Genomic DNA, 57143 nt, shown 5'->3' with positions numbered 1-57143 from the left:
GCGCGGATGCGCGGCTGGCGCTGCTGATGGATCCGGGGTTCGAGGTGCTGCCTCTGCCGAAAGTCACCGAAGACCCGTTGCAGTTCAAGGACACCAAGAAATACACTGATCGGCTGAAGGCCGCGCGCGCCGCCAATCCGCATGATGATGCCTTCGTGGTCGGCTCCGGCACCATCGAAACCCGCCCCGCCGTGGTCGGCGTACAGGATTTCAGCTTCATGGGCGGATCAATGGGCATGGCCGTGGGCCAGGCGTTCTGCGAAGGCGCGCAAAAGGCGCTCGATCGCGGCTGCGCTTACATTGTGGTGACGGCGGCGGGCGGGGCGCGGATGCAGGAGGGGATCCTGTCGCTGATGCAAATGCCGCGCGCGACCGTGATGACCCGGCGGCTGAAGGCGGCGGGCGTGCCCTATATCGTGGTTTTGACCGATCCGACCACCGGCGGCGTGACTGCAAGTTACGCGATGCTTGGCGACATTCACATTGCCGAACCGGGCGCGCTGATCGGGTTTGCGGGCCAGCGGGTGATTCAGGACACGATCCGCGAACAATTGCCCGAAGGTTTCCAGCGTGCCGAATATCTGCACAAGCATGGCATGGTCGACATGGTGGTGCCGCGCCGCGATCTGAAAGCGACGCTGGCGCAAGTGCTGGATTATCTGCAACCGGTGAAGGCGGCGTAATGTTCAACGTCACCCCAGCGAAAGCTGGGGTCCGAGGCTTCGTGCGCGGCGCTCGCCGCTTGAGACCCCAGCTTCCGCTGGGGTGACGAGGTGGGGATGAAAGACTTCGGCACCTCGTCTGACCCCGGCGTTCAGGCGCAATTGGATCGGCTCGCGCGGCTCAGCCTGCCGCAGGGGCGGCTTGGCCTCGACACCATCCGTGCGATGATGGAGCAGCTCGGCAATCCCCATCGCAAACTGCCGCCAGTGTTCCACGTCGCAGGCACCAACGGCAAGGGTTCGACCTGCGCGTTTCTGCGGGCGATGCTGGAGGCGCAAGGCTACCGCGTCCACGTCACCACCTCGCCCCATCTGGTGCGCTATAATGAACGCATCAGGCTGGCGGGGGAGCTGATTTCCGACGCAGCACTGGCGGCGGTGCTTGAGGAGGTGCTTGATGCCAGTGAACAAGGGGGCGAAGGCTTCGGCCCCAGCTTTTTCGAAGTTACCATCGCCGCCGCCTTCCTCGCCTTTGCCCGCACGCCTGCGGACGCCTGCGTGGTCGAAGTAGGGATGGGCGGGCGGTTCGATGCGACCAACGTGCTCGAACCAGACGCGCTCGCCGCCTCCGGGATTGCAGCCCTCGGCCTCGATCACGAACGCTTCCTGCTCGCGCCCGAAGATGGCGTGCCGCACGAACCAATGGCGCGGATCGCGTTTGAAAAGGCGGGGATTGCTAAGGCTGGCGTGCCGCTGGCGACGATTGGCCAGCCGGAAGTTGAAATGGCAGCGATCCGCGCAGTGGCGGCGGGCGTGGGTGCGCCAGTGATTATCGCGCGCAGTGCCCCTGACGTGCCGCTCGCGCTTCCCGGCGCGCACCAGCGGGTGAACGCCGGATTGGCCGTAGCAATGCTGCGCGCGCAAACCGCATTGCCAGTATCGGACGCGGCGATGGCTGCGGGATTGGCGGGAGCGCGCTGGCCCGCGCGGATGCAGCACCTTGGCCCCGGCCCGCTCACCGGCGGACGCGAAGTGTGGCTCGATGGCGGGCACAACCCTCAGGCAGGCGCGATGCTCGGCGCGCATTTCGCTGGTCAACGCCTGCATCTGGTAGTCGGGATGATCGAGAGTAAAGACCCCGGCGCGCTCACCACCCCGCTCGGCCCGATGCTCGCCAGTATCACCGCAGTGCCGGTGCCGGGGCACGATTGGCACCCGGCAACAGCGTTTGGCCCACAGGCACGCCCTGCGTCAGACCTGACGACCGCCTTGGCTGCTATCCCCGATGATGGCCTGCCAGTGCTGATCGCCGGATCACTCTACCTCGCGGGCGAGGCGCTGCTGTTGAATGATGAGGTGCCAGACTAGACGCTACTCTGCCGGACTCACGCCCGGTTTCGCGTTGACTGCTTCGGGCGGGTCACTGCTTTCACCGTCACCAGTCTGGCGTACACTTTCCACCACGAAGCCCTTGCGCCACAGCATCCACAACAGCAGCATCCCCGGCGCAGCAATTACCACCGTAAATGTCCAGAACCCCACCCAGCCGAGGTTTTCGGCGAGATAGCCCGACGGCGTCGCCAACCATGTTCGCCCAACCGCTGCAAAACTTGAAAGCAGCGCAAACTGGGTCGCCGTGTAAGCGAGGTTCGACAAGCCCGAAAGATAGGTCACGAACACCGTCAGCCCGATCCCGCTCGTCAGGTTCTCAGTCCCCACTGCAATCGCCAGCATCAGCGGCGAATGGCCGACAATCGCCAGAACCACGAACAGGAAGTTCGACAACATCATCAACAAACCCGATATGAGCAGCGCGCGGCCCATCCCCAGCCAGGCGATAAATGGCCCACCCAGCGCCGATCCGACGATCAGCGCGCCGAAGCCTACGAATTTGTTGATGGTGATGAATTCGGTATCGCTGAAGCCCAGCTCAACGATCATCGGGTTGAGCATTCCCTGCCCCATCGCATCGCCAACCTTGTAGATCAGCACAAACAGCAGTATCAGCGCCGCTCCCTTGCGGCCCAGAAATTCGCGGAACGGGTTGACCACGGTTTCAGTGAGCCAGTTGAAAAAGCTCTGCCCGGCAGCGCGCGCCGCGTTCGGATCGAACCGCCCTGCCCCGGCCCACAACGCGCCCAATATCGCGGGCAGGACAAGAAAGCTGGTAACGCCGTAAGCCATCGCCCAGCCGATATCATAGCCTTCAGTCGAGGCGAGGTAGATGGTACCTGCGCCTGCCAGCAGATTGCCGGTGCGATAACCGAACTGGTTCATCGCCGTGCCGTGGGCCATTTCCTCGTCCGACAGGATCTCGATCCGGTAGGCGTCGATCACGATGTCTTGCGTTGCCGACAGGAACGCGACGACAATCGCCCACACTGCAAACATGCCGATATTGTCGTTGGTGGGGTTGCTGGTGCCAAGCTGCCACAGCGCCAGAACCAGCGCGACCTGAACCACAAACAGCCACGCGCGCCGCTGCCCCAGCCAGTTGGTTAGGATAGGAATGGGGGTCTTGTCGACCAGCGGTGCCCACAGGAATTTGAGCGTGTAGGGCGTTGTCAGCCCGATCGCGAACCCGATGGTCGATTTATCAATCCCGACTTTGGACAGCCAGAACGTCATCGTGCCCAGCAGCAAGGTCAGCGGAAAGCCCGACGAAATGCCAAGCAGAAACGCCACAAACGGCATCTTGCGACGATAGGGCGCGAACGCCGGAACAAGGTAAGCCAGAGCAACGACCGCAGCGATCACCCCGAACAGAATTGCGGTATCCCAGTCGATCATCCACTGTATCCTTTTGCGTCACCCGATTGTCTGGCACACTAGGCTTGGGAATGAGGATGAGAAAAGAGCGATGAACGCAGCAACAACAGATATGCCCAGCTTGCGACCAACGCCGGGGCAATTGGCGCTGGCCGAGGCGATTCGCGAAGGACGCGCCAAGGTGGCGGGCGGCATTCAGCAGGTGCCTGCCAGCAATTACACCTGCCCCGATCACTTCGCGCGCGAAAAATCTGCGCTGTTCGACCGCCTGCCGCAAGTGCTCGCGCCGTCGGCATTGCTGCCCGATCCGGGCATGGCGGTGCCGCATGATGCCACCGGACGCCCGCTGCTGATCACCCGCGATGCGCAGGGCGCAGCGCACGTGTTCCTTAATGTCTGCCGCCACCGGGGCACCCGGCTGGTTGAAGGCAGCGAAACGGTGTGCGCCAAGCGGTTGGTGTGCCCCTATCACGCCTGGACGTACCGGCTTGATGGCGGGCTGCTGGCACTGCCCCGCCCCGATACCTTCCCCGGCATGGACAAGAGCGAATACGGCCTTGTCGAACTGCCCAGCCTTGAGGCCGGTGGGCTGATCTGGTTTGCGCCGCAGAATGGCGCGGATTTCAGCGACGCCGCCGCGCTGGGCGAAGACTTGAAGGCTTTCGGCCTGCCGCAAGCTTACATGTTCCGGCGCAAGCTTCACACGGTGCGCGGCAACTGGAAGCTGATCATGGATGCCTTCCTTGAAAGCTACCACGTTACCCGCCTGCACGCGGCCACCATCGGCCCGTTCTTCAAGGACGGAATCACCGCAGGCGACCAGATCGGCCCGCATCAACGCTCGGCCGTGGGGCGGCTGGAGGAAATGGAAGGCGTCGATCTCAGCGATATGGCGGCGCTGCGCCGGGTGGTGACCTTCGCCTATCAACTCCTGCCCGCCACCGTGATCGTCCCCAGCCCCGACTACGTCAATGTGATGGTGCTGATGCCGCAGGCGCATGACCTGACGCTGGTCGAAGATTTCATGCTGATCCCCGAAGCGCCCGCCACCGACAAGGCGCGCGACCATTGGGAACGCAGCTGGAACCTGCTCGACGGCGGGGTGTTTGCCAGCGAAGATTTCCGCGCTGCCGAACTCGGCCAGCAAGGGCTGCAATCGGGCGCGATTGATCACCTCACGCTTGGCACGCTGGAAGGTGGGATTGCGCGCTTCGATCAGATCGTGAGCGAAGCCTTGCGGGCAGCCAATTGAGCGCGTAGCGCCGCGCCTATGCCAACCGCTCCCCCCCGCTCCGAAAACCGTCCCGAAGGGGAACGTATTGCCAAACTGCTCGCCCGCGCAGGCGTTGCCAGCCGCCGCGAGATTGAGCGGATGATTGCCGAAGGACGCGTGGCACTGGATGGCAGGGTGCTTGATACCCCGGCAACAATCCTCGCCAGCCTGCGCGGCGTGACGGTGGATGGCAACCCGGTTGCCGCAGCCGAAGCCACACGGTTGTTCGCGTTTCACAAACCAACCGGGTTAATCACGGCCGAGCGCGATCTGGCGGGCCGCCCGACGATTTACACCGCGCTGCGCAATGCCCTGCCCACCGGGACGCCGCGACTGATGCCGGTCGGCCGGCTCGATCTCAACACCGAAGGACTGCTGCTGCTGACCAATGATGGCGGGCTGAAACGCACGATGGAGTTGCCCGCCACCAAAGTGCCGCGCACCTACCGCGCCCGCGCGTTCGGCGAAATCCAGCAGAGCCAGCTTGAAGACCTGATCGAAGGCGTGGAGATTGACGGGGTGCGCTATGGTTCGATCGACGCGAACCTTGAACGCGGAACGGGCCGCAATGTGTGGGTCGAAATGACCATCACCGAAGGCAAGAACCGCGAAGTGCGCCGGGTGCTCGAATATCTCGGCCTCAAGGTCAACCGCCTGATCCGCACTGGCTATGGCCCGTTCAACCTCGGCGATCTGCCGCGCGGGCAGGCGGTGGAACTGACCGGCAAGCCAGTGGCGCGGTTCCTATCTGAAATGACGGGCGAGCCGATCCCGCGCGGCGGGGTGAAGAAAGCGGACAAGGTAGAGATTGCCGCACCGTCCAAGCCTCCGCGCGCCCCGCGCCCACCTGCTCGCAAGGCTGCGCCGCCCGCGCGCCCTGCCCCGCATAAGGGCGCAGATGGCCCACATTCGGCGCGCAAACCGGCTGATGCCGCCAATGCCGTGCCGCCGCGCAAGGGCCGTGCTGGCCCGGTCGCCGCCCCGCGCAAAGACAGCGCTGGCGCTGGTACGCCGCGACCGCCCGCGCGCTCGCCATCGCGCAAACGTCCGCCCGCCACGCGCGGCAACACCCCGCGCGGGCCGCGCAAGTGAGGATTATCGCGGGCGCATGGCGCGGTCGCAAGCTGGTCGCACCCAAGGGCGATGCCACCCGCCCGACCGCTGACCGGATGCGCGAAACGCTGTTTTCGATGCTCACCAGCCGCCTCGGTAGTTTTGAAGGGTTGCAGGTGGCCGATCTGTTTGCAGGGTCGGGCGCGCTCGGGCTGGAGGCATTGTCGCGCGGCGCGGCCACCTGCCTGTTTGTCGAACAGGATCGCGCGGCAGTGGAGGCGATCCGCGCCAATATCACCGCGCTTGGGGCGCGCGATCAGGCGCGGGTGGAGACAGGATCGGCAACGCAGCTGCGCGCCGCCACCGCGCCGCTCGACCTGATCCTCGTCGATCCCCCCTACCATTCGGGCGCAGGCGAGGTCGCGCTCGACCGGCTGCTGCGGCTCGGCTGGATCGGTGCGCAAACGTGGATCTCGCTGGAGACAGCCTTCAACGAAGACCCCAAAATCAACGGACTGGCGATCGAGGCCGAACGACGGGTCGGCAAGAGCAAGCTAAGCCTGCTCAGACTGGCAGCTGCGACTGGCTGAGGTGGCCCGACGATAAGCACGATGCCGTGGCTTGCCCCGCAGGCAATTGTTCCCTACTTGTTCACGTTAGTGCGATGACCAACACCCTGCCCTCTCCTGCGCCTGCGCGCGATACTGTTCCGGCCTATGCCGCGCAGTTGAACGCGCCGCAGCGCGCCGCCGTTCTGGCAACCGAAGGCCCGGTGCTGATGTTGGCGGGTGCGGGCACGGGCAAGACGGCAGCGCTGACCGCACGGCTGGCGCATCTGGTGGCGACCCGGCGGGCCTATCCCAGCCAGATCCTGTGTGTCACCTTCACCAACAAGGCTGCGCGCGAAATGCGTGAACGGGTGGCGCATCACCTTGGCCCCGGTGCGGAAGGCATCCCGTGGCTGGGCACCTTCCATTCGATCTGCGCCAAGATGCTGCGCCGCCATGCCGAATTGGCAGGGTTGCACAGCAATTACACCATCATCGACACCGATGATCAGATCCGGCTGCTCAAACAGCTGATCGCGCAGGCTGACCTTGACGAAAAACGCTGGCCTGCGCGCCAACTGGCGGGGTTGATTGATCGCTGGAAGAACAGAGGGCTGAACCCGCAAGACCTCGATGCGGTCGAGAACGAGGCTTACGCCAATGGCCAGGGTGCGGCGCTTTATGCGCGTTATCAGGCGCGGCTGAAGGAATTGAATGCTTGCGATTTCGGCGACCTGATGCTGCATATGCTCAACATCCTGCGTAACCATCACGATATCCTCGCCGATTATCAGCGCCGGTTCCGATACATCATGGTGGACGAATATCAGGACACCAACGCCGTGCAGTATCTGTGGCTGCGGCTGCTGGCACAGGAACACAAGAACATCTGCGTGGTGGGGGATGATGACCAGTCGATCTATTCATGGCGCGGCGCAGAAGTCGCCAATATCCTGCGGTTTGAAAAGGATTTTCCCGGAACCCAGGTGATCCGGCTGGAACAGAATTACCGCTCCACCCCGCATATTCTCGGCGCGGCAGCGGGGCTGATCCGCGCGAACAGCCAGCGCCACGACAAGACGTTGTGGACGGAAGTGAACGGCGGCGACAAGGTCAAGGTGATCGGGGTTTGGGACGCGCCCGAAGAAGCGCGCCGGGTGGGCGAGGAGATCGAGCGGCTGGAACGCGAAGGCGCGGCGCTCAACGGCGTCGCCATTCTGGTGCGCGCGCAATACCAGACCCGCGAGTTTGAAGACCGCTTCATCCAGATCGGGGTGAATTACCGCATCATCGGCGGTTTCCGCTTTTACGAACGCGCCGAAATCCGCGATGCGCTCGCCTATCTGCGGCTGATCGCGCAGCCGCAGGATGACCTCGCGTTTGAACGCATCCATAACCAGCCCAAGCGTGGTTTGGGTGCCAAGGCGCTGGAGAAAATGCACAGCCACGCGCGCGCGATGAACCTGCCGCTGGCTGCTGCCGCATTGCAATTGGCCGACAGCGACGAACTGCCCGCGCGCGCTGCAAACACCATTGGCGCCTTGATGCGGCAATTCCTGCATTGGCGTGAGACGGCGGAGACGGTGACGCCCGCCGATCTGCTGCGGCTGGTGCTGGAGGAGAGCGGCTATAACGCCATGCTCGCCGCGGATCGCACCGCCGAAAGCGCCGGACGGGTGGAAAACCTCTCCGAACTCGCGCGCGCGATGGAGGATTACGAGACGCTCGGCGATTTCCTCGAACACATCAGCCTCGTCATGGATAATGACCGCGCCGATAGCGAGGAAACGGTGACGATCATGACGATCCACGCCGCCAAGGGGCTGGAATTCGACAATATCTTCTGCGTCGGCTGGGAAGAAGGCGTGTTCCCATCGCAGCGCGCGATTGACGAAGGCGGGCTGGCCAGCCTCGAAGAAGAACGCCGCCTCGCCTATGTCGCGATCACCCGCGCGCGGCGGCGCTGCGTGATCCTGCACGCCGCCAATCGCCGCATCTATGGCCAGTGGATCAGTTCTATCCCCAGCCGCTTCATCGAAGAACTGCCCGGCGAACATATTGATCAGGAAACCACGCTGACCGGCGGGGCAAGCCTGTGGCGCGCCAATTGGAGCGAGCAGGACGACCCCTTCGCCCACGTCGCACGTGACCGCCCCGACCGCGCCCAAACGCGCGGCCCCGGCTGGCAGCGGGCGTTGACGTCAGGGTATGATACCAAGCCTGCAAGGGTGCGCGAAAACACGCGTTCAGCAGCCAGCTTCGCCGCGCCCGCGCGGTCAGACATCGCGATTGGCGCAATGGTCAGCCATGCCAAATTCGGCACCGGCTGCGTGATCGATCAGGAGGGCAACAAGCTCACCATCCTGTTCGAGGATGCTGGCGAGAAGCGGGTGCTGGATTCGTTTGTGACGGTGGTGGGGTAAGCCCTCAGACAGGCCCATAGCGCGCGCCGCAAGGATGCTCACCAACTTTCGGATGATCGACGAAGTCCACCGAAAGCGCGATCAAACGTCGCTCAACATCGCTTTTTGCAGCGACGCTTGATTGCGCAAGAAGGTTACGAGCGGCAACAACGTCTTCGTCCGATAACTTGGCCGTGTGGATGCTACAGTGACTTGCCCCGGACCCATCTTGAGCGAAGTCAATCTCGTCCCCTACAAAATTGGCAAAATGGAAGCTCCGCTCGGAAATCGCGCTGCCTGGCAGCTTGGCGTAAAAGCTCACGGAAACCCATCGATCTGCCGCCAACGCCCAAGTCGCTCGGCCTGCCGGAAGCTTACGCTCCCAGCGCCAGTACAAACCGGAGCCTTTCCAGTTATGGGCCACCTTGGCGTCGCTCGGGACACCGTCAGGTTTCGGGATAAGGGGCGTGAGGTAAGGAACTAGATTACCGTAGAACGTAAACGGCCCGACGATCGGTGTGGCGATTGCAGCTAATACAATAAGAGCAACAGTGAGCTTGGTTCGCGTCGCCCATCGTCGCTTGCCAAAGGCCACGACGCTTCTACCCAAACCCCACATCCAGAAACCCCGGACGCGGGCCGTTCCATTCGCCTGCTGGCACCGGCGTGTCGTCTTCGTTGTTACGGCGCACGCGGGGTTGGCGGTCATCGGCGACGCGCTCGGTGGCTTGCGGGCGTTCGGCGCGAGCCCGGCGGGGCTTGGCCGGACGTTCTGCCGGTTCGGCGCTCTCTTCGCGCGGCGCGGGATCTTCACGCGGGGCGCTTTCAGCGCGTGGTGCACGGCGGGATTTGCGCGGCTCGCGTTCCTCACGCTCTTCGCGTTCAGGTGCATCGACCTTGGCATCTTCGGCCTTGGCAATCGCGGCGCTGAGATCAACGCGCACGTCGTCCTTGCCGAACACCTTGATCACGCTGCCGGTCAGCTTTTCGACATTGCTGATCGCTTCGGCGTCTTCTTCCGCAACGAAGGTGAAAGCCCGGCCCTTGGCCCCGGCGCGGCCGGTGCGGCCGATGCGGTGGACGTAATCATCGGGGTGCCACGGCGTGTCGTAATTGAACACGTGGGAGACGCCTTTGATGTCGAGCCCGCGCGCGGCGACGTCGGACGCAACGAGGATGTTGACCTCGCCGGCCTTGAAGCGGTCAAGCTCCTTGATCCTGCTCGACTGATCCATGTCGCCGTGAATTTCGCTCGACCGGAAGCCGAAGCGGGTCAGGCTCTGGTTGAGTTCGCGCACGGTGGTCTTGCGGTTGGCAAAGATGATCGCGGTTTCGACCAGGTCGTTTTCGAGGAACCAGCGCAGGGTATCTTTCTTCGACCGCGATTTCACCGGCACCTTGAAGGCGGTAATATCAGCGTTGGTCGAAGCCGCGCGGCTCACCTCGATCCGCTTGGGATTGGTGAGAAACTTCTTTGACAGCTTTTCAATCGGCGGCGGCATGGTGGCCGAAAACAGCATCGTCTGGCGCGTTTCGGGCAGCTTGGAACAAATGAATTCGATGTCGGGGATGAACCCCATGTCTAGCATCCGGTCGGCCTCGTCGATCACCAGCAGTTCGCAGCCATTGAGCATGATCTTGCCGCGTTCAAACAGATCCATCAGCCGGCCCGGCGTCGCAATCAGCACATCGACCCCTTCCGACAGCGCCTTCAACTGATCGCCCATCTGCACGCCGCCGATCAGCAACGCCATTTTGAGATCGTGGTTCTTGCCGTATTTCTCGAAATTCTCGGCCACCTGCGCGGCGAGTTCACGGGTCGGTTCAAGGATCAGCGAACGCGGCATCAGCGCGCGGCGGCGGCCCGCGGCCATCACATCGATCATCGGCAGCACGAAGCTGGCGGTCTTGCCGGTGCCGGTCTGGGCAATGCCGATCAGGTCGCGCATCATCAATACGGTGGGGATAGCCTGCGCCTGAATGGCAGTTGGCGTGGTATAGCCTGCGTCTTCGACGGCTTTGAGCAATTCAGGCGAGAGGCCGAGATCGGCGAATGTCATGCGGTAGGTGGTGTCCGAAAATAGCGGGCAGGGTTGCTGCCGGGATTGCTGGCCCTGAGGCGCAGTATGGCGCAATCAGGTTGGCGCGCCCTTCTCGCAAATACTCGCAAAAGTCAAGAAATCGTGCGCTTGGGACGCAATTCGGTCAGTTGCGCACTTCCACCAACTGGCGCATCGCCTCGACTTCGCAGCGTGCGCCGGTGCGCGATTGCAACTTGTCGCGATCAACGCACAGCCGCCCATCCTCGTTTTTCTCGACGTAAAAGCCGGAGTAGAAATCGCGCGCGCGGCACGATTTTTCAAGGTTGACCGAGATCATCCGCTGATCGCGCAGGAACAGCACCAGGCGATTGCCGCTGCCAGTCTGCACCCCGGCGATGCCTTCCAGCGCAACGCATTTTTCCTTGCGCCGTTCCTCGAAACGGGGGCCAAGGTCGCGCTGCGGGAGCTGGGCGAGCAGGTTCTGACGGGCGGCAGGCCCCTGCGGAGCGATCCGCACCACCACGCGCTGTTCGATCCGCACCTGCCCCGCGGTGGCGCTGGCGCGAAACGCCGTCAGTGGATTGGCCAGTTCCGGTTCGCCCTGCATGGGCGCGGCGTCGCATTGCGGTGCAGACAGGGCGGGAACTGCGTCCGCCTGATCAGCCAAACCGGCTGCCCCCGCCATCACCGGCAGCATCAGCGCCAACGGCGCCGTAAAGGCAAACAGGCCGTGCATGATGCGGAAATATCTCTCCTTGGAGGACACGGGTCGCGGCGGAAAACAGCATCCGGCGCATGAAAACCACGCTCTGCCTTAGCGGCAAGAATTGAACCGCGGCTTAACTGCCTGCCAGCTTTGCCCGAAACTGGTGGCATATTCGCGTCCAGCTGTGGCATGGAGGCCACAATGACGCACCTCGCCGCACCGCCCGCCCCTTCGCCAACCTCCGAAGCGTTTCTTTCGGAGGCCGCCGCACTGCTCGGCCCGCGCGGGCTGACCACCGATCCTGATCGGATGGATGCGTGGCTGACCGATTGGCGCGGACGCTATACCGGGCGGGCGCTGGCGCTGGCCTCTCCTGCCACTACGGCTGAGGTTGCGGCGCTGGTCAGGCTGTGCGCCGCGCACTGCGTGCCGATTGTTCCGCAGGGCGGCAATAGCGGCATGGCGGGCGGAGCGACCCCGGATGCCAGCGGCACCGCGCTGTTGCTGTCGCTGCGGCGCATGGACGCGATCCGCGCGCTTGATACCGAGGCAGGGCAAGTGCTGTGCGAGGCGGGCGTTATCCTGCAACATCTGCACGAAGCGGCCGAGGCGGCGGGGATGCGTTTTCCCCTGACGCTCGGCGGTAAAGGGTCGGCAACCATCGGCGGGCTGGTGTCGACCAACGCGGGCGGCACGCAGGTGCTGCGCCACGGCACGATCCGCGCGCAGGTGCTGGGGCTGGAAGCGGTGCTGGCGAATGGTGACGTGCTCGATACCCTGACCCCCCTGAAAAAAGACAATCGCGGGTTCGATCTGAAGCAGTTGTTGATCGGTTCGGAGGGCACGCTGGGGATCGTGACGGCGGCGACCTTGCGGCTGCTACCGGCCGCGATCGGGCGGGCAACGGCCTGGGTCGGGCTTGGCGGAATTGTCGAGGCGCGCACGCTGCTGCGCCAGATGGAGCGCGCGCTGGGCGATGCGCTGGAAGGTTTTGAAGTGGTGCCTGTGCATTGCCTCGATAGCGTGCTGGCGCATCTACCCGCCGCGCGCGCGCCCTTGGCAGAACGGCACGATTGGAACGCCTTGATCGAATGCGTTTCGGCCACCCGCGACAGCGGCGCATTGCGCGAGGCGATGGAGGCTGGCCTCTCCACCGCACTGGAAGATGGCCTGATTGCCGACGCCGTGATCGCCGCGAATGACACGCAGGCGGAAGATTTCTGGACTTTGCGCGATTCGATTTCAGCCGCTGAACGCGCAATTGGCCCGGCGATGCAGCACGATATTTCGGTGCCGGTCGAGAAAATGCCCGAGTTTATCCTTGCCGCATCCCCCGCCATCGAAACCGCTTTTCCCAGCACTCGCGCGGTTGCGTTTGGGCATCTGGGCGATGGTAATGTCCACTTCCACGTGCTCGCCCCCCAAGGTGCGGAGCGCGGCGTGTGGGAGGAGGCCGACGGCAAGGCGGTCAGTGCGGCAGTCCATGATCTGGTCAGTCAATGGGGCGGATCAATCAGCGCCGAACACGGGATCGGGCAGATGAAGGTTGATGAACTCGCCCGGCTACACGATCCCGCAGCGTTGGCGCTGATGCAGCGGATCAAGGCCGCGCTTGACCCTGACAATCTGCTCAATCCGGGGAAACTCTTGCGCCTCGAACCACACAGTTGATCCTCGCGGGTTGCGCGTCGGGCAGCAAACGCCTAAGCGCCGCGCTTTCGGCGGGGGGTTGCCTTCCCGCCGAGGGGATTTTTACCACCGCTTTTTTCCGGAGACGACGTCATGGCCAGCGCGCCGCAACCGCAACTTCCGTTGTTCTACAAAGACCTTCTGCCGCTCAACAGCCGTGATCATGCGACCTGGAAGGCCGGGACGCTGGATAGCGCCGCCTATCTCGCGTCGACCCACGCGGTGCCGCTGACTTCGGACGAATTCGTCGATGCCCAGCGGCATTTCCCGATCGTATTTACCTCGGGCGAAAACCCGCTGCCGATCGCGCTGTTCGGCCTCAACGAAGGGGTGAACACCTTCGTCGGCGACGACATGAAGATCAACGAAGCGATCTACCTGCCTGCTTACGTCCGGCGCTATCCCTTTATCCTCGCCAAGTTGCAGCAGGGCGTGGAAGACATGTCGCTATGCTTTGACCCGACCGTTGGTGTGATTAGCGCGCGCGACGATGGCTTGGCGCTGTTTGATGATAAGGGTCAGCCGACCGAGTACATCCAAGGCGTGCTCGACTTTTGTCGCCGCTTCGAAGAAGCGGGGCAGCGCACCAAGCTGTTCATCGATGAACTGGCGAAGCTCGACATCCTGATGGACGGCGAAATCGCGATCACCCGCAATGACATGCCCGATAAGCCGTTCGTGTATCGCGGGTTCCGCATGGTTGATGAAAACAAACTGCGCGAACTGCCTGCCGCCAAGCTTGAAGAACTGTCGAAGAGCGGGCTGCTGATGCTGATTCACGCGCACCTGTTCTCGCTCAACCTGATGCGGACAATCTTTGAACGTCAGTTGGCGCAGGGCAAGGTGCCGATGCCAGAGGAAGGCGCTGCGGCTCCGTCGCTCAACTGATTTCTGGCGGAGCTGAAGCTCCGGCCCCAACATCGGAAAACGGGCAGGTCGGCAATCGCCCCCTGCCCGTTTTTTATGCGTGGCCAAGCGCGCTTATTCCGCCGCTTGCAGCAGCCCGTCACCGCCGCCGAGCAACGCAGCCTCAGCCCCAAGCTCGCGCACCAGATTGGCCAGCAGCGCCGCCATCGCGGGAAGCCCGGCACCGGGATCGGCCAGGTGCCGATCAAGATAGGCTGTGCGGCACACTTCGATCTGGATTGCGTGCACGCCGGAATGCGGCGCGCCATGACGGTCCAGTACATAACCGCCCGAATAGGGCCGGTTATGCGCAGCCAAACACCCCTCGCGCTCAAGCTTTGCAAGCGCACGGGCCATCAGGGTATTGTGGCACGAGGCCCCGAACCGGTCGCCCAGCACGATCACCGGCGCGCAGGCCTCCCCCTCCGCAGCGCGCAGCGGCGGCATCGAATGCAGGTCGACCAGCAAGGCGACGCCCCATTCGGCGCGAATCCGCGCCAGCTCTGCCGCCAGTGCCGCGTGATAGGCTTGATGGATTCCGCTAATCCGCTGAACAAGCTCATCCGCAGCCAGTCGTCCGCGCCATATCTCGCCCGATCCCGGCAGTCGGCGCGGCACCAGCCCCAGCCCGCTGCGCGAACGGCGGTTGCTTGCGTGCGGGGCCACCACATTGGCGCCCTGCGCCGGGCGGCCACCCTCGATCATGTCCCAATCAACATCATCCTCGGCCCGGTTGAGATCAATCAGCGCACGCGGTGCGTTAGCCACCAGCAGCGCAGCGCCTGTCGTCCGCGCGATTTCCACGCCAACCCGGTCGATAAAGCGATCCTCCAGCCGCAACTGCGCCAGCTCCGGATCGCGCATCCGCGCTACCACAGCAGGCGGATAGGCGCGGCCTGCGTGCGGCACGGCAATCAGCACCGGCAGGCGCAGGCGCGGCGGCGTGGTGAGCGTGAAGGCGGGCGCATCATTCAGCCCCGGCACGCAGCCCCCTGTCACCGGCACCCGCACATCGGCGCGGGCGAAGATCGGATCACGGGGCGTGCGGGAGGTTGGCGTCATTCCGCCAACCTTGCTGCCGCCTTTGCGCAGCGCTGTCAAAGCCTGATCGCACTTCGCTCGGCTGCCTGCGTGTCATTCCGAGTCAATTTGTCGCTGGCACAAAGATTTCTTAAGCCTGCGCTGCTAACCCACCTGACATGACATCGCCACGCACACCCCGCATCCTGCTTGCCGAAGATGAAGAGGCAATGCGCACCTATCTTGCGCGCGCGCTAACCAACGCCGGTTACGAAGTCAGCGCGGTGGATCGCGGCACCGAGGCCGTCCCGCTGCTGGAAACCGGCGATTATGATTTGCTGCTGTCCGACATCGTCATGCCCGAAATGGACGGGATCGAACTGGCGCAGCGTTGCGCGGAAATTTCCCCGCGCACCAAGGTGATGTTCATCACCGGGTTCGCCGCCGTATCGCTGCGCGCCAGCCGCGAACAGCCTGCGGCCAAGGTATTGTCCAAACCGTTCCACCTGCGCGATCTGGTGCTGGAAGTGGAGCGGGTGTTCGAGGAAGCGGGCGAGGCACGCGCTTAAGTCCACGCGGGGCATTCCCGAATCGCTTGCACCTTTTCCGGGCTTACGTTAAGGGCCGCCTCCGCCTCGACAGAGGCTGATCCGATGGTGCGGGCGTATAGCTCAGTGGTAGAGCACTATGTTGACATCGTAGGGGTCGCAAGTTCAATCCTTGCTACGCCCACCATCGGCCCGAACCGCAAATCACCCGCCGCTTCAGGCGGGTTTTTTGTGCGCTGCGCCCGCTCCATCACAACTTGCAAGCCAAAGACCGGTGCACTGCTTGCAAGCATCGCCTCCTCTGCTAAAGCCCGCGCAACATCTTACTCAGCTTTTCGTCGATCACACGCAGCCCGCGCAGACGGGTAAAGAAGGATAGGGCATCAGCCATGCAGAAAATCAAAGTCGCCAACCCCGTCGTTGAACTTGATGGGGACGAGATGACCCGCATCATCTGGCAATGGATTCGCGAACGGCTAATCCTGCCTTATCTCGACGTTGATCTGCACTATTACGACCTTTCGATCGAAAACCGCGACGCAACCGATGATCAGGTCACCATCGATTCCGCCAATGCGATCAAACAGCACGGCGTCGGCGTAAAATGCGCCACCATTACCCCTGATGAACAGCGGGTCGAAGAATTCAGCCTCAAGAAAATGTGGAAATCGCCCAACGGCACGATCCGCAACATTCTGGGCGGCGTGGTGTTCCGCGAACCAATCGTGATCGACAACGTGCCGCGGCTTGTGCCCGGCTGGACTGATCCGATCGTGGTCGGCCGCCATGCGTTCGGCGATCAGTACAAGGCCACCGACACGCTGATCCCCGGCCCCGGCAAGCTGCGGCTGGTGTTTGACGGCGATGATGGCACCAAAATCGACCTCGACGTGTTCGATTTCCCCAGCGCCGGTGTGGCGATGGCGATGTACAATCTTGACGATTCGATCCGAGATTTCGCCCGCGCCAGCTTCAATTACGGCCTCAACCTTGGTTGGCCGGTGTATCTGTCGACCAAGAACACCATCCTGAAAGCCTATGATGGCCGCTTCAAGGATCTGTTTCAGGAAGTGTTCGATACCGAAGGCTTCGCCGAACAGTTCAAGGCCAAGGGAATGGTCTACGAACACCGCCTGATCGACGACATGGTGGCTTCCGCGTTGAAGTGGAGCGGCAAGTTCGTGTGGGCGTGCAAGAACTATGATGGCGATGTGCAGTCGGACACCGTGGCGCAGGGCTTCGGATCGCTCGGCCTGATGACGTCTGTGCTGCTCAGCCCCGATGGCAAGACCGTCGAAGCCGAAGCCGCGCACGGCACCGTCACCCGCCATTACCGCCAGCACCAGCAGGGCAAGGCGACGTCGACCAACCCGATCGCCTCGATCTTCGCATGGACGCGCGGGCTGATGTATCGCGGAAAGTTCGATGGCACGCCCGATGTGGTGAAGTTCGCTGAAACGCTCGAACGCGTCTGCATTCAAACCGTGGAAAGCGGCCACATGACCAAGGATCTGGCGCTGCTGATCGGCCCGGGGCAAGCATGGCAGACCACCGAGCAGTTCTTCGAAACCATCGTGCAGAACCTCGAAAAGGAAATGGCCAGCCAGGCGTAGAACCCGGCTAGGGAGTATCATGGCAAGCCGATCAACCGCACGACTGGAAATCCGTCAGGCCAGACTCAAGGACGTGCGGGCGATCGGGGATCTCGTCCGCCGCGCCTATGATGATCTGCCCGCCTATACGCAGGGTGAAATTCGCGGGCAGATCAACAACTACCCCGAAGGCTGCTTTGTCGCGCTGTTCGATGGCGAGGTGGTCGGCTACTGCGCCTCGATGCGGCTGGATGAACGCGTCGCGCTGTCTGATCATACCTGGGATGAAGTCACCGGCAACGGGTTTGGCAGCCGCCACGATCCCACCGGCGATTGGCTTTACGGCTATGAACTCTGCGTCGATCCGGCGGTCCGCGGCACCCGGTTGGGGCGGCGGCTTTATGAAGAACGCCGCGCTCTGGCCGAACGGCTCGACCTGACTGGCATCGTGTTTGGCGGACGGATGCCCGGCTATGCCCGCGCCAAGCGCCGCAAGACCAATCGCGCCGAAACCCCGGAGCAATATCTGGAGCTGGTCACCCAGAGCAAGATTCACGACCCGGTGCTGCGGTTCCAGCTCGCCAACGGGTTCGAAGCGCAAGGCATACTTCCCAAATACCTGCCCGAGGACAAGGCCAGCCGCGGCAATGCTGTGCGGATGATCTGGCGCAATCCCTATGTGGATAGCGACGCCCCGCCCAAGCACCGTCTGCCGCGCGATGTGGAAAGCGTGCGGATCGCCACCTGCCAGCTGCAATCACGCGCGGTTTCGGGCTTCGATGAGTTCATGAAGCAGATCGAATATTTCGTCGATGTTGCCGCCGATTACGAGGCGGACTTCATCGTTTTTCCCGAAATGTTCACCGTCATGCTGCTGTCCGCCGAAGACCGCGAACTCACCCCGCTCGAAGCCATCGAAGCCTTGAGCGAATATACCCCGCGCATCCGCCAGCGATTGTCCGAAATGGCGCTGGCGTTCAACATCAACATCATCGGCGGTTCGCACCCAACCCGCATGGCCGATGGCGACATCCACAACGTCGCCTATGTTTGCCTGCGCGACGGATCAATTCACGCGCAGGAAAAGATCCACCCGACCCCCAACGAAGCCTATTGGTGGAACATCAAGGGCGGCGACAGCATTGACGCCATACCCACCGATTGCGGCCCCATCGGCGTGCTGATCTGTTACGACAGCGAATTTCCCGAACTCGCCCGGCGGTTGGTGGACGAAGGCGCAAGGATCATCTTCGTGCCGTTCTGTACCGACAGCCGCCAGGGCTATATGCGGGTGCGCTATTGTGCGCAGGCGCGCGCGATTGAAAATCAATGTTATGTCGTGATGAGCGGCAATGTCGGCAACCTGCCCAATGTCGCCAATATGGACATTCAATACGCGCAAAGCTGCATCCTCACCCCGTGCGATTTCCCCTTCGCGCGCGACGGGATCGCCGCCGAAGCATCCGAAAATGTCGAAACGCTGACGATCAGTGACGTCAACCTTGCCGACCTCAGCTGGGCGCGGGCCGAAGGCACAGTGCAAAACCTCGCCGACCGCCGGTTTGATCTTTACCGGATCGAATGGGACAAGCGGGTGGGCAATATCTCCGACCCGCTGGGGGAACAGAGCTAACCACAATATCCCGCATTGCAGCACAGGATGGATGACAGCAGCACTGCCGCGCGGTAAGCGCATAAGGTGGCTGGCGAACTCGCACCTTCCCCTTTCCTGTCAGACGCGCTGGTAATCCTTGGCGCGGCGGGAATCGTGATTCCGGTGTTTGCCCGGTTCCGCATCACCCCGATCATCGGTTTTATTGTGATCGGCGTGCTGGTCGGCCCGTTCGGGCTTGGTTCGCTGGTTGAGCGAATACCCTGGCTTACCCACATCACCATCACCAATCCCGAAGCGCTAACCCCGTTTGCCGATTTCGGCATCGTGCTGTTGCTGTTCGCCATCGGGCTGGAATTGTCGTTCAACCGCCTGTGGCAATTGCGCAAGCTGGTGTTCGGACTGGGCGCGCTGGAATTGCTGATTATCGGTTCGGCGCTGGCCACATTTCTGGGGTTCGCGGGGTTGCTCGATTGGACCGGCGCGCTGGCGCTCGGCTTTGCGCTGGCGTTCTCCTCTACCGCGATCGTGTTGCCGATTTCAGGCACCCGCACCCCGGTGGGCCGCGCCGCGCTGTCGATGCTGTTGTTCGAAGATATCATGATCGTGCCGATCATCTTCATCCTCGGCGCGCTCGCCCCCAATGCCCAAGGCGAAGGCTGGGCGGGACTCGCCGATACCCTGTGGAAAGGCGGCTTGGTGATCGCGGTGCTGCTGGTGGTTGGCCGCGTGGCGCTGCCCCGGCTGTTCGCTCAGGCGGCGCGCACCAAAAGCCCTGAATTGTTCCTCGCCGCATCCTTGCTGGTGGTGATCGGGGCGAGTCTGGCGACCGCCATCGTCGGCCTTTCGCCCATCGTCGGCGCGCTGATTGCCGGGCTGCTGATTGCCGAGACGGAATATCACACCGAAGTCGAACTGATCATGGAGCCGTTCAAGGGCTTGGCGCTGGGCATATTCCTGATCACCATTGGCATGAGCATCGATCTGGTCGCGATTGGCGCGCAGCTGGGAACGGTCGCGCTGGCGGTGGTCGGCGTGCTGGTGTTCAAGGCGCTGGTCACCGGCATCCTGCTGCGGCTGATGGGCGCGCGGCGCGGGACTGCGGCGGAAACCGGCGTGTTGATGGCCTCGCCATCCGAAACCACGCTGATCGTGCTGGCCGCAGCGACCAGCGCGCTAGTGGTCGATTTTGAGACCGCACAATTCTGGCAGACCGTCACAGCCATCGGGCTGACCGTTACCCCGCTACTGGCCAAGCTGGGCAAGGTCGTCGCGCGCCGGGTTGATAGCGTGGCAGAACATACTGCGGTCAGCGACAGTGATGAACCATGCACCATCATCGTTGGCGGAGGCCGCGTCGGGCGGTTGATCGCCGATATGCTGGAAGCTCACGATCGGCCCTACGTGATGATCGATACGGATCCCGATCTGATCGACCGGGCCAAGCGCGACGGATATTGCGCAACCTTTGGCGATGCCGCGCGCGGCGATGCGCTGACAAGGCTGGGCGTGGAAACCGCGCCCGCCGTGGTATTGACGATGGACGAGCCGGTGCTGGCGCAGCGGTTGGTGGCCAAGCTGCGCGATGCCTATCCCGATCTGCTGATCGTCGCCCGCGCGCGTGACACCGATCACGCCGCCGCCATGTATCGTGCAGGTGCGAGCCATGCTGTGCCCGAAACGCTGGAAAGCTCGCTCCAGCTATCCGAAGCCGTGCTGGTGGATATCGGGGTGGCTATGGGCCCGGTAATCGCCTCAATCCACGCCAAACGCGACGAATTCCGCGAGCAGCTGGAACGTGACGGCGGGCTCAGCGAAAAGCCAAAATTGCGAACGACCAGCGTCGAGGCTTAATCGGCGGGCACCGCCGCCAGCACCGCCTTCACCGCTGCCAAAGCTTCTGCCGCCTTATCGCCGTCCGGGCCGCCGCCCTGCGCCATATCGGGCCGGCCGCCGCCGCCCTTGCCGCCGAGTGCCGCAACCCCTGCGCGCACCAGATCGACCGCGCTGAACCGCGCCGTCAGATCATCGGTCACAGCGGCCGCAATACTGGCCTTGCCGTCATTGACCGCGATCACAGCCGCCACGCCTGAACCAAGCTGTTGCTTGGCCGCATCGAGCAGCGGGCGCAGTTCTTTCGGATCAAGCCCTTCGAGCACTTGGCCGCTAAACTTGACCCCGGCGACATCCTCATCAGCGTTTGCCGCCGCGGCGCCCGAACCGCCGCCGCCCAGCGCCAGCGCTTTCTTCGCCTCAGCCAGCTCCTTTTCGAGCCGTTTGCGTTCGTCCATCAGCGCGGTGATCCGCGCAGGGACGTCTTCGGGTGTCGCGCGGATGACGCTGGCCGCCGCCTTCAACGCTTCCTCGCGCGCCACGAGCCAGGCCCGTGCCGCCTCCCCGGTCAAGGCTTCGATCCGGCGCACGCCTGATGACACCGCGCTTTCCGAAACGATCCGGAACACGCCAATATCGCCGGTGGCGCGCACATGGGTGCCGCCGCACAATTCAACCGAGTAGCTGCGCCCGCCCTGCCCGGCGCGGCCCATCGACAGCACCCGCACTTCGTCGCCATATTTCTCGCCAAACAACGCCAGCGCGCCCGCTTCGACCGCATCATCGGGGGTCATCAGCCGGGTGGAAACCTGTTCGTTGGCGCGGATTTCGGCGTTCACCTCGGCTTCGACTGCCGCAATGTCATCGGGCGTGAGCGGTGCCGGATGCGAGAAATCGAACCGCAAGCGCTCCTCGGCAACCATGCTGCCTTTCTGCGTCACGTGCCCGCCGAGCCGATTGCGCAAGGCCGCGTGGACGAGGTGTGTGGCCGAATGGTTGGCGCGGATACGGTCACGGCGCGCGGTATCGACCTTGAGTTCGACCGTGTCACCAACCGCCACACCGCCTGCGTCAATCCGCACCTGATGCGCGTGCAACCGGCCGAGCGGCTTGGACGTTTCGGTGACGGTGGCCTTGAGGCCCGCAACATTGGCCATCGCACCAGCGTCGCCGGTCTGCCCGCCGCTTTCGCCATAAAACGGGGTCTGGTTGGTGAGGATCACCACCTCATCGCCCGCGCTCGCGGCCTGCACCTCGGCCCCGCCCTTGACGATGGCAACCACGCGGCCTTCACCGCTGGTGGCGGCATAGCCGGTGAATTCGGTCGCGCCTTCGCGTTCGGCGATGTCGAACCACACCTCGCCCGATGCGGCATCGCCGCTGCCCTTCCACGCGGCGCGAGCGGCGGCTTTCTGACGCGCCATCGCGGTGTCGAACCCTGCGCGGTCAACCCCGATCCCGCGCGCGCGCAAGGCGTCCTCGGTAAGATCATAAGGGAAGCCGAAAGTGTCGTAGAGGCGGAAGGCGATTTCGCCGTCAAGCTCGCCGCCAGTGGTCATGTCTCCGGTAGCTTCATCGAGCAATTTCAGACCCTTGTCGAGCGTGCGGCGGAACTGCGTTTCTTCGCGTTCTAGCACTTCTTCGATCAGCGCCTGCCCGCGGCTGAGTTCAGGATAGGCCTGCCCCATTTCCGCAACCAGCGCAGGCACGAGCCGGTGCATCAGCGGCTCGGACGCGCCCAGCAGATGCGCGTGACGCATGGCGCGGCGCATGATCCGGCGCAGCACATATCCGCGCCCCTCGTTGGATGGCAGCACCCCGTCGGCCATCAGGAAACTGGTCGAGCGCAGGTGATCGGCGATCACGCGGTGGCTGGCCGCCTGCTCACCCGCTGCGGCGACATTGGTGAGGTTTTCCGACGCCGCAATCAGCGCCTTGAAGGTGTCGGTATCGTAGTTGTCATGCACGCCCTGAAGGACCGCGGCGATACGTTCGATCCCCATGCCGGTATCGATCGAAGGCTTGGGCAGATCGCGGCGCGAACCATCAATCTGCTGTTCGTATTGCATAAATACGAGGTTCCAGATCTCAACAAAGCGGTCACCGTCTTCATCGGGGCTGCCGGGAGGGCCGCCAAAGATGTGGTCGCCGTGATCGTAGAAAATTTCGGAACATGGCCCGCAGGGGCCAGTGTCGCCCATCGACCAGAAATTGTCATTGGTGCTGATGCGGATGATGCGGTCGTCTGGCAGCCCGGCGATGCGTTTCCACAGCGCGTGGGCATCTTCATCGGTGTGGTAAACGGTGACGGTCAGCTTGTCTTTGGAAAGGCCCCATTCGCGCGTGAGCAGCGTCCAGGCGTGGGCGATCGCCTCTTCCTTGAAATAGTCGCCGAACGAGAAATTTCCCAGCATTTCGAAGAAGGTATGGTGACGCGCGGTATAGCCGACATTGTCGAGATCATTGTGCTTGCCCCCGGCCCGCACGCATTTCTGCGAGGATGCGGCGCGCGGAGATGGCGGGGTTTCGAGCCCGGTGAACACGTTCTTGAACGGCACCATCCCGGCGTTGACGAACATCAACGTCGGATCATTATACGGCACCAACGGCGCAGACGGGGTCGCGGTGTGGCCGGCCTTGGCGAAATAATCGAGGAAGGAGCGGCGGATGTCGTTCGTCGAGGTCATGGCCGTGCAGTTAGGCAATGCGCGCGCGTTACGCAATGGAGCGCGGCATCGGGGAGCGTTGAGCGTTGCAGCCGTGTCACAGCGGAGACACGACAACGACGAAAATCGCAAGTCTGGAGGGGGTCTAGAAGGGGTCTAAGGGGGGTCTAAGAGGGGTCTAACCCACCCCTAACGCGGGCCTGCCGGGTAACGAAAAGCCGGCGCGCGCGACTGGGGAGAAGCACACGCCGGCATTCCGGTTTTCCGGGCTGGAAGTGCACAGCACCTCCGCAACGCCCGCTTGAGGATCAGTCGTCGGAGTCCGCGTCCGGCCCCGTCATCATTTCCTCGGCAACCTTGTCGGTGCGGCTGCGGATTGCAGCTTCCAACCGGTCGCAAACTTCCGGGTTTTCCTTGAGGTAGGTTTTGGCGTTTTCGCGGCCCTGACCAATCCGGATGCTGTCATAGGAGAACCAGCTCCCCGATTTTTCAACCAGCCCCGCCTTCACGCCGAGATCGATAATCTCACCGATCTTGGAGATGCCTTCGCCGTACATGATGTCAAATTCGACCTGTTTGAACGGCGGGGCGACCTTGTTCTTGACCACTTTCACGCGGGTTGCGTTGCCGGTGATTTCGTCGCGATCCTTGATCTGCCCGGTGCGGCGGATGTCGAGCCTGACCGAGGCATAAAACTTGAGCGCATTGCCGCCGGTGGTGGTTTCGGGGTTGCCATACATCACCCCGATTTTCATGCGCAGCTGGTTGATGAAGATCACCATGCAACGCGAGCGGCTGATCGATCCGGTCAGCTTGCGCAGCGATTGCGACATCAACCGGGCCTGAAGCCCGACGTGCGAATCGCCCATTTCACCTTCGATTTCAGCGCGCGGCACCAAAGCCGCGACCGAATCGATCACCAGCACATCAATCGCGTTGGAACGCACCAGCGTATCGACGATTTCCAGCGCCTGTTCGCCGGTATCGGGCTGCGAGACGATCAGCTCGTCAATATCCACGCCCAGTTTCTTGGCATAGACTGGATCAAGTGCGTGTTCGGCATCGACAAATGCCGCCGTGCCGCCGGCCTTTTGCGCTTCGGCGATGACGTGCAGTGCCAGCGTCGTCTTGCCCGAGCTTTCCGGGCCATAAACTTCGATCACCCGACCGCGCGGCAAGCCGCCGATGCCGAGCGCAATGTCGAGCCCCAGCGATCCGGTCGAAATCGATTCGACCTGCATCGTTTCCTTCGAGCCCAGCTTCATCGCTGAACCCTTGCCAAACGCCCGATCAATCTGAGCGAGGGCTGCTTCGAGCGCCTTTTGACGGTCCACGGCTTTCTTGTCCTCTTCCACCAGCTTCAATTGCGTAGCCATCGCATGCGCTCCTTACCTTGCCTAGGGGTGATCGGCAGTTATCGACCATCAGCCCTTGCCAAGGATGTATCGCATTTGTTCTGTTGGAACAAGTGGGGAACGAAAATAATTTCCTACAACCCGCGCAATTACTTCGCTGCGCTTGCGTCGGCCTCCTGTTCGGCGCGTGTCTGGCGCAGCACCGCGCCCACCTTGTCGCCGATTGCCGCGACGCTGAACGGTTTGGCGATGAAGTGCATGTCGGGGATGTTGATGTCGCGGCGCAGCTGTTCTTCGGCATAGCCTGACATGAACAGCACCGGCATTTGCGGCAGCCGCGCCCGGATCGCGCGTACCATCGCCGGGCCGTCCATCCCCGGCATCACCACATCGCTGACCACGATATCGAACGCCGCGCCCGGTGCGGCAATCGCGGCCAGCCCTTCTTCGCCGCTGGCGCAGGCGGTCACATCATAGCCTGCGCGCACCAAGGCGCGTTCGGCGACGATCCGCACCATATCCTCATCTTCCACCAGCAGCAGCTTGCCGCCCGCCGACCAGTCGGAGGATACCAGCGGCTGGGCTTCACGCTTTTTCGGAGCCTCCCCGCGATGCACCGGGAAATAGACGGTGAAGCGCGCGCCGGTTGTCCGGCCCGTCTTGTCGGTAATGTTGTCGGCAAAGATGAACCCGCCCGATTGCTTGACGATGCCGTAGGCGGTCGACAGGCCCAGCCCGGTGCCCTTGCCCTGTTCCTTGGTGGTGAAGAAGGGTTCAAACAATTTGGGCAGCACATGCGGCGGAATGCCCCCGCCGGTATCCTGCACGATCAGCACGGTGTAATCGGCGGGCGGGAGCACTTCGGAACCCAGCTGGAGCACCTGTTTGGCCTGCAATGACCGGGTGAACAGCGAAATCCGCCCCGTCCCGTTGCCGCGTGACTGGATTGCATCGCGGGCGTTGACCGCCAGATTCATGATCACCTGTTCCATCTGCTGCGGATCGGCGCGCACCGCGCCCAGATTGCGATCATGCTGGACGTAATAGGTGATCTTTTCGCCCAGCAGGCGCTTGATCAGCGGGCTGACCTCGCTCACCACGTCGGGCAGTTGGATAACCTCGGGCCGCAGCGTCTGCTGGCGCGAGAAGGCGAGCAATTGCCGGGTCAGCGCGGCGGCGCGGTTGGAATTGGCGCGGATCTGCTGGATATCGTCATAATCGCTGTCGCCCGGAATATGGCGCAGCAACATCAGATCGCAGGTGCCGATGATCGCGGTCAGCACATTGTTGAAATCATGCGCGACCCCGCCGGCCAATTGCCCCACGGCCTGCATTTTGGTGGCCTGCGCGACCTGACGGCGCAGCTGGTTTTCCTGGCTCGAATCGGCAAGGCTCAACAGCACGGCCGCTTCGCCCAGCCCGCGCACGCCAGCCAAGCCGAGCGATACTGGCTCTTCGGGGCTATCTACCAGCCGCACGGCAACATCGCCGCTGGTCGATGGCCCGCGCCCGTGGCGGCGCACCGCATCGGACATCGCGGCCTTATCTTCGCGCACCACCAGATCGGTGGGGAAAGCGGGCAAGCCGCGCCCTTCGCGCCCGACCGATCGCAGGAACGCTTCGTTACCAAACAGGAACCGCCCATCGCGATCGGTCATCGCAAGTCCCAACGGCAATTGTGCGAGCAGCGCATCGAGCTGTGCGACCCCCGCCTGCGCTGCGCCGTCCCAGCCAGAACCGATACCCACCCCGCTATCGATCAGCAGCATCAGCGAAGTCGCCTCGTCCGGCCCGGCGGGTGCGGCCCGCGTTTCGGGATCGACCAGCGGCACATCGACCAGCGTTTGCGGGGTGCCGCCGCGCCCTTCGCGGGCAAAGAAGATGCGGTCACGTTCGTCCGAGCGCAGGAAGCTGACAAAATCCTGCCCCACCAGCGTCGCGCGATCATCACCCGCAGCGCGTTCGGCAAACCCGGTGCTGACCGCGCGGATCACGCCGTCTGCCGTGGTAATCGCGGTTTCAATCCCGGCGCGGCTGAGCATTTTGCCAAACGGCCCGGCCAGATCGAGCGCACCCAGATCAGCGCCGCTTTCACGCGTGATCGGGCGCAGCCGCCAGATCAGGTGGTCTTCGCCCCGCCCGGCGCGCTGTGCGGAAATATGCCAATCGCTTTCATCCAGCCCCGCCACCTTGTCGAGCGCGGCCGACCCATCGCGCCACGCCGTGCGGGCGAGCAGCGTCACCGCCTCCAGCGCATCGCGTTCAAACGGCAACGCGGGCGGCGCGGCGCTGACCCCGAAGCTGTCCAGAAACAGGCTGTTGGCGCACACCATGCGGTTGGCGCGATCGGTGATGGCGATGGCCTCGCCCGCGCGCTCTATCGCGGCGACGGTGACGCTCCAGTCCGGGGCAGCGATGCTGTCAGTTGCAGGTTCGGCGCGCATCCGGTCAAGCAGCATCACCCCGCCCAGCAACACGCCCGCGCCCAGCACAAAGGTGATCGCCACCAGCCAGCTTTGCGTAGCGGCGAACAGCACTGCCGCGCTGACTGCCAGCGCACCGCCGAGGCCCAGCATCAGCGTGGATGGCGGCGCAGCGCCTTCGCTCTGCGCCGCGGCTGGGGCGAGAAGCACGTTGGGGCGGTGTGAGGGGGTACCGGTGGGGCGGGACAAACGGGACGCTCCTGTTGCAAAAATCAGCCAACCGCAAACGCCCGCGCGTGCCGATGGCTTCGCGTCTGTCCTACTGCGAGCCGAGCCGCTGGTCGAGCCGCGCTTCCATAACCTTCAACCGTTTGGCGCGCCGCCGCAACACCACAGCGCGCCAGACCCAGCCGGAAATAATCCAGCCGAGCGCGGCACCGACCACCGCAAGGACGATAAAGCCAAACGCGGTCGTTCCGGCCATCTGGAAGAAATCGACTACCGCTGCCCACGCCCCCGATTCCATCGCCACATTCGCCAGCGCGGGCCCGTCTGCATCAATTCGCAAGGTGAAATGGCCGACCTTGTTGGCGACCACCAGCCAGAACGGCAGCGTGAACGGGTTGGTGACAAATGTTACCAGCGCCGCCAGCGGCACATTGGCGCGCGATGGCAGCGCCAGAAACGCAGCGAGGAAAATCTGCCCGACCGGGATGATGAACGCCGCGAACAGCCCCAATGCCACCCCGCGCGGCACCGAACGGCGGGTAAAGCGCCACAACTCGGGCGACAGAAAACGGTGCGCAATCGGCGCAAGGTATTTGTTGCGCGCCATCTCTTCGCGTGAGGGCATGTGCTTGCGGATCAAGTCCATCGCCCAGGTCTTTGAACGCCAAGACACAGGCCGTTGACGAGGGTCAGGCGTGGTCACAGCTGCACCTCTCCGCCGAAGCGCAGGCGCGCGGCGTAAATCCGGTAAGAACCGGCCAAGTTCAGCATGGCCACCATGATTGCCCATATGGGTAGCACCAGCGTGCTGACCAGTGTGTGAATTGCCCGCAAGAGGATAAATTTCAGCCGCACCTTTGCATCAGCCCTTTTCGCGCATCAGCCGCGCTTTGTCGCGTTTCCAGTCGCGTTCCTTGGTGGTGGCGCGCTTGTCGTGGGTTTGCTTGCCCTTGGCGAGCGCGAGTTCAACCTTGGCGCGGCCGGTGCTGTTGAAATAGACCATCAGCGGCACCAGCGTCATCCCCTTGCGCTCCACCGCGCCGAGCAGCTTTTCGATCTCGCGTTCGTGCAGCAGCAATTTGCGCGGGCGGCGCGGTTCGTGGTTCAAACGGTTGCCGTGGCTGTATTCGGGGACGTTGGCGTTGATCAGCCATACCTGCCCGTCCTTCACCTCGGCATAGCTTTCGGCAATGCTCGCCTCACCTGCGCGCAGGGCCTTCACTTCTGTGCCCTGCAAGGCCAGCCCCGCTTCGAACGTGTCCTCGATATAGTAATCGAACCGCGCCCGGCGGTTTTCGGCGACGATCTTGAGCTTGTCGAAGGTGACGGGTTTGGGGCGTGCCATGGGACGCGCGATGTAGGCATTGGCGCGCCAAAAAGCGAGGGGGCATCGGGGGCTTTGCGCTTTTGCTGCGCGCAAGCTAGTCGATGGGCACACAGCACGGGGAAACGCGCCAGCATGGAATCAGCCCAGCCATTCACCATCGCGGGCGAGGATTTAGCCCCCGGCACCGCGCGCGATGTTGCCTTCCCGATCACCACACTGGCGACCGGCACAGCGTCATCACTGGGCGTGCGGGTGCTCCACGGCGCGCGTTCCGGCCCGGCAGTGTTCGTCAGCGCCGCGATCCACGGGGATGAAATTATCGGCACGGCGGTGGTGCAGCGGCTGGCGCAGGAGCTCGACCCGCAGACATTAAGCGGCACGGTGCTGCTGGTGCCGGTCGCCAATATCTTCGGCTTCATGACTCGTTCGCGCTATCTGCCCGACCGGCGCGATCTCAACCGCAGCTTTCCGGGCAGCGCGGGCGGATCGCTGGCGGGACAGTTGGCGAGCATTTTCTACCGTGAGGTGGTGGGGCGCTGCCAGCTGGGGATCGATATCCATTCAGCCGCAGTGCACCGCTACAACCTGCCCCAAATCCGTATTGCAGCAGGCAACACTGGTCTGGTCGAACTGGCGATGGCGTTCGGCGCGCCGGTCATCATCGAAAGCCCCCTGCGCGATGGATCCTTGCGCGATCTGGCGCAAAAAAAGGGCGTCGATATGCTGCTGCTGGAGGCGGGCGAAGCCTTGCGGTTTGACCGGCTCTCGATTGAAACGGGCGTGGCGGGCGTCACCCGCGTGCTTGCGCATCTGGGCATGATCGCGGCGGATGATGGCCTCGCCACCGTCGGCATTCCGGCGCGCGCCAACCATTCGGTATGGGTGCGATCCCCGCGCGGCGGGGTGGCGCATATGCAGCGCGAATCCGGCGATCCGGTGCGCAAAGGCGATGTGCTGGCGCGGGTCAGCGGGGTGTTTGGCGAGGAAGCATTGGAACTCATCAGCCCGATCGACGGCATCATCATCGGCCACGCCACCTTGCCGGTGGTGCATCAGGGCGACGCGCTGTTCCACATCGCCCAGATCGCCCACCCCGAACGCGTCGGCGCGCAGATCGAAAGCATCACCGAAGCGATTCTGGCGAGCGAGCCGGAAGGTTCAGCCAAGGCGCTGCTTGATGAGGACGAGGTGATTTAGGATAACAGCCTATCAACCCGCCTTCGCCGCGCCCTACCCTTGATCGGCTTTTTGTAGTATCACTTGGCGTAGTTCAAAAACTCTCCGGGGGGGGATATCATGATACGGAAGCCCGTGGCCGCAGGCGCGCTGATTGCATTGACTTTTCCGGCGATGCTCAGCGCTGACGACAATTCTTTTTCGTTCCCGATCGACGAATTGCGATTCAATAAAATCACACCCGCCGCAACCTTAAGCCTCGCCAACAAGGCAACGGTGAAAACAGTCGCGGCGCGGCGATTGGTGGTGTCCGGGCCAAACCCCGAATTCACTGTCACCGCTGTGGCCTCTTGCAAGGACGGTGCAAAGCTGACCGGCGTGCAAGTATTCGCTGGTGGAATGGTCAATCATGGTGGCCAACTTTTCCCGATGCAGGGGTGGGGCCAATCGGCCAAAAACACCGCGATCGCAGGGCAGAAGGCGGCCCTGGTCACGATGAAGGTCAAAGTGAACATGACGCGTGAGGCAAGCAATAGCCTTGTCGACCTGACCTTCAATCCGGCGCGCGAATTCGAAAGCAAGCTGGCAGCCTTCGCAGCCAAGGGTGGATCAGCCGTGTATTATATGCAGGCCGCCGAAGCGTTCGACATGACAATCCCGATCCATTTTGCGGCCTGGTGCAAGATGGGGCCGAACGACACGAACTTCCCCAACATGGAAAGGGGCGGTTTCGTCCGTCGTGATGTCCCGGTAACTATCCTTTACCAAGGCGATCCGAAAATCGTTGATGGCGTTGGCGTCAGGGCCACAGTCGGCGGAACTGAGGGCGGAAAGATAGCCCCTCCTGCCAAACCCAAGCCGCAACGGGTCAAGACACCGGAATAGCTGCCGGTGATTGTGCTTTCACGCCAGCCCAGCTGAAACCAACGCTTCATCCACGGCGCGCTTTGCCTCATCCGAGCATTCGACCAGCGGCAGGCGCACCTCTGGCTCGATCCAGTCGTGCACGCGGGAAAGCGCATATTTCACCGGCGCGGGGCTGGCGTCGGAGAACATTGCATAGTGCAGCGGGAACAGGCGATCATTTAACTGCCGCGCCTGCTGCAATTCGTTCGCCGCAATCGCTGCGTGGAACTCGGCACACAGCGCAGGCGCAACATTGGCTGTCACCGAAATGCACCCGCGCCCGCCTGCCGCCGCGTGGGGCAGCCACAACTCGTCATTGCCCGAAAGCTGGCAGAAATCGCGCCCGATACCCATGCGGTGATCGGCCACGCGCGACAGATCGCCGCTGGCATCCTTGATCGCGATGATCCGGTCGGGATATTTGCGCACCAGTTCGACCACCGTGTCATCCAGAATATCGGTCACGGTGCGCGCGGGCACATTATACAGCACGATCGGTAGTTCGCAGTTTTCCGCCAGATAGCTGAAATGCGCCACCAACCCGCGCTGGCTGGGGCGGTTGTAATAGGGGGCGACGCACAGGCCCGCCGCCGCGCCGGCCTTTTTGGCGAAGTTCATGTGCAGCGCGGCGTTGCGGGTGTCGTTCGATCCGCAGCCAGCAATCACCGGCACGCGGCCGGCCGCCTGTTCGATGCACACCTCGATCACGCGGTGATGTTCCGCGTTCGACAGGGTCGAGGCCTCCCCCGTCGTCCCGCAGGGCACCAAAGCCGCGCTGCCATTGTCGATCTGCCAGTCGACCAATCGCCGGAAGGCGCTCTCGTCAAACGTCCCGCCGCGAAAAGGAGTCACCAGAGCGGGTATCGATCCGCTGAACATTGCCATTTTCCTGCCAAAGCCATTAGGTAAGGTGGATCAAGGTGCGAAATGAAGCTTCACGTCCCTCTCCTGTTAAGCGCCTGATAAGGAGCCGATTGGCACTATGTCCAGCATGGACCGTAATTCTATGATTTCCTTGCGGGTTCTGACCGCGATTGGATTCGGCACGGCGATGGTCGCTGCCGCGCCGCTGGCCGCGCAGGTTTACGTTGCGCCTGCGGGCGATAATATGGTCGCGCGTCAGCCCGCCGCGATCAGCGCAGCGGTGGCCCGGTGGGAAGTGCTCCACGCCAATCGGGAACTGGCATTTGCCGATTATGCGGGGTTTGTGCTGGCCTATCCCAGCTTCCCGCGAACGGAAATCCTGCGCCTGCGGGCTGAGGCCGCGCTGGAGAAGGAGGCCCCGCCGCAGGCCGATCTGCTACGCTATTTCGATGCCAACCCGCCGCTGACCAATCCGGCGCGCGCACGCTATGCGCTGGCGCTGGCCGGGGCGCAGCGGCCCGAAGCCGTGGCCGAAGCGAGGCTGGCATGGCGCGGCGGCGCGATGAGCGATCCGGCGGAGCTGTATCTGTCGGGCCTGTATGGCGCGCAATTCTCGCCTGAAGATCACGCCGTGCGGATGGATGCGCTGTTGTGGCAGGGCAATGCCGATGCGGCAGCGCGGCAGGTGATGAACCTGCGCGAAGCTGACCGGGCGTTGCCGCTCGCCCGCCTGTCGCTGCTGCGCGGTGCGCGGCCCGAGGCCGCTGGCCTTGCGGTGCCCGCCGGGGCTGAGGCCGATCCGGGCTATATCTTCAACCTCGTCAAACATCTGCGCGCTACCGGCCAAGCCGGGGAAGCGGTGCGGGTGTTCGCCAGCCGCCCGACCTTCACCCGACCTGCCCGCGATCCCGAAACCTTCGTGGGTGATCTGCTGGCGCTCGCCAAGGCAAGCGGCGCGCGCGGCGCAGTGCAGGTTGCCAGCCGCACCGATGATCTGTTCGCGCCGGGCACCGACCTTTCGCTCACAAGCTTTACCTTGCGTGATCGTTACACCGATCTGATGTGGCTGGGCGGCACCAAAGCGCTGTGGGATCTGGGTGACGGCGCGGCGGCCGCACCGCTGTTCCAACGTTATGGCGATGCCGCCAAGACCCCGCTGACCAAGGCCAAGGGCTATTTCTGGGCGGGCCGCGCCGCGCGCCAATCGGGCAATGAAGCCGATGCGGTGCGTTATTTTGAAATGGCGGCGCGCTGGCCTGATTATTACTACGGCCAGTTGGCGCTCGCGGCGATGAACCGCCCGATGCCCGCCTTTGCCCCCCTGCCCCAACCCGCGATGGACGCATCCGTGCGCGCCGAATTTGAAAGCCGCCCGCTGGTCAAGGCGATCCGCGCCATCGCCGCAGGTCGCCGCGACTGGCGCACCGAACGCCGCTTTTTCGAGGCGCTGGGCGATGAGGCTGACAGCCCCGAAGAAATGCTGATGGCCGCCATGCTGGCGCGCGAAACCGGGCTTGATGAAATGGCCGTGGTGCTGGGCATGAAAGCGGGCGAAAACGGGCTGGCCGGGCTGGAACGGATCGGCTTTCCCACCGTCTCCACCCCGCCTGTCGTCAATGACTGGGTGATGGTGCACGCGATCAGCCGTCAGGAAAGCGAATTTGACCAGCACCGCGAAAGCCATGCCGGTGCGCGCGGGGTGATGCAGTTGATGCCGGGCACCGCGCGCGAACAGGCGGGCAAGCTGGGGATCAATTACCTGTCAGCCGATCTGACCGCTGCGCCGCATTACAATATCCAGCTGGGCGATGCCTATTTCGTCCGGATGATGAGCTATTACGGCGGGGCCTATCCGCTCGCAGTGGGGGCTTACAATGCCGGGCCGGGGCGGGTGAACCAATGGCTGCGACTGAACGGCGATCCGCGCCGGGGCGATACCGACTGGGTCACATGGGTTGAGAAGATCCCGGCCAATTTCGAAACCCGCTATTACATCATGCGGGTGATTGGCAATGCGGTGACCTATTCGCATATGTATCCGGCCGAAGCGGGCCTGCCGCGCCCGGTCGATGCCTTCCTGCGTTGATCCCCTGCGCGTCATGAAAGTTCAGGGTCAACCGATCACGCCTGCGGGCATGGCTGCGTTAAAGGCGCGCTATGACCTGTTGCTCGGCAGCGAACGCCCGGCGATTGTCGAGATTGTCAGCTGGGCGGCAGGCAATGGTGATCGCAGCGAGAACGGCGATTATCTCTATGGCCGCAAGAAAATGCGCGAGATCGACCGTGAACTGACGCATTTGATCAAGCGGATGAAGGCGCTGAGGGTGGTTGATCCGGCGGCGCAGATTGACCGCAGCCGGGTGTTTTTCGGCGCGCAGGTGGTAATTGCTGACGCGGATGACAACAGCCAAACCGTGACGCTGGTCGGCGATGATGAACAGGATGCGGGCGCTGGCCGGATCGGCTGGAACTCCCCGCTCGCCAAGGCATTGCGCGGCGCGCAGGTGGGTGATCTGCGGATGGTCTCCGTGCCGTCGGGTAGCCGCGAATGGGAAGTGTTGAGCATCGCCTATGACTAGGCTGTTCGCCCCGATAGCTGTGGCCGCCGCCCTGCTGATCACCCCGCCGCTGGCTGCGCGTGACAGCCTTGGGGTGTATGACGGGTGGGCCGCGTTCAAGGATGTGAGGCCGCTACGCTGCTATGCCATCGCCAAGGCGCAAGGATCACCGCCCGCGCCCGCCTATGCCACAATCTCGACATGGCCGGACAGGAAGGTGCGCGGGGCGCTACACCTGATGCTGTCGCGCGAAGTGGTGGACAAGGCTCCGGTGCGGCTGGCTATCGGCGCAAACCGTTTCACCCTCGTCGCCAAGGGCCGCAATGCCTGGGCCAAGGACGCGCGCGACGACGCCGCAATCATCGCCGCGCTGCGCTCTGCCAGCCGGATGAGCGTATCGGCAAGCAGCACCAAGGGCGGCCGGTTTACTGACCGCTACGCCCTTGCCGGAGTGGCGACGGCGATGGATGCGGCAACCGTAGCTTGCGCCAAGCCGCGCTGACTGGTCAAACCGCGCATCCGCGACTATAGGCGCTCCACCCATGGCCGATACTGCACTCATGACCATCCCGGGCCTCAGCGACCCGGTGCCTGCCGCGCGTGACATCACGCCGCGCGCCGACGGGCGTATTGACCTCCTCGGTCTGTCTCGGCCGCGCATCTGCGAATTGTTCGCCGCCGCCGGGTTGGACGCCAAAGCGGCCAAACTGCGCGCCAAGCAGGTGTTCCACTGGCTCTATCACCGCGGCGTCACCGATTTCGACGCGATGACCGACATCGCCAAGTCGATGCGCCCGTGGCTCAGCGAACGCTTTGTGATCGGGCGGCCAGAGATTGTCGAGGCGCAGCACTCCGCCGATGGCACCCGCAAGTGGCTGCTGCGCACCGCCGATGGCCACGATTACGAGATGGTGTTCATCCCAGATGAGACGCGCGGCACGCTGTGCGTTTCCAGCCAGGTCGGCTGCACGCTTAATTGCACCTTCTGTCATACTGGCACGATGCGGCTGGTGCGCAACCTGACGCCGGGCGAGATTGTCGGCCAGGTGATGCTCGCGCGCGACGCGCTGGGCGAATGGCCGAAAGCCGGAACTACCGCGAATCCCCGCGCAGGCGGGGACCTCGGGCAATATGGCGCTATCCCGACTGAGGCCCCCGCCGTCGCGGGGGCGCACAATAATGCCGATGACGAGGACGAGGACGACTTCGAATACACCGCCGATGGCCGGTTGCTGACCAACATCGTGATGATGGGCATGGGCGAACCGCTTTATAATTTCGATCATGTGCGCGATGCGCTGATGCTGGTGATGGATGGCGATGGCCTCGCCCTGTCAAAGCGCCGCATTACCCTGTCGACCAGCGGCGTAGTGCCGATGATGGCACGCTGCGGCGCTGAAATCGGCGTGAACCTCGCAGTGTCCTTGCACGGCGTGCGCAAGGAAGTGCGCGATGAACTGGTGCCGCTGAACAAGAAATACGGGCTTGAAGACCTGCTACAGGCCTGCGCCGATTACCCCGGTGCATCCAACGCGCGGCGCATCACGTTTGAATATGTGATGATCAAGGGCAAGAACGATTCCGATGATGACGCGCGCGAATTGGTGCGGCTGCTCAAAGCCTATAATCTGCCCGCCAAGGTCAACCTGATCCCGTTCAACCCGTGGCCCGGCAGCGGCTATGAATGTTCCGATCCCGACCGCATCCGGCGTTTTTCCAACATCGTGTTCGAAGGCGGCATTTCCGCCCCGGTGCGCACGCCAAGGGGGCGCGATATTGACGCGGCCTGCGGCCAGTTGAAAACCGCTGCGGAAAAGAAATCGCGCGCGCAGCGCGACCGTGAGGCAGCGGCGGCGGCGGCGGCGGCCGTCTAGCCTGACCGATGGACGTGCCGCTCAGCCGCCCGCTCGAAGCCATCTGCACCGGCACCGCCCGGCCCTTCAACGGCGCAGAATTGAGCGCGATCATGAAACGCCCGCGCGAAGGCATGGTGCAGGTGCTGGCCGATGGCCTCGCGCCCGATGAACAGGCCGACCGGCACCACCATGGCGGGCCGGACATGGCGCTGCATCTCTACCCGCTCGATCACCATGATGATTGGGCCGAGGTGCTTGGCCATCACCCGCTATTGGCCGAGCCCGGCTGCTTTGGATCGAACCTTGCGGTGCGCGGGTTGACCGAGGACATGGTGCATATTGGTGATCGCTTTCGGCTGGGGCCCAAGACAACCGGGGCGCTGATCGAAATCAGCCAGCCGCGCCAGCCGTGCTGGAAGATCGAACATCGCTTTGATCGCAAAGGCATGGTTGCGCGCATCGTAACAACGGGGCGCTGCGGGTGGTATTTCCGCGTGATCGAGGCGGGCGACGTAACAGCGGGTGATTTGCTGGAGCGAGTCGCAATCGGGGCGACAGATTGGAGCGTCGCGCGGGTGTTTCGCGCGCTGATGGCCGGGAAAGCCACCGCTACCGAACTTGAAGAACTCGCTGTGCTTGCCCCGCTCAGCCGCAAATTGCGCGAAAAAGCGGCGCAGAAACAGGGTTAGCAACGGCTTGTCGCGCGCCAACGCCGGTTCATCCAACCCTGCTGCTTCCTGCCAAGTCCGTTCATGCTACATTCGCTTTAGATGAACGATAACGGTCGTGCTCCATCGGGGAGCCCTCACAAGGGAAACGACCATGAAACACCTCGCCATCTTCGCCGCTGCCGGTTCGCTGGCGTTTTTTGCCGCCCCAGCGCAGGCGGTCGAGCTGCCCGCAGCGCCCGCTGTCGCGGCGTTCAACCACACCGCGAACCCCATGGTGCCGGTCGCCTCCTATGATCGTGATCGCTATGATGATCGCCGCAAATACCGCGGACGTGACCGCGATGATCGCCGCTACAGCCGTGATCGCCGCCACCATAACGACCGCTACGATGGCCGCCGTCTAAGCCGCAACGACCGCGTATGGCGCGGCAATGACGGGCGCTATCGCTGCCGCCGCGATGATGGCACCGTGGGCCTGGTGATCGGTGCCGGCGTCGGCGCGCTGATTGGCCGCGAAGTCGACAATCGCGGTGATCGCACGCTCGGCACCGTACTTGGCGCAGTCGGCGGCGGTCTGCTGGGCCGCGAAGTCGACCGGGGCGGCGCACGCTGCCGCTGATTACGGACGAGGCGGGCTTACCACCAATGGCAAGCCCGCCTCGTTACCGTGCCCCGTTCATGACTCTTTAAAGCGGGAACCAGCATGGATGATGATAATGATGCCGTTAATAGCAGCCAACCAAAAGGAACTGCCGTGAAGAAACTAGCGATAATTCTCGCCGCTGGCGCAATGACGCTCCCGATCGCTGCGCCTGCGCAAGCCGATCCCCCGCCGCACGCGCCCGCATATGGCAAGCGCGCCAAGGACAGGATCTATGATGATCGCGGCTATTACCTCGAACCGCGCCGCCTGAGCCGTAATGATCGTGTATGGCGCGGGGATGATAACCGCTATTACTGCCGCAGGGACAATGGCACCACCGGTCTGGTGATCGGCGCAGGCGTAGGCGCGCTGGCCGGGGCCGAACTTGCACGCGACAAGACGCTTGGTGCGGTGATCGGCGGTGTGGCAGGCGGCCTGATCGGTCGCGAAATCGACCGCGGCGAGCTGCGCTGCCGCTAGGCTCAGACAGCGGCGCGCGTCTCGCGGATTGAAGCGCGCCGCTGGCCCTGTTAGCGATGGCTTATGCCCATCGTGACCCATCTGCCCGCATGACCCGCCCCGCTGTGCTGGTAACCGGCGGGGCGACCCGCATCGGCGCAGAAATCGTGCGCGGCTTTGCTGCGGCAGGATGGCACGCGGTGATCCATTCGCGCAGCTCCGGTGGAGAGGCCGATACGCTCGCCGCCAGCTTGCCCTCTGCCGAAACGGTGCAATTCGACCTTGCCGATCATGAAGCCGCGGTGTCCGCGATCATCGCGCTGGCTGCGCGGCTGCCCGATTGGCGCTGTCTGGTGAATTCGGCTGCGGTGTTCGAATATGACGGCGCAATTGCGCTCGACCCGGCGACCAACCGGGCGGCGATGCAGGTCAACGCGCTCGCCCCGGCGCGGCTGGCGCAGGCCTTTCTCGCCCATGCGGTGAGTGCTGGCGTGCGCAGCGTGATCAACATCACCGACATGAAGATCGAAAACACCAACCCCGATTTCTTCAGCTACACCATGTCCAAACACGCGCTGGCCGCCACCATCGGGATGATCGCCAAAAGCGATGCTTTCGCGGACGCGCGCATCTATGGCCTCGCGCCGGGGGCTGTGCTGGCCAGCCATGATCAGCGTGAGGAGGAAACCGAGGTTTCGCACCGCATGAACCTGCTGAAACGCAAAACCGGCGCGGATGAAATCGCGGATGCAGCGCTGTTTCTGGCGAACGGCGCACTGGCCAGCGGGCAGACATTATTCGTCGACAGCGGGCAACACCTGCTGGATCAGCCGCGCGACGTGATCTGGCTGGCGCGCGCAGCGGCAGCGGGCGGCGCGGCTATCGGGTTCTGATCCACACCCGCCCGTTGCGAAAGCCGCACTTTTGAGTAACATAATGTATTAAACACACGAAAGAGTCCGCATGAGCAAAACCCTCCTCGATCGCTTCCTCTCGCGCGGCGTCAAGCATGGCCGCCTCGGCGTGGTGTTTGCCGATGGCAGCACCAGCACCTATGGCACCCCTGCCCCCGGCTTTCCCGAGATTGTGCTGCGCCTGACCGATGCCAAAGTGCCGCGCGACATCATTCTTGATCCGCGTCTGGGTGCGGCAGAAGCCTTCATCGATGGGCGCCTGCTGATCGAGGAAGGCGACGTGATGGGCCTCATCAGCCTGCTGCGCGCCAACAACGCCTGGGACAAGGGCGGCGATATCGGCTCGCCCAGCCTGATCAAACGGCTGGTCAATCGCGCCAGCTTTGCCGCTGAACAGATCAACAACCGGGTCGGATCGAAAAAGAACGTCGCGCACCACTATGACATCGGCAACGCGCTCTATGCGTTGATGCTGGACAGTGAGCACTGGCAGTATTCCTGCGCCTATTGGCCGCGCGATGACATGACACTTGGCGAAGCGCAGGGTGCAAAGCTGGCGCATATTGCCAAGAAGCTGGCATTGTCGCCGGGGCAGAGGGTGCTGGATATTGGCTGCGGCTGGGGCGGGATGGCGATCCATTTGGCGCGCCACCACGATGTCCACGTCACCGGGATCACCCTATCCGAAGAACAGGCCGCGCTCGCCCGGGAAAAGGTGCGCGCCGCGGGGGTTGCCGACAAGGTCACGATCAGCCTCGAAGATTACCGCGATACCGCCGCTTCGGGCCGCCGGTTCGACCGGATTGTATCGGTCGGGATGTTCGAACATGTCGGACGCGCGCAGTTCGAAACCTTTTTCGAAGCCTGCGCCCGGATGCTGGCCGATGATGGGGTAATGTTGCTGCACACCATCGGCCGCATGGGCAGCCCCGGCACTACCGATGCCTTTACCCGCAAATATATCTTCCCCGGCGGCTATATCCCGGCGCTGTCGGAAACAGTCGCCGCTTCGGAGAAATTCCGCCTAATCGCGTCGGATGTTGAAACGCTACGGCTGCATTACGCCAAGACGATCCGCGTGTGGTATGACAACTGCGTCACCCATCGCGGTGCGATCATCGGCCTGCACGATGAACGGTTTTACCGGATGTGGACGTTCTATCTGGCAGGCGCGGCCACGGTGTTTGAATATGGCAGCATGTGCAATTACCAGATCCAGTTCATCCGCAGCCGCCACGCGTTGCCAATCACCCGCGATTATCTGCTAAAAAGCGAGTAGCGTCAGGGTTTAAGCCGCCTCGCCCACTTCGGGGCGATTGCGCGGGCGGTAAACTGGGCCAAACCCCATCAGCGCCGCGCCCACCAGTGGCAGCGCCACCACCCACCAGCGGATGCCTGAAATGCTGTCTGGGCTGGCGATAGTCAGCCCTGCGGTCGCCCCCAATCCCGCGCAGATCGCCACCACTCCCAGCACCGTGCGCAGCCGCGGCACAGTGCGCCCGCCCCGGATCGGACCAAAGCTGCGTTCGTGCCGCGCGAAAATCACAATCAACGGCAACAGCGCAAGAATATAAATCGCAATCCACAGCGGCCGCGAAAGCCACCATGCACCCGTGCCGGGGATCGTATCGAGGCCGAGCCCGCCAAATGCCAGCCAGCTGACTGTCATCACCAGCACAAAGGCCGTGAGATGCCACAGATAAACGGTCATGATCATCCCGTTCATCAGCACGGTCGCTGTCCAGACGCCCAGATTGTTCAACATCCTGCGGCCCAGCGGTTCAAGCGCGAGCACCAGTCCGACCTGCACCACGCCCAAGGCAAATAGCGCCAGCGTCGGGGGCAATGAGTTGGAAAATCCGCCGGGGGCGGACACCATCGAAACAGGGTAAAAGCCATAGACCGTGATCGAAATCAGCACGGCCAGCCCCACCCCAAACCACGCCAGCGCAAACAGCCGGTTGTCAAACCGCCCGGCGCGCCACGCGAAACCAAGCTGATGAATCGCCAGAAACACCCACAGGAAATTGGTGAAATTGATGTACGGCACACCGACCGTAAAGGTCAGCCAATCGGTCAGCATTGCCGCCGGGATAAACACCGCAAAACTCAACCAGCCAAACCGCGCCCACGCCCGGTAAGCGATCGGGGTGAAGGCCGTTACCAGCAGATAAACCGCCAGGAACCACACGGGGATCAACGCGGCCTCGGTTGCCATGCGGATCTGTTCGCGCGGCAGGCCAGCCTGCGTCAGCACCACCGCCAACGCCGCCCACAGCAGCAAAACCGGAAATGTTGGCGTGATCAGCCGCTGCACCCGGTTCGCCAGCCAGTCACGGTACACGCCCGCCTGCCCCGGCGCGGCCTTTCGCGTGATCACGTCCCAGCTCACCGAATTGGAATAGCCGCCAACCAGAAAGAACACTGGCATCACCTGAAAACCCCAGGTCAGCCAATGCGCCCACGATGCCACCGACAGCAGATCCCCGCGCCGCAGCGCGCCCGCTTCGTCCACGTAAAGCCCGGCCATCAGCCAATGCCCGAACACCACCGCGAGAATCGAGACCGCGCGCAGAAAATCGACCCAGCGGTTGCGCTCCTCCGGCGTATGCACCGCCAAATCGCGCGCCTTGCTCCACATCTGCAACATCATGCCCCCCTGAAAATCGCTATAATGCTATCCCCTCAACGCCTTAGGAAACAAGTCTGACCAAAGCATTGATGCGCGCGCGACCGCCTGCTAACGCGCGCGGCGTTCTTTCATCAAGGAAATTCCCCATGTCCGATATCAAGCGCGTCGTCCTCGCCTATTCCGGCGGGCTTGATACCAGCGTTATCGCCAAGTGGCTGAGCACTGAACGCGGGCTGGAGGTCGTCACCTTCACCGCCGATCTGGGGCAAGGCGAAGAAATCGAACCCGCCCGCGCCAAGGCCCGCGCGATGGGTATTCCCGATCATCACATCTTTATCGAAGACCTGCGCGAAGAATTCGTGCGCGATTTCGTATTCCCGATGATGCGTGCCAATGCCCGTTATGAAGGCGATTATCTGCTCGGCACGAGCATCGCGCGCCCGCTGATTTCCAAACGGCTGGTGGAAATCGCGCATCAGACCGGCGCGGATTTCATCGCCCACGGCGCCACCGGCAAGGGCAATGATCAGGTGCGGTTCGAACTTTCCGCCTATGCGCTTGACCCGGATATCAAGGTGATCGCCCCGTGGCGCGAATGGGATCTGACTAGCCGCACGGCGCTGATCGCATGGGCCGAAGCGCACCAGATTCAGGTGCCAAAGGACAAGCGCGGCGACAGCCCGTTTTCAACCGATGCGAACCTGCTGCACACCTCGTCCGAAGGCAAAGTGCTCGAAGATCCGTGGGAAGAAACCCCCGATTACGTCTATTCACGCACGGTCAACCCGGAAGACGCGCCCGATACGCCCGAATATATCACCATCGATTTCGAACGCGGCGATGGGGTGGCGCTGAACGGTGATGCGATGTCACCCGCCACGCTGCTGACCGCGCTCAATGACCTCGGCCGCAAGCATGGGATCGGGCGGCTCGATCTGGTCGAAAACCGCTTTGTCGGGATGAAATCGCGCGGGATGTACGAAACCCCCGGTGGCGAAATCTACGCTCGCGCCCATCGCGGGATTGAACAGATCACGCTGGATCGCGGCGCAGCGCATCTGAAAGACGAACTTATGCCGCGCTATGCCGAACTGATCTACAACGGCTTCTGGTTCTCGCCAGAGCGCGAAATGTTGCAGGCCGCGATTGACCTTAGCCAGGACAAGGTGAACGGCACCGTGCGGCTCAAGCTGTACAAGGGCCTGGCCAGCGTGGTCGGGCGCAAATCGCCGCACTCGCTCTATTCCGAAGCGCACGTCACGTTTGAGGATGACGCCGGGGCCTATGATCAGAAGGACGCCGAAGGCTTTATAAAGCTCAACGGCCTGCGGCTGCGGCTGCTCGCCCGGCGCAACCGCGCTGGGTAGATGCGCGCCTTCGCGCGACGCTTGATCCCGATTCGATTCGCTGGCGGGAACGACGAACATCGCCCTAAAGGGCGCTGTGAGGTCGACTTTCCGCCCATTCCTGCGCGCCGCACCTGACAAATGCGACAAGCTGTTGACTTATCCACCTGTGTCCACAGGGGATCCGGGCAAAAGTGGAAAACTCAAGGATGCAGATGTTGCCAGATCGCCGGTTGAGGCGCACTTTCAACTTGTCTTCGGGACACGGATCAACCGGAACAGACCGCCGCAAGGCCTTGAAGTTCTGATGATTTAATTCCCAAGGATGGCGGTGGAACATGTCCACGCGTTCATCGAGAGACGGCTTGGAAGAGGCTTCGGCCAAATGCAAGCGGGCTCGTTTGAGAAGGACGCGACGCAGTTTTACCGGACAGGCCGGGTAATCTGGCCGGAACGGGTGGCAAGGATGGCGCAAGCCTGAAAAGCCGCAAGCCCGGATCGGCAAAGGGACGCGGTCTCGGCCAGGCAACTGCGCATGGCAGCGAAAACCGGGGCCTTAGGGCTTGGGCAGACGCAGCAGGGCAGGAGCGAAAGCCGGATGCCGGTGCGAGCGCCGATGACGAAACTCTGATGCGCCAGTCGCAAGACACCAATCGCAAGATTGGGCGAGCAGAGCCAGACATCGGGCGCCAAGTATGCCCTGAACTCAGCGAGGCGGAAGGTCCGCCAGAAGTCTCGCAAGGAACAGGGGATCCACGCGCTGGTGAGAGTGGGGTCGGCAGCAATGCCGGCCCCATTTGCATTGGGGGGCGGACCGGTTGACCTGACCCGCCTGAAACAGCGCCGCCAACTCATCCTCCCGGTTCCGAGTCGCAGGCCCGCGAACCAGCGCAAATCAGCGGCTCCGGCGGCGTGAGGGTTGCATCGCTTCATCGCGAATCCGGGGCGTTTCATGCCGCGCCTGAACTGTGCCAGCGATGAAATGCTGCGCCGGTTTGCCATTTCCACCCCCGCCGATCTATCCGCGCCGCCATGCAAAGCGGAATGCGCATCGATGGCCTCAAGGCCCGCAGCATCCAGACGGCGGTGATCGCCGCGATGTTCGCAATCGTCCCGCTCGCCGCATCTTCCGCCGCCGCACCCGCTGCCGATACCGCGCCGATCGAGCCCGCCACCAGCGCCGCCGTGATCGAACTGGTGCCATTCCAGCCCGACGCCGAGGTTACCGCGCCCGCAGCCGAGCTCGCCGCCGATGCGCCTTCTGCGCCGCAGGAAACCGCGCTGGGCCGGGGCAGCGCGTCCTACTACGCCGCCAGGTTCCACGGACGCCGCACCGCCAGCGGTGAGGCGTTCGACAACCGCGCGATGACCGCCGCGCACCGCACCCTCCCCTTTGGCAGCACCGTGCGGGTCACCAACCCGGCCACCGGCGCCAGCGTGGTGGTGCGGATCAACGATCGCGGCCCCTTCACCCGTGGGCGATTGATCGACGTCAGCCGCGCCGCCGCCGAGGAGCTTGGCCTGATCGCCCCCGGCCACGCCACGGTTGAACTGGCGCTGATCGAGGGTTGAGGCGGCCCGGTAGGAGACACAGGTTACACTGTCCAGGAACCGAAAACCTGCCCCGCAGCCGCCCGGTCAATCGCACGCGCCACCCTCGCCAAAGTCATCCTCGCTGTCATCGTCCGCGTCGAACGCATCCGCGTCCAGATCGTCCGCGTCGTAGCCGTCGTCCTCATCATCCCAGTCATGGATCACCGGGGGCCTAAGCAATCGGTCAATCCGCGCATCAAATTCCTGCCCGGCGCGGCATTCCAGCCGATCGAGCCGCGCCAGATGGGCGAGTAGCAGGCGGCTGTCGAAACGGGTGCGGGTGGCAACCTCCTCGCCGTGGTAGAATACGCTTTCGGTGACGCCGTTCAAGGCCCGGTCGGCGAGCACTTCTTCCACCTGCGGCCGGGCGAGCACCAGCGCGGCATCCCACAATTCGCGAAACTCCCACGATGCGCGCCGCATCCGGTAGAGATGCTGGCGCGAAACCCCCACCTGCGCCGCCGCCGCCCGCACATTGCCCCACTGCGCCAGCGTTCGGAGGAATGCCGCCTGCGTTTCGCGCGCGAGATCGGCGGAAAGGTGCGCCGGATCAGCGGCGGAGGATTGCGCCGCCGGGGCGGCGGCGGGCGCGGCGGCGGGCGTGGTCAGCGCGGTGTGAGGGGCATTATGCGACATGGCGGGCGCGGCTCCGTGGCGAAAGGCGAGGGAGTCGCGGAGGGTAGCGGGGGGTCGGGGGAGTAGGAAAGTCAGTCTTGCGGCACGGGGTGCGCTGCGAAGTAATCAGCTATGTCTCGTTCAATATCACTCTGCGTCTCAGTTCTGGGTGCACAGCGATCTGCCCAGATTCGACCGGGATGCAGGTGATCCCATAGTGGCTTTGCGCCCTTATAGCGCCCCTTGCCAGGATCATGATTGCCAAAACCATCAATCCTCACATTCCACAGCGGACGGAAGGCAGTGATCAGCAGGCTCTCGCCAAGCGGGATCCAAATGTCGTCGACAACCAAATATCGCACGGTAAAATCATCGACTTTCAAATTACTGGACGCTCGCTCGACGGTCCTGATGCTTTCGCGATGTTCTGCGACACGGCTGAAGAGTGAAGTTCCTCTAGCGCTGGCCGAAAGGCTAGCACCCTTTCTTCCCCCTGACGGGATGGCTTTGCCAACATAGATTGGCCATTTGGACCCGGCTGCATTCGCTTGCGCCAAGGCTCGGTATGCGGGATATGCGCCGTGATAATAGATCGCGTAAATGCCTGCCCCTTCGAAGCGACCTACATCGGTCAAGGCAATCGGCGCCTGTTCAAGCAATGCATCTGCAACGGACTTCCCAAGATTTGCCTTATCTAATGGGTTGTAGACCGTTGCCATTTGAGGTTCCTCTGATCGCGCGCTTCAACTTCCAAGCACCCCTTGATAGACTGCGCAACGACTTCGGCAAGATCGACGGGAACAGCGTTCCCCAATTGACGCATGACCTCTGTCCACGAACCGTCAAAGCGATAACTGTCCGGAAACGCTTGCAAGCGGGCGCTCTCACGGATCGTGAAGTATCTCACCGAGCCGTCTGAGCGCCTAAGCATGTTCTCTCCGCCGGGCACACCATGAACCCCTGCCTTCAGTGTCTTCGCCGGCTCGTCGAGCCAGCTACCCGTGTGCCCGGGATAAGCGCGTGCGCCGGGCTGGTGACGATGGTCGTCAAATGATGAAAAGTCCGAATGCGGCACTGGAAGATCATTGATTGCATCTCGTGCAGTAACCCACGCCTTTGTCACTGGCATCTCTCGAAGCTTCGCCGCTGCAATAGTACTGCGATGGTCAAACGCACCATCGCGCGCCAGCAACTCGTGCCGATCCCAATAAGAACCGCTCCTGAACTGATCCCATAGCAGGGACTCACGCGAATGCGTCTGCTGTGGCCAGCTCCACATAGCATCCACATCCGAACGAAAGCCGACGAAAAATACTCGATGCCGTTTCTGCGGAACCCCATAGTCGGCCGCATTGAGAACGCGCGGCGGCAACACATTGTATTTCAGAGACTCTGTTCCGCAAGCCGTGTGGTGCCGTTCAAGGCGGCTGCGATGATCAAACCATGTTTCTTCGTGACGGATCGTTATGTCTGGATAGCTCAATTGAAGCTGTATGTAGGATACATAAGCTTCGAAGGTCGCGCGTGTCAGTCCTTTCACGTTCTCAAATAGAAACGCCTTTGGACGAACCTCTCTGACCACCCGAACAGCCTCTGACCACATATCGCGTTCGTCGCCATGCGCCTTGTGTAATCCACCCATGGAAAATGGCTGACAGGGAGGGCCGCCGGTCACCAAAGCCACTTGGTCTTCGAACTGCTGGAAAGACAGCTTACGAATATCCGACCGCCGCACCTCCGGCCAAGATGCAATCGGCGACGCAGCGAGCGCCCGATTTCGCATAATTGTATTGCAGCACCACTTATCGCGTTCAACGATGTCAACAGCGGTGAAGCCAGCCTTACTAACGCCGATCCCCAAACCGCCTGCTCCGGCGAAAAGCTCTATTGACTTCATGGGCGTTCACTCCACGCACTTGCAAAATCGTTCTTCACCTGTTCCTTATCATGGAGTTTCAATTTTCGAACAGTCCGAATGCATCAGTCTGTGGAAAGAAGCCGATCCATTATGAACATTCTGCTAAACTTGAGACCAGCCGCGCGCACCGCCCTCCCACTCGTCACCCTGAACTTGTTTCAGGGTCCATTGCGCCGCAAGCGCCGACTGTGCGGGCCGCAGCATGGATGCTGAAACAAGTTCAGCATGACGGGGCGGCGAGGAGGGTGTGGGGCTTCGAGCGTCATACACCCACCCCCGGCCCCGATACCCGCCCCGGCGCAGGCAAGCTCAGGGCAGGCTCTCCCCCACGGGGGAGACTGCATCTTGGCGGCTTGGCGGCTTGGCGCGAACCATCATGAGGCCCCCGCCCTTCGACCCCGGTCTGCGCCGGGGCAGGCAAGCTCAGGACAGGCTCTCCCTCAAGGGGGAGGATCGCGTTTGCCGACTGAGACCCCCGCTTGCGCGGGGGTTCACTTGAGGAGCAACGGCGCCAAATACTGCCCCGTAAACGACCGCGGCTCCTTCACCACCTGCTCGGGCGTACCAACGGCAACCACCTCCCCGCCGCGCACGCCGCCCTCTGGGCCGAGGTCGATAATCCAGTCCGCGGTCTTGATCACATCGAGGTTGTGCTCGATCACCACCACCGAATTGCCGCCCTCCACCAGCCGGTGCAGCACTTCCAGCAGTTTGCGCACGTCCTCGAAATGCAGCCCCGTGGTCGGTTCATCGAGTATATAGAGCGTCTGCCCGGTGCTGCGCCGCGCGAGTTCTTTGGCCAGCTTCACCCGCTGCGCCTCCCCGCCCGATAGCGTCGTCGCCTGCTGGCCGACTTTCACATAGCCCAGCCCGACTTCGTTCAGCATCCGCATCTTCTCGCGGATTGAGGGCACGGCTTTGAAAAACTCCTCCGCATCCTCGATCGTCATGTCGAGCACGTCGGCGATGCTGAGGCCTTTGAACTTCACCTCCAGCGTTTCACGGTTGTAGCGTTTGCCGCCGCATTCCTCGCACGTCACGTAAACGTCGGGGAGGAAGTGCATTTCGATCTTGATGAGGCCGTCGCCCTGGCACGCCTCGCACCGGCCGCCCTTGACGTTGAAGCTGAAGCGCCCCGGCTTGTACCCGCGCGCGAGGCTTTCGGGCAGGCCGGCGAACCAGTCGCGGATCTGGGTGAAGGCGCCGGTGTAGGTGGCGGGGTTCGATCTCGGGGTGCGGCCGATGGGCGATTGGTCGATCTCGATCACCTTGTCGCAATATTCGAGCCCGGTGATGGCGTCATGCGCGCCCGCGATCACCCGCGCGCCGTTGAGCACCCGCGCCGCGCCCGCTTGCAACGTGTCGATGGTAAGCGATGATTTGCCCGACCCGGAAACCCCGGTGACGCAGGTGAAGGTGCCGAGCGGGATCTTCGCCGTTACGCCTTTCAGATTGTTGGCGCGCGCGTTTTTGACCGTGATGTGATGCCCGTTGCCCTTGCGGCGCTTGGCCGGCACCGCGATCTTGCGGCGGCCGGTGAGGTAATCGGCGGTGAGCGATCCCTTGGCCTTGAGGATGTCCTTGAGCGTCCCTTGCGCGACGATCTCCCCCCCATGCACCCCTGCGCCGGGGCCGAGGTCGACAATATGGTCAGCGGCGCGGATCGCGTCCTCGTCATGCTCGACCACGATCACGGTGTTGCCGAGATCGCGCAGGCGTTTGAGCGTCTCCAGCAGGCGGTCGTTGTCGCGCTGGTGGAGGCCGATGCTGGGTTCGTCGAGCACATACAGCACGCCCGAAAGCCCGCTGCCGATCTGGCTGGCGAGGCGGATGCGCTGGCTTTCGCCGCCGCTGAGGGTGCCGGAGGTGCGGTCGAGGTTGAGGTAATCCAGCCCGACATTGTCGAGGAAGCCCAGCCGCTCGTTGATCTCCTTCAGGATCGCCTTGGCAATTTGCGATTGCTGCGGGGTGAGCTGCGCATCGAGGCCAAGGAACCACGCCTTGGCGTCCGCGACGCTCATCGCCACCGGGGTCGCGATGTCGGTGCCCGCGATCTTGACGCTGAGCGCCTTTTCGTTGAGCCGCTTGCCGCCGCACACTTCGCAGGGCTGCGCGGTCTGGTACTTCGACAGCTCCTCACGCATCCACGTGCTTTCGGTCTGGAGCAGTCGGCGGTTGAGGTTGCCGATCACGCCTTCGAACGCCTTGTTCACCGTATATTCGCGGCGGCCATCCTTGAAGGTCAGCGGCACCGGCATCCCGCCTGTGCCGTGGAGGATGATCATCTTCTGGTCGGGTTCCAGCTCGGCCCACGGGGTGGTGAGGTTGAAGCCGTAAGCCTTCGCCAGCGACGCCAGCACCTGCATATAATAGGGCGACGGCGGGTTGGACTTGGCCCACGGCACCACCGCGCCTTGCTTCAATGTCAGCGCCTCGTTCGGGACGACCAGCTGCGGGTCGAACAGCTGCTTTTCCCCGATCCCATCACACGCCGCACACGCGCCTTGCGGGGCGTTGAAGCTGAACAGCCGCGGTTCGATTGCTTCCAAGGTGAAGCCGGAGACCGGGCAGGCGAATTTCTCGGAGAAAACGATGCGGTTGGGCGGAAGCCCTGCGCCTTTCATTCCGCCCTTCGTCACCCCAGCGAAAGCTGGGGTCTCGGGCGTTGACGCGCCACTGCCTGAGATCCCAGCTTTCGCTGGGATGACGTCTGAAAGATTGCCATCCGCCAGATCGACATAGGCCAGCCCGTCGGCCAGTTTCAGCGCCTGCTCGAATGAATCCGCCAACCGCGTTTCGATGCCGTCCTTCACCGCGATCCGGTCAACCACCACTTCGATGTCGTGCTTGTATTTCTTGTCGAGCGCGGGGGCTTCTTCAATCGGATACATCTCGCCGTCGATCCGCACGCGGGTGAAACCGCTGCGCTGCCATTCGGCCAGTTCCTTGCGGTATTCGCCCTTGCGCCCGCGCACCACCGGGGCGAGCAGGTAGAGCCGCGTGCCTTCGGGGAGCTGCATCACCCGGTCGACCATCTGGCTGACCGTCTGCGCGGAAATCGGCAGACCGGTTGTGGGAGAAAAAGGCGTGCCCACCCGCGCCCATAACAGGCGCATATAGTCGTAGATTTCGGTGACGGTCGCCACGGTTGATCGCGGGTTGCGGCTGGTGGTTTTCTGCTCGATCGAAATCGCTGGCGACAGCCCGTCGATATGCTCGACATCGGGCTTCTGCATCATTTCGAGGAATTGGCGCGCATAGGCCGAAAGGCTCTCGACATAGCGCCGCTGCCCCTCGGCATAGATCGTATCGAAGGCGAGGGATGATTTGCCGGAGCCGGACAGCCCCGTGACCACGATCAGCGCATCACGCGGCAGGTCAATGTCGAAACCCTTGAGGTTGTGTTCGCGCGCACCGCGCACGCTGATTTTGGTGAGGCTCATGGAGGTGGTCTGTTCCGCAAATGTTCACACAGGTCAAGGGAGGTACGGAAAGGTTTCCGCAGTGGACGGCAAATGGGGACGGGTTGCGGGGGTGCAATATGCGGTTCTGGAAGCCTCCAAAACGGCAATATCAACGCTTGCTGGCACCAAAAGCCGGATCAAGCGATTAAAATTCAATTACCAAGATACTGAATAAAAACACGTTTATAGGCATTTACCGCTACCCTACAGAAAATCTAAAGTCGCCAGAACCGCGCCCGGCGGTCATCAGAAACTCCTCTTTGCCGATCTCCAGCCGGGTCCTTCAGGGTCGCAACCTGGCTTTATTGCAGAGATTGGTCAGAAGCCGGGGCGTCACGAAATCGCCCCCCAACGCACTTTCGCAATGTCCCGGCTTCTACACCTCCCCCGCCACCAAGGCCCGCTCCCCAGCATCGCCCAACCAGCGCGCCGCAACGCCCCAGCCTTGCGCGATCACGTCTGCCGCCAATGCGGTTTCCGGCGGGCCATCGGCGATCAGGCGCCCATCTTTCAGCACCAGCACCCGGTCGGCATGGTTCATCGCGATGGCAAGATCGTGGAGCACCACCACCACGCCTTGCCCGGGCCCTTGGCCGCCCCCCCCTTGCTCAACGCGCGCGCAGGCCTTGAAATACGCGATCAGGCTGAGCTGATGCGCGAGATCGAGCGCGGCGAGCGGTTCGTCGGCAAGTATCCAGCGCGGTTCACCCGCCAGCACCCGCGCCAGCAGCACCCGCGCCCGCTCTCCGCCCGATAGCTGGCTGACCGGACGGTTGCGCAGCGGTTCGAGCGCGAGCGCGCCAAGCGCCGCCTCCACCGCTGCCGTCCCCCGGTCACGCCACGGCAGGCGGCCTAGCGCCACCAGATTTTCCACCGCCACATCCCACGCGATATCGGGCGTCTGCGGCAGATAGCCGATGGCCTGCGCGCGGGTGCGCGGCGGAAATGCGGCCAGCGCCTGCCCGTCCAGCATCACACTGCCAGCGGCAGGCTCCAGCAGCCCCGCCAGCCCCAGCAGCAGCGATGATTTGCCCGCGCCATTGGGGCCGACAATCGCGGTGATCGTGCCGGGGGTAAGCGCGGCGGTGAGGCTCTCCACCACCGGCTTGCCGCCGCGCATCAGGATGAGGTTTTCCGCCGCCAGCATCACAGCCCCACCCGCCGCATTCGCAGCAAAAGCCAGCCGAAAAATGGCGCACCAATCAACGACAGCGCGATGCCGAGCCGCAGTTCCGTGACCAGCGGCAACACCCGCACGATGCTGTCCGCCGCCAGCACCAGACACGCGCCCGCCAGTGCGCTTGGGCCGATCAGGCTGGATGGCAGGCGATCGGTCAGCGGGCGCACCAGATGCGGCACGACCAGGCCGACAAAGCCGATGATCCCGGCCACCGCCACCCCCGCGCCCACCGTCAGCCCCACGCCGATCACCAACAGCGCCAGCAACCGCGCAGGGTTCAGCCCCATTGAACGCGCCGCGTCTTCGCCCAAGGTCAGCGCATCAAGGCTGCGCGCGGCCAGCGCCAGCACCGCAATCCCGGCGGCAACCAGCGGCGCGGCCAGCATCACCTCGCGCCACGAACGGTCAGTCAGCGCGCCGTTGAGCCACATGACGATTTCGGACAGCGCGAACGGATTGGGCGCGAGCGTGATCGCCAGCGCGGTGAGCGCCCCCGCAAGGCTGGCGATCATCAATCCCGCCAGCGTGAACAGCGCAATCCCGCCGCCCGCGCCGCCTGCTGCGTCGGACGATGTACGCCCGGCGATCAGCGCGAGCAGCGCCATGCCCGTGCCTGCCCCGATCAACGCCAGCAGCGGCAGGCTCCACGCGGCCCATGCGGGCGGGATTAGCGCGCCGAGCCAGAAACTCGCCACCGCGCCCAGTGCCGCCATCGGGGCGATGCCGAACAGGCCGGGATCGGCCAGCGGGTTGCGCAGATAGCCCTGCATCGCCGCCCCCGCCGCGCCCAGCCCCGCGCCGATGATGATGGCGAGCACCGCGCGCGGCAGGCGGAGTTCGGCAAGGATCAGCGCGGCATTGGCAATCCCGCCGCCCGCGATGTCGAACGGGTCGATCCACACCCGGCCCGCCAGCAATGACAGCGGCACCAGCACCACCAGCAGCGCGGCAAAGATCAGCGACGCGCGGTTCATGGCAGCTTTGCCCGGATTTGGTCGAGCCTCATCCCCAGCCCCACCACCGTCCGCCCGCCGCAGAACAGCAGGCGCGGATCGAGCGGTTCGACCTGCGTTGCCCTCAACCCGGCCAGCAGCGGATGGCGCTGCCCCGCACTGTCGCCTGCCACCAGCAGCAATTCGGGCGGATCGGCCAGCACGGTTTCCAGCGCGGCGAAATCGGCCTGCCCCAGCCCTATCGCATCGGCGTGATTGGCAAAGCCCTTGGCCCGCAGCATTTCGGCCACCAGCGTCGCGTTGCCCGGCACAATCTCGCCCGGTTGCCACAGCAGCGTGGCAATCGGGCGCGCATGATCGGCGGGCGTTGCCGCTTGCGCCATGTCACGCACAAGCCATTCGCCTTCTAGCCCGCGTCCGGCAATCGCAGCGACTTCGCGCACCTGTGCGATGCTCGCGGCAACCGTTGTGGGGCTGCCAAAGGTCTCCACCCGCAACCCCGCGCGTTCGAGCGCCTGCCGGGTCGGCTGCGGCAGGAAGCTTGAGGCCAGCACCAGATCGGGTGCGAGTGCGATCACCTCCTCCGCCGTGCCGCCGGTCACGCCGTAGCGCGCGGCGACATCCTGCGGGATAGAACTGGAGCCGGAATCGCGGCTATAATGCGACAGCGCCAGCACCTGACCGGGCGCGGCGACTTCGACCAGTATCGCGTCGATACAGGGGTTGAGGCTGACGATGGTGGGGCCGCTATCGCTGGCGCCCGGCGCGCGCTCAGGGGCGCAGGCTGCAGCCAGCAACACGCCCGCCAGCAGCGCGCCCTTCCGCGCACGCGCGATCCCATTGCTGTTGCCATCCCGCGCCATATCCGGCCCCGGCGATAGGGCGGTGCGGGCAGGCGTGCAAGCATGGGCGTGTGGCCTGACGGCGGGGATTAAATCTGCGCCCGCACCTGTCCGGTTTCGGGACGCGGGGGCAGCGCGCGCTCGCCGCCGCAGGGGCTTGTCGATAGGGCCGGAATGACCATGCCGCGCGCACACGCCTCCTTTGCGTTTATCGCCCCTGCCAGCCGTTTTGCGCTGCCCGCGATCCCGAACGGCTGGCGCAAGCGCATCGCGGTGCTGATCGCCGCAATCACCGTGCCCGCAATGGCCGCGCCCGGCGGGTTTGCCAGCCTGCCCGGCCCTGCGCTGGAAAGCACCGCCGCGCTATCTACCCGCAATGCCGCCGCCGCCGCGCTGCCGTTTGAACGCCCCGGCATGAGCTTTCCGGGATCGGCATTCTACTACATGGCCGATCCGACCGGCGCGGCGCTGGTGGCTTTGCCCACTGCCGATCCGCTGACCAAAGGCATGGCCGAGGGCGGACGTGCGCTGGGCGCGCTGATCGACGTTGGCGCGCCTGCCAAGCCGTTTTTCTCCGCAGGCGCGGGCCTCACCCACGCCCGCGCGCAGGAATGTCTCGCGCAGGCCGTATGGTACGAAGCCGCCAGCGAAAGCGAGGCGGGGCAGCGCGCGGTGGCGCAGGTGGTATTGAACCGCGTCGCCCACCCATCATGGCCCGCCAGCGTGTGCGGGGTGGTGTATCAGGGATCGCAGCGCAGCACCGGGTGCCAGTTCACCTTTACCTGCGACGGCAGCCTTGCGCGGCGGCCCGCAGGGGCAAGTTGGGCGCAGGCGCAGCGGATCGCGGCGGACGCCCTGTCCGGCAGCGTCTATGCCCCGGTCGGCCATGCCACCCATTACCATACGCTGTGGGTGAATCCGCAGTGGGCGGGCAGCCTCGACCATATCGGAACCATCGGCGCGCACCGGTTCTATCGCAATCGCGGCGCGGGCGGCGAAGCGGCGGCGTTCCGCACCGCCTATGCCGGATTTGAACCCGTGGTAAGCGGACGGAGCACTGCCGTGCCGCTGGCCGCAACCTATGAACCTGCGCCCGGCCGCCCGGTGATCGCCTATGATCCGGGGCCAGTGGCCGCCTCATCCGCCCCATCCGCGAAACCGCCCGCCCCGCAGCAGGCGGACACTCTGCCGCGTGAGCCAGCCAGCGGCACCGGCGCGGTGCGTGAGGAATATGCCCGCGCGGGCCAGTGGAAGGCGCAGCCCGGCAAGCCAGCCGCAGCCGAATAACCACCGCGCGCAAACCCGCAGAACAGGGTTAAGCGTCCCGAAACCCTGTTATCACACCAAGCCTTAGCGGCGCGGGGTTATTGCCATTGCTGCGCGCCCATCCCCTTCCCGGCGCGTGCATCAATAGCCAGAAAGCCCCTGCCATGTCCGTCCGTTTTGCCCCCGCCCGCAACCCTGCCCGCCTGACCGGCTGGTATGCACAAGCACGCGGGCTGGTGCATCTGGCGCAGGTGAGCGCCGCCAATGATGATGGCGATGGCGCGCGGCCCAAGGCGACCTTCGATCCGCTGCTGACCGATGCGCTGCGCCACTTTGCAGTGCATGGGCTAGGCGCTGTCAAAGCGGCGCTGGATGAAGCCGAACACGCCCGTGCGGCGGGCGACACCGAGGCAAGCGCGCACTGGCTGGCGATTACCGGAATGTTCGACCGCCGCCGTGCCGCAGCGGCAATCGGCAAAACCGCCTCTGCTTGACCTCACCACAGCGACGCTACGGCATTTCCCTGAGCCATTGTTTTGACACATTTAATGCAATTGCGAACTATTTGCAAAGATAGTTACCGCGTCCGACCGTTTGGCGGTTGCAATCGCATTTACAGCGGCCTACCGCGCCCTATGTAATGCCTATGTAATGGGTGCCCAGCCGCTCGGGACGGGGCAGGCACCGGCCTTTTGCGCCTTTCACTTCGTCCCGATGGATCAGGGAAGGAAGTCCAATTATGGCCCGCACCAAAATCGCGCTGATCGGCGCCGGTAACATCGGCGGCACGCTCGCTCACCTCGCAGCCACCAAAGGCCTCGGCGACGTCGTGCTGTTCGACATCGCTGACGGCGTGCCGCAGGGCAAGGCGCTTGACCTGTCGCAGTGCGGCCCGGTCGAAGGGTTTGACGCCCGCATCACCGGCACCACCGATTACGCCGATATTGCAGGCGCGGATGTGGTGATCGTCACCGCCGGTGTCGCGCGCAAGCCCGGCATGAGCCGCGACGATCTGCTCGGCATCAACCTGAAAGTGATGAAGTCGGTCGGCGAAGGCATCGCTGCCAACTGCCCCGATGCTTTCGTGATCTGCATCACCAACCCATTGGACGCGATGGTCTGGGCGCTGCGCGAATTTTCGGGCCTCCCCGCCAACAAGGTCGTCGGCATGGCAGGTGTGCTGGATTCGGCGCGGTTTGCCACCTTCCTCGCGTGGGAATTCGGCGTTTCGGTGAAGGATGTGAACGCCTTCGTGCTCGGCGGACATGGCGATACGATGGTGCCGGTGCTGTCCTATTCGACCATCAACGGCATTCCGGTGGCCGACATGGCGAAGATCAAGGGCATTTCCGAAGACCGCCTCGGCGAAATCGTCAAGCGCACCCGCGCGGGCGGCGGTGAGATTGTCGCGCTGCTCGGCACCGGATCGGCGTTTTACGCCCCCGCCACCAGCGCCATTTCGATGGCCGAAGCCTACCTCTACGATCAAAAGCGCATCCTGCCTTGCGCGGTGCAGGTTGACGGCAAGTACGGCGTCGACGGGCTCTATGTCGGCGTGCCGGTGGTGATCGGCGCAGGCGGCGCGGAAGAGGTGATCGAAATCAGCCTGACCGACGAGGAAAAGACCAACCTCGGCGTCAGCGTCGATGCGGTCAAGGAACTGCTTGAGGCGTGCAAGGCGCTGGATGGCTCGCTGGCGTGATAAAGGTAGCCCTCCCACTCCTAACTGTAGCTCTGATGGCCGGTTTTGGCTGGTTGGGGTTCTATCGGAAGTGGATTGTGGCGGGGCTTCTTAATCTGCCGTTTTTTGGTTTGGCGGCTTGGCTTGAGATTTCGACAGCCGGGCCACCCCTTCACGAAAGTCAATTTGGCATCTTGATGCTTCTTTTCGTGTTTGGGCCACTTGTTGCAGCTTGGCTCGCTTTCGTTTGCGGTGCCCTGATTTCTCTCTTTCGGTCATCAAAGACCGTTTCGGAACTTGGAGACTAACTCAATGTCCATCCTCGCAAGCAAAGACACGAAGGTCATTACTTCTCGTCACCCCGGCGCAGGCCGGGGCCCAGAGGCCGCGGCAGGACTGGGTTCCGGCCCCAAGGTTTTTTGGCGCCGGGGTGACGACTGAATGGAACATGGCGGCTTCGTTTACATCATGGCGAGCCGCCGCAACGGAACGATTTACATCGGTGTCACCAGCGACTTGCCCAAGAGGGTCTGGGAACACCGCGAAGGAATGATCGAAGGCTTCACGAAGAAATATGGCTGCAAAATGCTGGTCTGGTTCGAACGCCACGACACCATCGAAGCGGCCATCACGCGTGAAAAGCAGATAAAGGAATGGCAGCGGACTTGGAAGCTGCGGCGGATTGAAGAAATGAACCCCGACTGGAACGACCTGTTCGAGTTGGTTTGTAGCTGAACTGGGCCCCGGCCTTCGCCGGGGTGACGAATAAAAGGCGGACCCGAATGAGCATCCTCGTAAACAAAGACACCAAGGTCATCACCCAGGGGATGACCGGCAACACCGGCACCTTCCACACGCAGGCCGCGCTCGATTACGGGACGCAGATGGTTGGCGGCGTGACCCCCGGCAAGGGCGGTACCACGCACATTGGCCTGCCGCAGTTCAACACCGT

50 protein-coding genes, 1 tRNA gene and 1 pseudogene (1 of these 52 running past the window's edge) are annotated in these 57143 nt (G+C 63.4%); 31 read left to right on the top strand and 21 right to left on the bottom strand.

Annotated elements, in window-relative coordinates:
- Nucleotides 1-683, top strand: partial view of an acetyl-CoA carboxylase, carboxyltransferase subunit beta gene (gene accD / locus ABIE62_RS06660; protein ID WP_354324611.1) — the 3' portion only. The gene continues 169 nt to the left of window position 1, outside the view; 683 of the gene's 852 nt are visible here — the last part of the coding sequence; the start codon falls outside the window, past its left edge; it ends in the stop codon at nucleotides 681-683.
- Between the two features lie 96 nt (nucleotides 684-779).
- Nucleotides 780-2030 (top strand): bifunctional folylpolyglutamate synthase/dihydrofolate synthase, encoded by a 1251-nt coding sequence (locus tag ABIE62_RS06655; protein ID WP_354324610.1) that lies wholly within the window; start codon nucleotides 780-782, stop codon nucleotides 2028-2030.
- Nucleotides 2031-2033: 3 nt separating this feature from the next.
- Here ABIE62_RS06655 and ABIE62_RS06650 read toward each other — a convergent pair whose 3' ends face one another.
- On the bottom strand, nucleotides 2034-3452 hold the full coding sequence (locus ABIE62_RS06650; protein ID WP_354324608.1) for an AmpG family muropeptide MFS transporter: 1419 nt from the start codon (nucleotides 3450-3452) through the stop codon (nucleotides 2034-2036).
- A 70-nt stretch (nucleotides 3453-3522) separates the two neighbouring features.
- On the opposite strand from ABIE62_RS06650, the gene ABIE62_RS06645 reads away from it, so the two are divergent.
- The 4 genes from ABIE62_RS06645 (at nucleotide 3523) to ABIE62_RS06630 (ending at nucleotide 8728) form a co-directional block, all read left to right on the top strand.
- On the top strand, nucleotides 3523-4683 hold the full coding sequence (locus ABIE62_RS06645) for an aromatic ring-hydroxylating oxygenase subunit alpha (RefSeq protein WP_354324606.1): 1161 nt from the start codon (nucleotides 3523-3525) through the stop codon (nucleotides 4681-4683).
- An 18-nt stretch (nucleotides 4684-4701) separates the two neighbouring features.
- Nucleotides 4702-5796 carry a pseudouridine synthase gene (locus ABIE62_RS06640; RefSeq protein WP_354324605.1) on the top strand — a complete coding sequence of 365 codons (1095 nt, stop codon included), beginning with the start codon at nucleotides 4702-4704 and terminating at the stop codon, nucleotides 5794-5796.
- Nucleotides 5793-6347 (top strand): 16S rRNA (guanine(966)-N(2))-methyltransferase RsmD, encoded by a 555-nt coding sequence (gene rsmD, locus ABIE62_RS06635; protein ID WP_354324603.1) that lies wholly within the window; start codon nucleotides 5793-5795, stop codon nucleotides 6345-6347. Before ABIE62_RS06640 ends, rsmD begins: the two co-directional genes overlap by 4 nt.
- 74 nt (nucleotides 6348-6421) lie before the next feature.
- Complete coding sequence (locus ABIE62_RS06630) at nucleotides 6422-8728, top strand: ATP-dependent helicase (RefSeq protein WP_354324601.1); 2307 nt, start codon at nucleotides 6422-6424, stop codon at nucleotides 8726-8728.
- Between the two features lie 4 nt (nucleotides 8729-8732).
- Here ABIE62_RS06630 and ABIE62_RS06625 read toward each other — a convergent pair whose 3' ends face one another.
- The 3 genes from ABIE62_RS06625 to ABIE62_RS06615 form a co-directional block, all read right to left on the bottom strand.
- Entirely contained in the window at nucleotides 8733-9302 is a 570-nt protein-coding gene (locus ABIE62_RS06625; RefSeq protein WP_354324599.1) for a hypothetical protein, read from the bottom strand.
- 7 nt (nucleotides 9303-9309) lie between these two features.
- Nucleotides 9310-10767, bottom strand: coding sequence for a DEAD/DEAH box helicase (locus ABIE62_RS06620; protein ID WP_354324598.1), 1458 nt, complete (start codon nucleotides 10765-10767; stop codon nucleotides 9310-9312).
- A gap of 145 nt (nucleotides 10768-10912) precedes the next feature.
- On the bottom strand, nucleotides 10913-11515 hold the full coding sequence (locus ABIE62_RS06615; RefSeq protein WP_354324596.1) for a hypothetical protein: 603 nt from the start codon (nucleotides 11513-11515) through the stop codon (nucleotides 10913-10915).
- A gap of 141 nt (nucleotides 11516-11656) precedes the next feature.
- On the opposite strand from ABIE62_RS06615, the gene ABIE62_RS06610 reads away from it, so the two are divergent.
- Together ABIE62_RS06610 and ABIE62_RS06605 are read left to right on the top strand one after the other, a co-directional pair.
- A complete protein-coding gene (locus tag ABIE62_RS06610; RefSeq protein ID WP_354324595.1) occupies nucleotides 11657-13126 on the top strand; it encodes an FAD-binding oxidoreductase in 1470 nt (489 codons plus the stop codon).
- A 111-nt stretch (nucleotides 13127-13237) separates the two neighbouring features.
- Nucleotides 13238-14032 carry a SapC family protein gene (locus ABIE62_RS06605; protein WP_354324594.1) on the top strand — a complete coding sequence of 265 codons (795 nt, stop codon included), beginning with the start codon at nucleotides 13238-13240 and terminating at the stop codon, nucleotides 14030-14032.
- 93 nt (nucleotides 14033-14125) lie between these two features.
- Here ABIE62_RS06605 and ABIE62_RS06600 read toward each other — a convergent pair whose 3' ends face one another.
- Entirely contained in the window at nucleotides 14126-15112 is a 987-nt protein-coding gene (locus ABIE62_RS06600) for an N-formylglutamate amidohydrolase (RefSeq protein ID WP_354324593.1), read from the bottom strand.
- Between the two features lie 137 nt (nucleotides 15113-15249).
- Between ABIE62_RS06600 and cpdR the strand changes: the two genes are divergently transcribed.
- From cpdR to ABIE62_RS06575, 5 genes are all read left to right on the top strand, one after another.
- Nucleotides 15250-15639, top strand: coding sequence for a cell cycle two-component system response regulator CpdR (cpdR, locus tag ABIE62_RS06595; protein WP_354324591.1), 390 nt, complete (start codon nucleotides 15250-15252; stop codon nucleotides 15637-15639).
- A gap of 91 nt (nucleotides 15640-15730) precedes the next feature.
- Nucleotides 15731-15805 (top strand) — tRNA-Val (locus ABIE62_RS06590).
- 202 nt (nucleotides 15806-16007) lie between these two features.
- Nucleotides 16008-17231 (top strand): NADP-dependent isocitrate dehydrogenase, encoded by a 1224-nt coding sequence (locus tag ABIE62_RS06585; protein ID WP_354324590.1) that lies wholly within the window; start codon nucleotides 16008-16010, stop codon nucleotides 17229-17231.
- A 19-nt stretch (nucleotides 17232-17250) separates the two neighbouring features.
- The gene (locus ABIE62_RS06580) at nucleotides 17251-18843 is read left to right on the top strand and encodes a GNAT family N-acetyltransferase (protein ID WP_354324588.1); all 1593 of its coding nucleotides are present in this window, start codon (nucleotides 17251-17253) and stop codon (nucleotides 18841-18843) included.
- A gap of 66 nt (nucleotides 18844-18909) precedes the next feature.
- Nucleotides 18910-20676, top strand: coding sequence for a cation:proton antiporter domain-containing protein (locus tag ABIE62_RS06575; protein ID WP_354324586.1), 1767 nt, complete (start codon nucleotides 18910-18912; stop codon nucleotides 20674-20676).
- Here ABIE62_RS06575 and alaS read toward each other — a convergent pair.
- The 6 genes from alaS to smpB form a co-directional block, all read right to left on the bottom strand.
- Nucleotides 20673-23342, bottom strand: a complete 2670-nt coding sequence (gene alaS / locus ABIE62_RS06570) for an alanine--tRNA ligase (RefSeq protein WP_354324584.1) — start codon at nucleotides 23340-23342, stop codon at nucleotides 20673-20675. The genes ABIE62_RS06575 and alaS overlap by 4 nt on opposite strands.
- Nucleotides 23343-23629: 287 nt before the next feature.
- Nucleotides 23630-24697, bottom strand: coding sequence for a recombinase RecA (recA, locus tag ABIE62_RS06565; protein WP_354324582.1), 1068 nt, complete (start codon nucleotides 24695-24697; stop codon nucleotides 23630-23632).
- A gap of 128 nt (nucleotides 24698-24825) precedes the next feature.
- Nucleotides 24826-27252, bottom strand: a complete 2427-nt coding sequence (locus ABIE62_RS06560; protein WP_354324963.1) for a response regulator — start codon at nucleotides 27250-27252, stop codon at nucleotides 24826-24828.
- Nucleotides 27253-27418: 166 nt separating this feature from the next.
- Nucleotides 27419-27952: a DUF2062 domain-containing protein gene (locus ABIE62_RS06555; RefSeq protein ID WP_354324580.1), complete on the bottom strand. Its 534-nt coding sequence runs from the start codon at nucleotides 27950-27952 to the stop codon at nucleotides 27419-27421.
- A 74-nt stretch (nucleotides 27953-28026) separates the two neighbouring features.
- The gene (locus ABIE62_RS06550; protein WP_354324579.1) at nucleotides 28027-28182 is read right to left on the bottom strand and encodes a hypothetical protein; all 156 of its coding nucleotides are present in this window, start codon (nucleotides 28180-28182) and stop codon (nucleotides 28027-28029) included.
- A 7-nt stretch (nucleotides 28183-28189) separates the two neighbouring features.
- Nucleotides 28190-28672 (bottom strand): SsrA-binding protein SmpB, encoded by a 483-nt coding sequence (gene smpB, locus ABIE62_RS06545; RefSeq protein ID WP_354324577.1) that lies wholly within the window; start codon nucleotides 28670-28672, stop codon nucleotides 28190-28192.
- 114 nt (nucleotides 28673-28786) lie between these two features.
- Here smpB and ABIE62_RS06540 point away from each other — a divergent pair, with 114 nt between their 5' ends.
- Both ABIE62_RS06540 and ABIE62_RS06535 read left to right on the top strand, forming a co-directional pair.
- The gene (locus ABIE62_RS06540) at nucleotides 28787-29851 is read left to right on the top strand and encodes a succinylglutamate desuccinylase/aspartoacylase family protein (RefSeq protein ID WP_354324575.1); all 1065 of its coding nucleotides are present in this window, start codon (nucleotides 28787-28789) and stop codon (nucleotides 29849-29851) included.
- A 99-nt stretch (nucleotides 29852-29950) separates the two neighbouring features.
- Nucleotides 29951-30715, top strand: coding sequence for a hypothetical protein (locus ABIE62_RS06535; RefSeq protein WP_354324574.1), 765 nt, complete (start codon nucleotides 29951-29953; stop codon nucleotides 30713-30715).
- An 18-nt stretch (nucleotides 30716-30733) separates the two neighbouring features.
- Here the strand turns inward: ABIE62_RS06535 and dapA are convergent, their stop codons facing one another.
- Nucleotides 30734-31615 (bottom strand): 4-hydroxy-tetrahydrodipicolinate synthase, encoded by an 882-nt coding sequence (dapA, locus tag ABIE62_RS06530; protein ID WP_354324962.1) that lies wholly within the window; start codon nucleotides 31613-31615, stop codon nucleotides 30734-30736.
- A gap of 112 nt (nucleotides 31616-31727) precedes the next feature.
- On the opposite strand from dapA, the gene ABIE62_RS06525 reads away from it, so the two are divergent.
- From ABIE62_RS06525 to ABIE62_RS06485, 9 genes are all read left to right on the top strand, one after another.
- A complete protein-coding gene (locus ABIE62_RS06525; RefSeq protein ID WP_354324572.1) occupies nucleotides 31728-33686 on the top strand; it encodes a lytic transglycosylase domain-containing protein in 1959 nt (652 codons plus the stop codon).
- A 13-nt stretch (nucleotides 33687-33699) separates the two neighbouring features.
- On the top strand, nucleotides 33700-34179 hold the full coding sequence (locus ABIE62_RS06520; RefSeq protein ID WP_354324570.1) for a GreA/GreB family elongation factor: 480 nt from the start codon (nucleotides 33700-33702) through the stop codon (nucleotides 34177-34179).
- Nucleotides 34172-34660, top strand: a complete 489-nt coding sequence (locus ABIE62_RS06515) for a hypothetical protein (RefSeq protein WP_354324569.1) — start codon at nucleotides 34172-34174, stop codon at nucleotides 34658-34660. Before ABIE62_RS06520 ends, ABIE62_RS06515 begins: the two co-directional genes overlap by 8 nt.
- 40 nt (nucleotides 34661-34700) lie before the next feature.
- Nucleotides 34701-36032, top strand: coding sequence for a 23S rRNA (adenine(2503)-C(2))-methyltransferase RlmN (gene rlmN / locus ABIE62_RS06510; protein WP_354324568.1), 1332 nt, complete (start codon nucleotides 34701-34703; stop codon nucleotides 36030-36032).
- Nucleotides 36033-36040: 8 nt separating this feature from the next.
- A complete protein-coding gene (locus ABIE62_RS06505) occupies nucleotides 36041-36703 on the top strand; it encodes an MOSC domain-containing protein (RefSeq protein WP_354324566.1) in 663 nt (220 codons plus the stop codon).
- Nucleotides 36704-36836: 133 nt separating this feature from the next.
- Nucleotides 36837-37304, top strand: a complete 468-nt coding sequence (locus tag ABIE62_RS06500; RefSeq protein ID WP_354324564.1) for a glycine zipper 2TM domain-containing protein — start codon at nucleotides 36837-36839, stop codon at nucleotides 37302-37304.
- 135 nt (nucleotides 37305-37439) lie between these two features.
- Entirely contained in the window at nucleotides 37440-37808 is a 369-nt protein-coding gene (locus ABIE62_RS06495; protein WP_354324563.1) for a glycine zipper 2TM domain-containing protein, read from the top strand.
- Nucleotides 37809-37897: 89 nt separating this feature from the next.
- A complete protein-coding gene (locus ABIE62_RS06490) occupies nucleotides 37898-38680 on the top strand; it encodes an SDR family oxidoreductase (protein WP_354324561.1) in 783 nt (260 codons plus the stop codon).
- A gap of 70 nt (nucleotides 38681-38750) precedes the next feature.
- Nucleotides 38751-39980 carry a class I SAM-dependent methyltransferase gene (locus ABIE62_RS06485; protein ID WP_354324559.1) on the top strand — a complete coding sequence of 410 codons (1230 nt, stop codon included), beginning with the start codon at nucleotides 38751-38753 and terminating at the stop codon, nucleotides 39978-39980.
- A 9-nt stretch (nucleotides 39981-39989) separates the two neighbouring features.
- Here the strand turns inward: ABIE62_RS06485 and ABIE62_RS06480 are convergent, their stop codons facing one another.
- Nucleotides 39990-41354 carry an acyltransferase family protein gene (locus ABIE62_RS06480; RefSeq protein WP_354324558.1) on the bottom strand — a complete coding sequence of 455 codons (1365 nt, stop codon included), beginning with the start codon at nucleotides 41352-41354 and terminating at the stop codon, nucleotides 39990-39992.
- A gap of 125 nt (nucleotides 41355-41479) precedes the next feature.
- Here ABIE62_RS06480 and ABIE62_RS06475 point away from each other — a divergent pair, with 125 nt between their 5' ends.
- Nucleotides 41480-42700: an argininosuccinate synthase gene (locus tag ABIE62_RS06475; RefSeq protein WP_354324556.1), complete on the top strand. Its 1221-nt coding sequence runs from the start codon at nucleotides 41480-41482 to the stop codon at nucleotides 42698-42700.
- A gap of 1011 nt (nucleotides 42701-43711) precedes the next feature.
- Nucleotides 43712-44251 (top strand): septal ring lytic transglycosylase RlpA family protein, encoded by a 540-nt coding sequence (locus ABIE62_RS06470; RefSeq protein WP_354324555.1) that lies wholly within the window; start codon nucleotides 43712-43714, stop codon nucleotides 44249-44251.
- 66 nt (nucleotides 44252-44317) lie between these two features.
- Here ABIE62_RS06470 and ABIE62_RS06465 read toward each other — a convergent pair whose 3' ends face one another.
- The 7 genes from ABIE62_RS06465 to ABIE62_RS06435 form a co-directional block, all read right to left on the bottom strand.
- On the bottom strand, nucleotides 44318-44908 hold the full coding sequence (locus ABIE62_RS06465) for a hypothetical protein (protein ID WP_354324553.1): 591 nt from the start codon (nucleotides 44906-44908) through the stop codon (nucleotides 44318-44320).
- Between the two features lie 71 nt (nucleotides 44909-44979).
- Nucleotides 44980-45606 (bottom strand): Eco29kI family restriction endonuclease, encoded by a 627-nt coding sequence (locus ABIE62_RS06460; protein ID WP_354324551.1) that lies wholly within the window; start codon nucleotides 45604-45606, stop codon nucleotides 44980-44982.
- Entirely contained in the window at nucleotides 45582-46784 is a 1203-nt protein-coding gene (locus ABIE62_RS06455; protein ID WP_354324549.1) for a DNA cytosine methyltransferase, read from the bottom strand. Before ABIE62_RS06455 ends, ABIE62_RS06460 begins: the two co-directional genes overlap by 25 nt.
- A 512-nt stretch (nucleotides 46785-47296) precedes the next feature.
- The gene (gene uvrA / locus ABIE62_RS06450; RefSeq protein ID WP_354324547.1) at nucleotides 47297-50248 is read right to left on the bottom strand and encodes an excinuclease ABC subunit UvrA; all 2952 of its coding nucleotides are present in this window, start codon (nucleotides 50246-50248) and stop codon (nucleotides 47297-47299) included.
- Nucleotides 50249-50645: 397 nt separating this feature from the next.
- Nucleotides 50646-51416: an ABC transporter ATP-binding protein gene (locus ABIE62_RS06445; protein WP_354324546.1), complete on the bottom strand. Its 771-nt coding sequence runs from the start codon at nucleotides 51414-51416 to the stop codon at nucleotides 50646-50648.
- The gene (locus tag ABIE62_RS06440; protein WP_354324545.1) at nucleotides 51416-52423 is read right to left on the bottom strand and encodes a FecCD family ABC transporter permease; all 1008 of its coding nucleotides are present in this window, start codon (nucleotides 52421-52423) and stop codon (nucleotides 51416-51418) included. The genes ABIE62_RS06445 and ABIE62_RS06440 overlap by 1 nt, the downstream gene beginning before the upstream one ends.
- Nucleotides 52420-53265 carry an ABC transporter substrate-binding protein gene (locus ABIE62_RS06435; protein WP_354324544.1) on the bottom strand — a complete coding sequence of 282 codons (846 nt, stop codon included), beginning with the start codon at nucleotides 53263-53265 and terminating at the stop codon, nucleotides 52420-52422. The genes ABIE62_RS06440 and ABIE62_RS06435 overlap by 4 nt, the downstream gene beginning before the upstream one ends.
- A 153-nt stretch (nucleotides 53266-53418) precedes the next feature.
- Between ABIE62_RS06435 and ABIE62_RS06430 the strand changes: the two genes are divergently transcribed.
- The 3 genes from ABIE62_RS06430 to mdh all read left to right on the top strand — a co-directional run bounded on the left by ABIE62_RS06430 (nucleotide 53419) and on the right by mdh (nucleotide 56212).
- Nucleotides 53419-54531 (top strand): cell wall hydrolase, encoded by a 1113-nt coding sequence (locus ABIE62_RS06430; RefSeq protein WP_354324543.1) that lies wholly within the window; start codon nucleotides 53419-53421, stop codon nucleotides 54529-54531.
- A gap of 143 nt (nucleotides 54532-54674) precedes the next feature.
- Entirely contained in the window at nucleotides 54675-55004 is a 330-nt protein-coding gene (locus ABIE62_RS06425; protein ID WP_354324542.1) for a hypothetical protein, read from the top strand.
- Between the two features lie 245 nt (nucleotides 55005-55249).
- Complete coding sequence (gene mdh / locus ABIE62_RS06420; RefSeq protein WP_354324540.1) at nucleotides 55250-56212, top strand: malate dehydrogenase; 963 nt, start codon at nucleotides 55250-55252, stop codon at nucleotides 56210-56212.
- Between the two features lie 90 nt (nucleotides 56213-56302).
- On the opposite strand, the gene ABIE62_RS06415 is transcribed toward mdh, so the two are convergent.
- Complete coding sequence (locus tag ABIE62_RS06415) at nucleotides 56303-56470, bottom strand: hypothetical protein (protein ID WP_354324539.1); 168 nt, start codon at nucleotides 56468-56470, stop codon at nucleotides 56303-56305.
- Between the two features lie 162 nt (nucleotides 56471-56632).
- On the opposite strand from ABIE62_RS06415, the gene ABIE62_RS06410 reads away from it, so the two are divergent.
- Entirely contained in the window at nucleotides 56633-56926 is a 294-nt protein-coding gene (locus ABIE62_RS06410; RefSeq protein ID WP_354324538.1) for a GIY-YIG nuclease family protein, read from the top strand.
- A gap of 47 nt (nucleotides 56927-56973) precedes the next feature.
- Nucleotides 56974-57143: pseudogene (locus ABIE62_RS06405) on the top strand (succinate--CoA ligase subunit alpha); the annotation flags it as partial.

The sequence above is a fragment of the Porphyrobacter sp. MBR-155 genome (assembly GCF_040547625.1).
Taxonomy (GTDB): Bacteria; Pseudomonadota; Alphaproteobacteria; order Sphingomonadales; family Sphingomonadaceae; genus Erythrobacter.
The sequence above is the reverse complement of the archived record's forward strand: the minus strand, read 5'-3'. Positions and strand labels throughout refer to the sequence as shown.

Coding starts and splice junctions, on each gene's coding strand:
- ABIE62_RS06655 (WP_354324610.1), top strand. CDS start 780: ATGAAAGACTTCGGCACCTCGTCTGACCCCGGCGTTCAGGCGCAATTG.
- ABIE62_RS06650 (WP_354324608.1), bottom strand. CDS start 3,452: ATGATCGACTGGGATACCGCAATTCTGTTCGGGGTGATCGCTGCGGTC.
- ABIE62_RS06645 (WP_354324606.1), top strand. CDS start 3,523: ATGAACGCAGCAACAACAGATATGCCCAGCTTGCGACCAACGCCGGGG.
- ABIE62_RS06640 (WP_354324605.1), top strand. CDS start 4,702: ATGCCAACCGCTCCCCCCCGCTCCGAAAACCGTCCCGAAGGGGAACGT.
- ABIE62_RS06630 (WP_354324601.1), top strand. CDS start 6,422: ATGACCAACACCCTGCCCTCTCCTGCGCCTGCGCGCGATACTGTTCCG.
- ABIE62_RS06620 (WP_354324598.1), bottom strand. CDS start 10,767: ATGACATTCGCCGATCTCGGCCTCTCGCCTGAATTGCTCAAAGCCGTC.
- ABIE62_RS06610 (WP_354324595.1), top strand. CDS start 11,657: ATGACGCACCTCGCCGCACCGCCCGCCCCTTCGCCAACCTCCGAAGCG.
- ABIE62_RS06605 (WP_354324594.1), top strand. CDS start 13,238: ATGGCCAGCGCGCCGCAACCGCAACTTCCGTTGTTCTACAAAGACCTT.
- ABIE62_RS06600 (WP_354324593.1), bottom strand. CDS start 15,112: ATGACGCCAACCTCCCGCACGCCCCGTGATCCGATCTTCGCCCGCGCC.
- cpdR (WP_354324591.1), top strand. CDS start 15,250: ATGACATCGCCACGCACACCCCGCATCCTGCTTGCCGAAGATGAAGAG.
- ABIE62_RS06585 (WP_354324590.1), top strand. CDS start 16,008: ATGCAGAAAATCAAAGTCGCCAACCCCGTCGTTGAACTTGATGGGGAC.
- ABIE62_RS06580 (WP_354324588.1), top strand. CDS start 17,251: ATGGCAAGCCGATCAACCGCACGACTGGAAATCCGTCAGGCCAGACTC.
- alaS (WP_354324584.1), bottom strand. CDS start 23,342: ATGACCTCGACGAACGACATCCGCCGCTCCTTCCTCGATTATTTCGCC.
- recA (WP_354324582.1), bottom strand. CDS start 24,697: ATGGCTACGCAATTGAAGCTGGTGGAAGAGGACAAGAAAGCCGTGGAC.
- ABIE62_RS06560 (WP_354324963.1), bottom strand. CDS start 27,252: ATGCTGGGCCTCGGCGGTGCGCTGGCAGTCAGCGCGGCAGTGCTGTTC.
- ABIE62_RS06555 (WP_354324580.1), bottom strand. CDS start 27,952: ATGCCCTCACGCGAAGAGATGGCGCGCAACAAATACCTTGCGCCGATT.
- smpB (WP_354324577.1), bottom strand. CDS start 28,672: ATGGCACGCCCCAAACCCGTCACCTTCGACAAGCTCAAGATCGTCGCC.
- ABIE62_RS06540 (WP_354324575.1), top strand. CDS start 28,787: ATGGAATCAGCCCAGCCATTCACCATCGCGGGCGAGGATTTAGCCCCC.
- ABIE62_RS06535 (WP_354324574.1), top strand. CDS start 29,951: ATGATACGGAAGCCCGTGGCCGCAGGCGCGCTGATTGCATTGACTTTT.
- dapA (WP_354324962.1), bottom strand. CDS start 31,615: ATGTTCAGCGGATCGATACCCGCTCTGGTGACTCCTTTTCGCGGCGGG.
- ABIE62_RS06525 (WP_354324572.1), top strand. CDS start 31,728: ATGGACCGTAATTCTATGATTTCCTTGCGGGTTCTGACCGCGATTGGA.
- ABIE62_RS06520 (WP_354324570.1), top strand. CDS start 33,700: ATGAAAGTTCAGGGTCAACCGATCACGCCTGCGGGCATGGCTGCGTTA.
- ABIE62_RS06515 (WP_354324569.1), top strand. CDS start 34,172: ATGACTAGGCTGTTCGCCCCGATAGCTGTGGCCGCCGCCCTGCTGATC.
- rlmN (WP_354324568.1), top strand. CDS start 34,701: ATGGCCGATACTGCACTCATGACCATCCCGGGCCTCAGCGACCCGGTG.
- ABIE62_RS06505 (WP_354324566.1), top strand. CDS start 36,041: ATGGACGTGCCGCTCAGCCGCCCGCTCGAAGCCATCTGCACCGGCACC.
- ABIE62_RS06500 (WP_354324564.1), top strand. CDS start 36,837: ATGAAACACCTCGCCATCTTCGCCGCTGCCGGTTCGCTGGCGTTTTTT.
- ABIE62_RS06490 (WP_354324561.1), top strand. CDS start 37,898: ATGACCCGCCCCGCTGTGCTGGTAACCGGCGGGGCGACCCGCATCGGC.
- ABIE62_RS06485 (WP_354324559.1), top strand. CDS start 38,751: ATGAGCAAAACCCTCCTCGATCGCTTCCTCTCGCGCGGCGTCAAGCAT.
- ABIE62_RS06480 (WP_354324558.1), bottom strand. CDS start 41,354: ATGATGTTGCAGATGTGGAGCAAGGCGCGCGATTTGGCGGTGCATACG.
- ABIE62_RS06475 (WP_354324556.1), top strand. CDS start 41,480: ATGTCCGATATCAAGCGCGTCGTCCTCGCCTATTCCGGCGGGCTTGAT.
- ABIE62_RS06470 (WP_354324555.1), top strand. CDS start 43,712: ATGCAAAGCGGAATGCGCATCGATGGCCTCAAGGCCCGCAGCATCCAG.
- ABIE62_RS06465 (WP_354324553.1), bottom strand. CDS start 44,908: ATGTCGCATAATGCCCCTCACACCGCGCTGACCACGCCCGCCGCCGCG.
- ABIE62_RS06460 (WP_354324551.1), bottom strand. CDS start 45,606: ATGGCAACGGTCTACAACCCATTAGATAAGGCAAATCTTGGGAAGTCC.
- ABIE62_RS06455 (WP_354324549.1), bottom strand. CDS start 46,784: ATGAAGTCAATAGAGCTTTTCGCCGGAGCAGGCGGTTTGGGGATCGGC.
- uvrA (WP_354324547.1), bottom strand. CDS start 50,248: ATGAGCCTCACCAAAATCAGCGTGCGCGGTGCGCGCGAACACAACCTC.
- ABIE62_RS06445 (WP_354324546.1), bottom strand. CDS start 51,416: ATGCTGGCGGCGGAAAACCTCATCCTGATGCGCGGCGGCAAGCCGGTG.
- ABIE62_RS06440 (WP_354324545.1), bottom strand. CDS start 52,423: ATGAACCGCGCGTCGCTGATCTTTGCCGCGCTGCTGGTGGTGCTGGTG.
- ABIE62_RS06435 (WP_354324544.1), bottom strand. CDS start 53,265: ATGGCGCGGGATGGCAACAGCAATGGGATCGCGCGTGCGCGGAAGGGC.
- ABIE62_RS06430 (WP_354324543.1), top strand. CDS start 53,419: ATGACCATGCCGCGCGCACACGCCTCCTTTGCGTTTATCGCCCCTGCC.
- ABIE62_RS06425 (WP_354324542.1), top strand. CDS start 54,675: ATGTCCGTCCGTTTTGCCCCCGCCCGCAACCCTGCCCGCCTGACCGGC.
- mdh (WP_354324540.1), top strand. CDS start 55,250: ATGGCCCGCACCAAAATCGCGCTGATCGGCGCCGGTAACATCGGCGGC.
- ABIE62_RS06415 (WP_354324539.1), bottom strand. CDS start 56,470: ATGACCGAAAGAGAGAAATCAGGGCACCGCAAACGAAAGCGAGCCAAG.
- ABIE62_RS06410 (WP_354324538.1), top strand. CDS start 56,633: ATGGAACATGGCGGCTTCGTTTACATCATGGCGAGCCGCCGCAACGGA.